Source organism: Mycobacterium szulgai (assembly GCF_002116635.1).
In the GTDB taxonomy this organism is placed as follows: Bacteria; Actinomycetota; Actinomycetes; order Mycobacteriales; family Mycobacteriaceae; genus Mycobacterium; species Mycobacterium szulgai.
The window spans coordinates 57,672-115,342 of the sequence record NZ_LQPW01000019.1 but is presented as its reverse complement, the minus strand read 5'-3'; the positions used below and the strand labels follow the sequence as shown (position 1 = coordinate 115,342).

49 protein-coding genes (2 of these 49 cut by a window edge) are annotated in these 57,671 nt (G+C 65.6%); 34 read left to right on the top strand and 15 right to left on the bottom strand.

The window, feature by feature from the left end:
* A protein-coding gene (locus AWC27_RS05135) for a hypothetical protein (protein ID WP_085669488.1) crosses the window boundary here: on the bottom strand, positions 1–34 show its start. The gene continues 305 nt to the left of window position 1, outside the view; 34 of the gene's 339 nt are visible here — the first part of the coding sequence; it begins with the start codon at positions 32–34; the stop codon falls past the left edge of the window.
* A 15-nt stretch (positions 35–49) separates the two neighbouring features.
* Between AWC27_RS05135 and hisN the strand changes: the two genes are divergently transcribed.
* The 3 genes from hisN to AWC27_RS05120 all read left to right on the top strand — a co-directional run bounded on the left by hisN (position 50) and on the right by AWC27_RS05120 (position 3,596).
* Positions 50–859 (top strand): histidinol-phosphatase, encoded by an 810-nt coding sequence (gene hisN / locus AWC27_RS05130; protein ID WP_085669487.1) that lies wholly within the window; start codon positions 50–52, stop codon positions 857–859.
* 77 nt (positions 860–936) lie between these two features.
* Positions 937–2,337 carry an acyl-CoA dehydrogenase family protein gene (locus tag AWC27_RS05125; protein WP_085669486.1) on the top strand — a complete coding sequence of 467 codons (1,401 nt, stop codon included), beginning with the start codon at positions 937–939 and terminating at the stop codon, positions 2,335–2,337.
* Between the two features lie 56 nt (positions 2,338–2,393).
* On the top strand, positions 2,394–3,596 hold the full coding sequence (locus AWC27_RS05120; protein WP_085669485.1) for an acyl-CoA dehydrogenase family protein: 1,203 nt from the start codon (positions 2,394–2,396) through the stop codon (positions 3,594–3,596).
* Here AWC27_RS05120 and AWC27_RS05115 read toward each other — a convergent pair.
* The 10 genes from AWC27_RS05115 to AWC27_RS05070 all read right to left on the bottom strand — a co-directional run bounded on the left by AWC27_RS05115 (position 3,588) and on the right by AWC27_RS05070 (position 21,522).
* Positions 3,588–4,442 carry a class I SAM-dependent methyltransferase gene (locus tag AWC27_RS05115; RefSeq protein ID WP_169726722.1) on the bottom strand — a complete coding sequence of 285 codons (855 nt, stop codon included), beginning with the start codon at positions 4,440–4,442 and terminating at the stop codon, positions 3,588–3,590. The genes AWC27_RS05120 and AWC27_RS05115 overlap by 9 nt on opposite strands.
* 50 nt (positions 4,443–4,492) lie before the next feature.
* Entirely contained in the window at positions 4,493–7,387 is a 2,895-nt protein-coding gene (locus AWC27_RS05110) for an MMPL/RND family transporter (RefSeq protein WP_085669636.1), read from the bottom strand.
* 21 nt (positions 7,388–7,408) lie between these two features.
* The gene (locus AWC27_RS05105) at positions 7,409–8,794 is read right to left on the bottom strand and encodes an aminotransferase class I/II-fold pyridoxal phosphate-dependent enzyme (RefSeq protein ID WP_085669483.1); all 1,386 of its coding nucleotides are present in this window, start codon (positions 8,792–8,794) and stop codon (positions 7,409–7,411) included.
* Positions 8,791–15,162: a type I polyketide synthase gene (locus AWC27_RS05100; protein WP_085669482.1), complete on the bottom strand. Its 6,372-nt coding sequence runs from the start codon at positions 15,160–15,162 to the stop codon at positions 8,791–8,793. The genes AWC27_RS05105 and AWC27_RS05100 overlap by 4 nt, the downstream gene beginning before the upstream one ends.
* A gap of 483 nt (positions 15,163–15,645) precedes the next feature.
* Complete coding sequence (locus tag AWC27_RS05095) at positions 15,646–16,149, bottom strand: nitroreductase/quinone reductase family protein (RefSeq protein WP_085669481.1); 504 nt, start codon at positions 16,147–16,149, stop codon at positions 15,646–15,648.
* Positions 16,150–16,342: 193 nt separating this feature from the next.
* Positions 16,343–18,004 (bottom strand): acetolactate synthase AlsS, encoded by a 1,662-nt coding sequence (alsS, locus tag AWC27_RS05090; RefSeq protein WP_085669480.1) that lies wholly within the window; start codon positions 18,002–18,004, stop codon positions 16,343–16,345.
* A gap of 3 nt (positions 18,005–18,007) precedes the next feature.
* Positions 18,008–18,787, bottom strand: coding sequence for an acetolactate decarboxylase (gene budA / locus AWC27_RS05085; RefSeq protein ID WP_085669635.1), 780 nt, complete (start codon positions 18,785–18,787; stop codon positions 18,008–18,010).
* Positions 18,788–18,890: 103 nt separating this feature from the next.
* The gene (dmpG, locus tag AWC27_RS05080) at positions 18,891–19,913 is read right to left on the bottom strand and encodes a 4-hydroxy-2-oxovalerate aldolase (RefSeq protein ID WP_085669479.1); all 1,023 of its coding nucleotides are present in this window, start codon (positions 19,911–19,913) and stop codon (positions 18,891–18,893) included.
* Positions 19,910–20,893 carry an acetaldehyde dehydrogenase (acetylating) gene (locus tag AWC27_RS05075; protein WP_281255883.1) on the bottom strand — a complete coding sequence of 328 codons (984 nt, stop codon included), beginning with the start codon at positions 20,891–20,893 and terminating at the stop codon, positions 19,910–19,912. The genes dmpG and AWC27_RS05075 overlap by 4 nt, the downstream gene beginning before the upstream one ends.
* Entirely contained in the window at positions 20,890–21,522 is a 633-nt protein-coding gene (locus AWC27_RS05070; RefSeq protein ID WP_085669478.1) for a TetR/AcrR family transcriptional regulator, read from the bottom strand. Before AWC27_RS05070 ends, AWC27_RS05075 begins: the two co-directional genes overlap by 4 nt.
* A gap of 101 nt (positions 21,523–21,623) precedes the next feature.
* Between AWC27_RS05070 and AWC27_RS05065 the strand changes: the two genes are divergently transcribed.
* Genes AWC27_RS05065 through AWC27_RS05050 form a run of 4 tightly spaced genes read left to right on the top strand, consistent with a single transcriptional unit; the run spans position 21,624 to position 26,018 of the window.
* Complete coding sequence (locus AWC27_RS05065) at positions 21,624–23,225, top strand: bifunctional 3-(3-hydroxy-phenyl)propionate/3-hydroxycinnamic acid hydroxylase (protein ID WP_085669477.1); 1,602 nt, start codon at positions 21,624–21,626, stop codon at positions 23,223–23,225.
* The gene (locus AWC27_RS05060) at positions 23,222–24,094 is read left to right on the top strand and encodes an alpha/beta fold hydrolase (protein ID WP_085669476.1); all 873 of its coding nucleotides are present in this window, start codon (positions 23,222–23,224) and stop codon (positions 24,092–24,094) included. Before AWC27_RS05065 ends, AWC27_RS05060 begins: the two co-directional genes overlap by 4 nt.
* A complete protein-coding gene (locus AWC27_RS05055; RefSeq protein WP_085669475.1) occupies positions 24,091–25,086 on the top strand; it encodes a VOC family protein in 996 nt (331 codons plus the stop codon). Before AWC27_RS05060 ends, AWC27_RS05055 begins: the two co-directional genes overlap by 4 nt.
* Complete coding sequence (locus tag AWC27_RS05050) at positions 25,086–26,018, top strand: amidohydrolase family protein (RefSeq protein WP_085669474.1); 933 nt, start codon at positions 25,086–25,088, stop codon at positions 26,016–26,018. Before AWC27_RS05055 ends, AWC27_RS05050 begins: the two co-directional genes overlap by 1 nt.
* Before the next feature lie 577 nt (positions 26,019–26,595).
* On the opposite strand, the gene AWC27_RS05045 is transcribed toward AWC27_RS05050, so the two are convergent.
* Positions 26,596–27,453 carry an oxidoreductase gene (locus tag AWC27_RS05045; protein ID WP_085669473.1) on the bottom strand — a complete coding sequence of 286 codons (858 nt, stop codon included), beginning with the start codon at positions 27,451–27,453 and terminating at the stop codon, positions 26,596–26,598.
* Between the two features lie 23 nt (positions 27,454–27,476).
* On the opposite strand from AWC27_RS05045, the gene AWC27_RS05040 reads away from it, so the two are divergent.
* The 13 genes from AWC27_RS05040 to AWC27_RS04980 all read left to right on the top strand — a co-directional run bounded on the left by AWC27_RS05040 (position 27,477) and on the right by AWC27_RS04980 (position 38,521).
* Positions 27,477–28,484 (top strand): acrylyl-CoA reductase family protein, encoded by a 1,008-nt coding sequence (locus AWC27_RS05040; RefSeq protein ID WP_085669472.1) that lies wholly within the window; start codon positions 27,477–27,479, stop codon positions 28,482–28,484.
* A 21-nt stretch (positions 28,485–28,505) separates the two neighbouring features.
* Entirely contained in the window at positions 28,506–29,477 is a 972-nt protein-coding gene (locus tag AWC27_RS05035) for an NADPH:quinone oxidoreductase family protein (protein ID WP_085669471.1), read from the top strand.
* Positions 29,478–29,567: 90 nt separating this feature from the next.
* A complete protein-coding gene (locus AWC27_RS05030; protein ID WP_085669470.1) occupies positions 29,568–30,659 on the top strand; it encodes a homogentisate 1,2-dioxygenase in 1,092 nt (363 codons plus the stop codon).
* 12 nt (positions 30,660–30,671) lie between these two features.
* The gene (locus AWC27_RS05025; protein WP_085669469.1) at positions 30,672–31,859 is read left to right on the top strand and encodes an alpha/beta hydrolase; all 1,188 of its coding nucleotides are present in this window, start codon (positions 30,672–30,674) and stop codon (positions 31,857–31,859) included.
* On the top strand, positions 31,856–33,061 hold the full coding sequence (locus AWC27_RS05020; RefSeq protein ID WP_085669468.1) for a CaiB/BaiF CoA transferase family protein: 1,206 nt from the start codon (positions 31,856–31,858) through the stop codon (positions 33,059–33,061). The genes AWC27_RS05025 and AWC27_RS05020 overlap by 4 nt, the downstream gene beginning before the upstream one ends.
* Positions 33,058–33,966, top strand: coding sequence for a hydroxymethylglutaryl-CoA lyase (locus tag AWC27_RS05015; RefSeq protein ID WP_211281558.1), 909 nt, complete (start codon positions 33,058–33,060; stop codon positions 33,964–33,966). The genes AWC27_RS05020 and AWC27_RS05015 overlap by 4 nt, the downstream gene beginning before the upstream one ends.
* On the top strand, positions 33,966–34,586 hold the full coding sequence (locus AWC27_RS05010) for a TetR/AcrR family transcriptional regulator (RefSeq protein WP_085669466.1): 621 nt from the start codon (positions 33,966–33,968) through the stop codon (positions 34,584–34,586). The genes AWC27_RS05015 and AWC27_RS05010 overlap by 1 nt, the downstream gene beginning before the upstream one ends.
* A 10-nt stretch (positions 34,587–34,596) precedes the next feature.
* The gene (locus AWC27_RS05005) at positions 34,597–35,835 is read left to right on the top strand and encodes an acyl-CoA dehydrogenase family protein (protein ID WP_085669465.1); all 1,239 of its coding nucleotides are present in this window, start codon (positions 34,597–34,599) and stop codon (positions 35,833–35,835) included.
* Positions 35,836–35,837: 2 nt separating this feature from the next.
* On the top strand, positions 35,838–36,800 hold the full coding sequence (locus AWC27_RS05000; protein WP_085669633.1) for a phosphotransferase family protein: 963 nt from the start codon (positions 35,838–35,840) through the stop codon (positions 36,798–36,800).
* Positions 36,797–37,120, top strand: coding sequence for a DUF6285 domain-containing protein (locus AWC27_RS04995; protein WP_085669464.1), 324 nt, complete (start codon positions 36,797–36,799; stop codon positions 37,118–37,120). The genes AWC27_RS05000 and AWC27_RS04995 overlap by 4 nt, the downstream gene beginning before the upstream one ends.
* 11 nt (positions 37,121–37,131) lie before the next feature.
* Positions 37,132–37,542 carry a nuclear transport factor 2 family protein gene (locus AWC27_RS04990; RefSeq protein ID WP_085669463.1) on the top strand — a complete coding sequence of 137 codons (411 nt, stop codon included), beginning with the start codon at positions 37,132–37,134 and terminating at the stop codon, positions 37,540–37,542.
* Positions 37,543–37,565: 23 nt separating this feature from the next.
* Complete coding sequence (locus tag AWC27_RS04985; RefSeq protein WP_085669632.1) at positions 37,566–38,108, top strand: YceI family protein; 543 nt, start codon at positions 37,566–37,568, stop codon at positions 38,106–38,108.
* Between the two features lie 11 nt (positions 38,109–38,119).
* The gene (locus tag AWC27_RS04980) at positions 38,120–38,521 is read left to right on the top strand and encodes an Rv3143 family two-component system response regulator (protein WP_085669462.1); all 402 of its coding nucleotides are present in this window, start codon (positions 38,120–38,122) and stop codon (positions 38,519–38,521) included.
* A gap of 23 nt (positions 38,522–38,544) precedes the next feature.
* On the opposite strand, the gene AWC27_RS04975 is transcribed toward AWC27_RS04980, so the two are convergent.
* Positions 38,545–39,804 (bottom strand): PPE family protein, encoded by a 1,260-nt coding sequence (locus AWC27_RS04975; protein WP_085669461.1) that lies wholly within the window; start codon positions 39,802–39,804, stop codon positions 38,545–38,547.
* Between the two features lie 323 nt (positions 39,805–40,127).
* Here AWC27_RS04975 and AWC27_RS04970 point away from each other — a divergent pair, with 323 nt between their 5' ends.
* Genes AWC27_RS04970 through nuoN form a run of 14 tightly spaced genes read left to right on the top strand, consistent with a single transcriptional unit; the run spans position 40,128 to position 55,535 of the window.
* Complete coding sequence (locus tag AWC27_RS04970) at positions 40,128–40,505, top strand: NADH-quinone oxidoreductase subunit A (RefSeq protein ID WP_083111030.1); 378 nt, start codon at positions 40,128–40,130, stop codon at positions 40,503–40,505.
* A gap of 8 nt (positions 40,506–40,513) precedes the next feature.
* A complete protein-coding gene (locus AWC27_RS04965; RefSeq protein WP_085669460.1) occupies positions 40,514–41,068 on the top strand; it encodes a NuoB/complex I 20 kDa subunit family protein in 555 nt (184 codons plus the stop codon).
* Complete coding sequence (locus tag AWC27_RS04960) at positions 41,065–41,793, top strand: NADH-quinone oxidoreductase subunit C (protein ID WP_085669459.1); 729 nt, start codon at positions 41,065–41,067, stop codon at positions 41,791–41,793. Before AWC27_RS04965 ends, AWC27_RS04960 begins: the two co-directional genes overlap by 4 nt.
* Positions 41,793–43,091: an NADH dehydrogenase (quinone) subunit D gene (nuoD, locus tag AWC27_RS04955; RefSeq protein WP_085669458.1), complete on the top strand. Its 1,299-nt coding sequence runs from the start codon at positions 41,793–41,795 to the stop codon at positions 43,089–43,091. Before AWC27_RS04960 ends, nuoD begins: the two co-directional genes overlap by 1 nt.
* Positions 43,088–43,861, top strand: a complete 774-nt coding sequence (gene nuoE, locus AWC27_RS04950) for an NADH-quinone oxidoreductase subunit NuoE (protein ID WP_085669457.1) — start codon at positions 43,088–43,090, stop codon at positions 43,859–43,861. Before nuoD ends, nuoE begins: the two co-directional genes overlap by 4 nt.
* On the top strand, positions 43,858–45,186 hold the full coding sequence (gene nuoF / locus AWC27_RS04945; protein ID WP_085669456.1) for an NADH-quinone oxidoreductase subunit NuoF: 1,329 nt from the start codon (positions 43,858–43,860) through the stop codon (positions 45,184–45,186). Before nuoE ends, nuoF begins: the two co-directional genes overlap by 4 nt.
* 8 nt (positions 45,187–45,194) lie before the next feature.
* Positions 45,195–47,624 carry an NADH-quinone oxidoreductase subunit G gene (locus AWC27_RS04940; RefSeq protein WP_085669455.1) on the top strand — a complete coding sequence of 810 codons (2,430 nt, stop codon included), beginning with the start codon at positions 45,195–45,197 and terminating at the stop codon, positions 47,622–47,624.
* Positions 47,621–48,862 (top strand): NADH-quinone oxidoreductase subunit NuoH, encoded by a 1,242-nt coding sequence (nuoH, locus tag AWC27_RS04935; RefSeq protein WP_083111037.1) that lies wholly within the window; start codon positions 47,621–47,623, stop codon positions 48,860–48,862. Before AWC27_RS04940 ends, nuoH begins: the two co-directional genes overlap by 4 nt.
* Positions 48,855–49,412 (top strand): NADH-quinone oxidoreductase subunit NuoI, encoded by a 558-nt coding sequence (gene nuoI, locus AWC27_RS04930; protein WP_083111038.1) that lies wholly within the window; start codon positions 48,855–48,857, stop codon positions 49,410–49,412. Before nuoH ends, nuoI begins: the two co-directional genes overlap by 8 nt.
* Before the next feature lie 8 nt (positions 49,413–49,420).
* A complete protein-coding gene (locus AWC27_RS04925) occupies positions 49,421–50,197 on the top strand; it encodes an NADH-quinone oxidoreductase subunit J (RefSeq protein WP_139801438.1) in 777 nt (258 codons plus the stop codon).
* Positions 50,194–50,493: an NADH-quinone oxidoreductase subunit NuoK gene (gene nuoK / locus AWC27_RS04920; protein ID WP_083111040.1), complete on the top strand. Its 300-nt coding sequence runs from the start codon at positions 50,194–50,196 to the stop codon at positions 50,491–50,493. Before AWC27_RS04925 ends, nuoK begins: the two co-directional genes overlap by 4 nt.
* Before the next feature lie 10 nt (positions 50,494–50,503).
* Positions 50,504–52,393 (top strand): NADH-quinone oxidoreductase subunit L, encoded by a 1,890-nt coding sequence (gene nuoL, locus AWC27_RS04915; RefSeq protein ID WP_083111041.1) that lies wholly within the window; start codon positions 50,504–50,506, stop codon positions 52,391–52,393.
* Positions 52,387–53,964 carry an NADH-quinone oxidoreductase subunit M gene (locus AWC27_RS04910; protein ID WP_169726721.1) on the top strand — a complete coding sequence of 526 codons (1,578 nt, stop codon included), beginning with the start codon at positions 52,387–52,389 and terminating at the stop codon, positions 53,962–53,964. Before nuoL ends, AWC27_RS04910 begins: the two co-directional genes overlap by 7 nt.
* Positions 53,961–55,535: an NADH-quinone oxidoreductase subunit NuoN gene (gene nuoN, locus AWC27_RS04905; protein WP_083111042.1), complete on the top strand. Its 1,575-nt coding sequence runs from the start codon at positions 53,961–53,963 to the stop codon at positions 55,533–55,535. The genes AWC27_RS04910 and nuoN overlap by 4 nt, the downstream gene beginning before the upstream one ends.
* On the opposite strand, the gene AWC27_RS04900 is transcribed toward nuoN, so the two are convergent.
* Both AWC27_RS04900 and AWC27_RS04895 read right to left on the bottom strand, forming a co-directional pair.
* Positions 55,532–57,400, bottom strand: a complete 1,869-nt coding sequence (locus AWC27_RS04900) for a PPE family protein (protein WP_085669454.1) — start codon at positions 57,398–57,400, stop codon at positions 55,532–55,534. The two genes, nuoN and AWC27_RS04900, sit on opposite strands and share 4 nt — an antisense overlap.
* Positions 57,401–57,475: 75 nt before the next feature.
* Positions 57,476–57,671: the end of a beta strand repeat-containing protein gene (locus tag AWC27_RS04895; protein WP_425437469.1), read on the bottom strand. The gene runs 1,106 nt beyond the window's last position; the window shows 196 of its 1,302 coding nt (coding positions 1,107–1,302); its start codon lies off the right edge, out of view; its stop codon occupies positions 57,476–57,478.

Genomic DNA, 57,671 nt, shown 5'->3' with positions numbered 1-57,671 from the left:
GGATCAGTACCGCGAATTCCCACACCTGGCCCATGGTAGGACTGCTGGCATGAGTTCCCGCACCGGCGACGATGCAGCCCCCGATCTGTCGTTCGCGCTGACGCTCGCCGACCGCGCCGACGCGGCGACTTGCGCTCGGTTCGGTGCGCTGGACCTGCACATCGAGACCAAACCGGATCTGACGCCGGTGACCGACGCCGACCGGGCGGTCGAAGCCGACCTGCGCGAGGTGATCGGCCGTGAGCGGCCCGGCGACAGCGTGCTCGGCGAGGAGTTCGGGGGTACGGCCACCTTCAGTGGCCGACAGTGGATCCTGGACCCGATCGACGGCACCAAGAACTTCGTGCGCGGAGTGCCGGTGTGGGCCAGTCTGATCGCCTTGCTCGAAGACGGCGTGCCAGTGGTCGGGGTGGTGAGCGCACCGGCATTGCATCGCCGATGGTGGGCGGCGCGCGGCCAGGGCGCGTTCGCGTCGGTCGACGGCGCGCCATCGCGCAGGGTGTCGGTTTCTGCTGTCGCGCAACTGGATTCGGCGAGCTTGTCCTTCTCCAGCCTGTCGGGATGGGCGCAGCGCGGTTTGCGCGAACGCTTCATCGAGCTCACCGACGCCGTGTGGCGAGTGCGCGCCTACGGCGACTTCCTGTCCTACTGCCTGGTGGCCGAGGGTGCGGTCGACATAGCCGCCGAACCCGAGGTGTCGGTGTGGGATCTTGCCGCGCTGGACATTCTGGTGCGCGAGGCCGGCGGACAGTTCACCGGACTGGACGGCGCCGCCGGACCCCATGGTGGCGACGCACTGGCCACCAACGGCCGGCTACACGAAGAAGTGCTGAACCTGCTTCGGCCCGATGTGAATTAACTAACACGGGCCTACCTATCTTACTCCGGAGTAAGATACGGTTATTCGCATCGCCCCAACGATGGAGGCCCGCCGACATGACCGACACTTCTGCAAAGCCCTCCGGGGCGCGCACCAAACGCCCCGCAAAGCCGAGTAGCCAAACCGCGATCGGAATGCAGCCGCATAAGCGGACCGGCGTCGACGTGGCCATCGCGCTCATCACTCCATTCGTCGGCCAGGAGTTCCTGGACAAATACCACCTGCGCGATCCGCTCAATCGCGGCCTGCGGTACGGCACCAAGCGGCTGTTCTCCACCACCACCGCAGCACGCCGTCAATTCAAACGGGTGCAGAGCCTGCGCGGTGGACCGACCCGGCTGAAGTCCAGCGGCAAGGACTACTTCGACCTGACGCCCGACGACGACCAGAAGCTGATCGTCGAGACCGTCAACGAATTCGCCGCGGAGGTGCTGCGGCCGGCCGCCCATGACGCCGACGAAGCCGCGACCTACCCGGCCGACCTGATCACCAGGGCCGCCGAGCTGGGCATCACCGCGATCAACATTCCCGAGGATTTCGACGGCATCGCCGAACACCGCTCCAGCGTGACCAATGTGTTGGTGGCCGAGGCGCTGGCCTACGGCGACATGGGGCTGGCGCTGCCGATTCTGGCTCCCGGCGGCGTGGCGTCGGCGCTGACCCATTGGGGCAGCGCCGATCAGCAGGCCACCTACCTCAAAGAGTTTGCCGGCGATAATGTTCCGCAGGCCTGTGTGGCCATCGCCGAACCGCAGCCGTTGTTCGACCCGACGCGGCTCAAGACCATCGCGGTGCGAACACCGTCCGGCTACCGCCTCGATGGCGTGAAGTCCTTGGTACCAGCGGCCCTCGATGCCGAGCTGTTCATCGTCGGCGCACAGCTGAACGGGAAGCCGGCGCTGTTCATCGTCGAGTCGTCCACCCCGGGTCTGACCGTGCGGTCCGACCCGAGCATGGGCATTCGTGCCGCAGCACTGGGTCAGGTTGAGCTGTCAGGGGTTTCGGTTCCGCTAAGCGCCCGGCTCGGTGAGGACCAAGCCACTGATGACGACTACTCCGAGGCGATTGCCTTGTCCCGGCTGGGCTGGGCGGCATTAGCGGTAGGCACCTCGCATGCCGTGCTCGACTACGTCGTCCCGTATGTCAAGGAACGCGAAGCGTTCGGCGAGCCGATCGCCCGGCGTCAGGCCGTCGCTTTCATGTGCGCCAATATCGCTATCGAGTTGGACGGGCTGCGCCTGATCACCTGGCGCGGCGCCTCGCGCGCCGAGCAGGGCCTGCCGTTCGCCCGGGAAGCCGCGCTGGCCAAGCGGTTGGGCTCCGACAAGGCCATGCAGATCGGCCTCGACGGCGTGCAGTTGCTCGGCGGCCACGGCTACACCAAGGAGCACCCGGTCGAACGCTGGTACCGGGATCTACGGGCCATCGGCGTCGCCGAGGGCGTAGTAGTCGTCTAAGTAGTCATTTAAATAGTCACCTGGGTGACTATCTGATACGAGCTGAAAGATCAATCATGGCAATCAATCTGGAGCTCCCACGCAAGTTGCAGGCCGTCATCGTCAAGACCCATCAGGGCGTCGCGGAGCTGGTCCGGCCGATCGCGCGTAAGTACGACCTGAAGGAACACGCCTACCCTGTCGAGCTGGACACGCTGATCAACATGTTCGAGGGCGCCGCCGAATCGTTCAGCTTCGCCGGAGCCGACACCCTCGGCGACAGCGAGCGCAAAGAGGACAACCACAACGGCGGCAACATGGCCGCCCTCGTGCAGACCCTGGAGGCCTGCTGGGGCGATGTCGCGATGCTGCTGTCCATCCCGTACCAGGGCCTGGGCAACGCGGCGATCTCCGCTGTGGCCACCGACGAACAGCTCGAACGCCTGGGCAAGGTGTGGGCGGCCATGGCCATCACCGAGCCGGGCTTCGGATCGGACTCGGCGGCCGTGTCGACCACGGCCACCCTGGACGGCGACGAGTACGTCATCAACGGCGAGAAGATCTTCGTCACCGCCGGTTCGCGCGCCACCCACATCGTGGTGTGGGCCACGCTGGACAAGTCGCAGGGCCGCGCGGCGATCAAGTCGTTCATCGTGCCGCGCGAGCACCCCGGCGTCACCGTCGAACGGCTCGAACACAAGCTCGGCATCAAGGGTTCCGACACCGCGGTGATCCGGTTCGACAATGCCCGCATTCCCAAGGACAACCTGCTGGGTAACCCGGAAATCGAAGTCGGCAAAGGCTTTGCCGGTGTGATGGAGACTTTCGACAACACCCGGCCGATCGTTGCCGCCATGGCCGTCGGAGTCGGCCGCGCCGCGCTGGAAGAGATCCGAAAGATCCTCACCAACGCCGGTGTGGAGATCGACTACGACAAGCCGTCGCATGCCCAAAGTGCGCCTGCCGCAGAGTTTTTGCGGATGGAAGCGGACTGGGAGGCCAGCTATCTGCTGTCGCTGCGTGCGGCGTGGCAGGCCGACAACAACATCCCCAACTCCAAGGAAGCGTCGATGAGCAAGGCCAAGGCGGGCCGGATGGCCAGCGACGTCACGCTCAAGACCGTCGAATTGGCCGGCACCACCGGCTATTCCGAGCAGACGTTGCTGGAGAAGTGGGCCCGCGACTCCAAGATTCTGGATATCTTCGAGGGAACTCAGCAGATTCAGCAGCTGGTCGTCGCCCGGCGGCTGCTGGGCCTGTCCTCGGCAGAGCTAAAATAGCCGCACCAGCGATCCGGCCGAGGTGGATCCAAAAGTGTGCACGCGATAGCCATCTCGCACACTCTTCAACACCGTCCTGAACAACAGTTCGGGCACCCAGATCCGCCCGAAGTCGCGTGCCCGTCCCACCACCGAGACGGGATCACCGTCGCGGTAATAACCGTTGTCCAGGAACAGCCGTTCGGGTTCGGACTCGATCAGCTTGAACTCGCTGCCCAGCGCCACGATGGTGTCGTAGGCCTTCCCCATGTGCTTTTCAAAGAACGTCTTGTTCATCAAGTCGCAGACCAGCGTGTGTTCGGGCAGCGCCACTCGCAGTGTCCGCAGTAGGTCGACGGTCTGCTCCCGGGTCAGGTACATGAACACGCCTTCGATCACTATCAGGGTCTTAGCCGCAGGATCGCAGGCGCTCAACGCCTTTCGCAGGTCACCCTTGTCGAACTCGACCGAGATGCGCCGCAGCGGGTTCGGGCAGGTATCCGCCGGTAGCCGAGCGTTCTTGTGTTCGATGACGGCCGGTTCGTCGAACTCGAACCAGCGGCCCCCGGCGATCCGGAAGGCGCGGCTGTCGAAACCGGCGCCGATGTTGACGACCTGCAGATCCGGATGGGCTCTGAGATGCTGCGCGATTTCATCCTGAATGATCCGCGACCGCAGCACCGTGCTGACGTTCTGCCGGGCCGACTCGTGGAACCTATCGAAGATCGCCTGGCCTTCCTCGGTCAGGAAATCCTGAGCGTAGATGTCTGCACACAAAGACCGCGGCGACCGCGCATCCTCGGCCCGCATACCGCAGCAATAGAACGCGGTTTTCGAGATGGGTGTCAGGTCCGCTGCAACCGTCATGTAGTAGGCCTCTCTCCTCGAATCCTGCTGCGTCGCTGCTCTATTCATCATCAGCGGCCGGCCCCCACCAAATCACGCGCCGCGTCGCAAGGCGCGGGATCAATCGCGCCCGCGGCGGACTCCCCGGCGGCATCGTCGACACCCGGTTGGGCTTTGGCCTTCGGTATGGCGCGCAGGTGTGGCCACCAGAACCAGCGACCAAGCAGGCCCACCAACGCCGGCAGGATGAAACTCCGCACGACCAAAGTGTCGAGCACCAGCCCCACGCCGATGGTCGTCCCGATTTGCGCGACGTTCAGCACGCTGCTGGTAGCCAACGCGAACATCGTTATGCCGAAGACAAGTCCGGCGGTGGTGACCACCCCACCGGTGGCCGCGAAGGCACGGATGATGCTGCGGCGCGGCCCGGCCCAACGCTCCTCCCGGATGCGCAACGCCAACAGCAGGTTGTAGTCGGAGCCGACGGCGACCAGCGCGCCGAAAGTGATCGGCGGTACCGCCCAATGCAATTCATGTCCGAGCAGGTACTGCCAGATCAAAACGCTGGCGCCCAGCGCCGCCGCGTAGGAGATGACGACGGTACCGACCACCACCAGCCCGGCCACCGGGCTTCTGAGCAGTAGTGCCACGATCGCGAACACCACCACCAGAACCGCGGCCACCAGCAGCAGCATGTCCTGGCGATCGAGCGCCTGCAGGTCGCGGGTCGTCGGTCCGACGCCGGCCAACTGGACGGCGGTCGCCTTGAACGTGCCCTCCTTGGTGGCCTCCCGGATGGCCGCCTTGATCGCCTGAGCTCGCTGGACACCATCGCTGCCCCACTCGTGCCCGTCCCCGTAGACCACCAGCACGGTGGCCTGACCGTTGGGCGACACGAAATTCTGCAATACCTCGCGCATCCGCGGATCGCTCATGGCTTTGCGGGACACGTAATAGCCGGTGCCGGGGCTGCCGTCGAACGCGCCGGCCAAGTCGTGCAGGTAACCGGATAGTTCCTGTATCGGTGAACTGATGCCGTCGATCAGTCTTTGAAAGCCCGCCATTGCCGCGCGTGCCCGCTGCAGGGAACTGCCGACACCGTTCAGCACCTGCGGCAGCTGGGCCAGTCCGGCCTCGGTAGTGGCGGAGCCGTGTGCGAGTTGCCCTGCGCTATCAGTCAATTGCGCCGAGCTTGCCACCACGTCGTCGGCCCACTGCACCAGCCCCGCAATGTCGCTGCACACCGGAGTCCCGACGCAATTCGGTATCTGCGCGGTGAAACTCCGCAGGGGGTCCAGATTTTGGGAGACGTCGTCAATGGTGCCCTTGAATTTGCCCATCGCGTCATGCATCTGTCCGGCGGCCGAATTCACCTCCCCCAGCCCGGCGGCGCCGAGTTGCAGACCATTGCGCAGGCCGTCGAGCGCAGTGGCCATTTCGTCGAGTGAGGCGTTGAGTTCGGTGAACGTTGTCTGGCGTGACGTGATCTGGCTGAGCGCATCGTCGAGCTGATCACCGATCTTGCCGGCTTGCGCGGTCAGCGTGGCTTCCTGCGGCACCGCCCCGTCCGGACGGCTGGCCGATTGCACCATCCGCACGCCGGGTATCGCCATGATCGCCTTAGTGATTCGCTCGATGGCGATCAGGCCGGCGGGATTGCGGACGTCGTGATCGGTTTCGATGGTGACGACGTCGGGCAGCAGCTGGTTGGGGCCGAAGTGACGGTCGGTCGCCTGGTAGCCGCGGTTGGATTCCGCGCCGGCCGGAGTAGCGGCGGCTTCGTCCCAACCGATGCTCATCCCGCACAGCGGAATCGCCATCGCGAGAATCACCGCACCGCTGGTCACCAGGATCGGTCCCGGCCAGCGGGCCACGATGACACCGATCCGCCGCCAGCGCCGCGCTATCGACGAACGTTGGGGCTTGAGCAGGTTCCTGCGTTCGGCGAGTGCGATCAGGGCGGGCGTCAGCGTCAGCGCTGCCAGCATGGCAGCGAGAACGCCGACGGCACACGCGGTTCCGTTGGCGCGGAAGATACTGATGCGCGCGAAAGCCAGACATCCGAAGGCTGTGGCCACCGTCAGCGCCGACCCCACGATCACCGGCGTCACACCGCGGTAGGCCTCGGGTAACGCTGCGGCGGAGGTGACGTCGTCTTTGTGCCGTTCGTGGTAGCGCCCGATCAAGAAGATGGCGAAGTCGGTGCCCGCACCCAGAATCACACCCGCGCTCAATGCGATGGACAGCGGCGAAACCTCGATCAGGTTGGCACCACCGAGCACGGCGAGGATCGGCCGGGCCACCGCCAGCGCGAGGCCCACCGACACCAACGGAACCATTGCGGTGATGAGCGACCGGTAGACGATGACCAGCAACAGCAGTAGCGCTACGGTCGTTGCCAGCGTGATGAGTAGCGTCTGGGCATCGATCGCACCGAACTCGTCCATGATGGTGGCCCCGGGGCCGGTGATGTATACCTGCAGCCCCTCGGGCGGGTGCAATCGTGAAACGATTCCGCGCATAGCGGTTATCGACGCCCTGGCCGCCGACGTGCCCACCATGCCCGACGGGCGCACGACGGCCAGCGCCACGTTGCGGTCCTTGCTCAGCGCCGCATCCGCGGTCGCCGGCGTTCCCCACCAGTCGATGACGTCGTTGACGTGGCGGGAATCGCCACGCAGCGCCGTGATCACCTGCCGGTAGAACGCCCGGTCCGCCTCGGTCAGCGGCCCATGGCGTTCCAGCACGACATATTCGATGTTGTCGGTCGCCGGCTCGGAGAACGCCGCCGCCGAGCGTTGCACCGCAACCGAACTGGCGGCGTCGGCCGGCAACAGTGGGCCCTCATGGGTGGCGACCACCCGTTCTAGCTGGGGGACAAAGACATTCGCGACGCCGGCGACCACCAGCCATGCGCCGACGACCCATAGCGCATAGCGGTGGATGAAGCGTGCAAAGGTGGTCACCACGTCGGCATTCGTCCCGTCTCACATCGCGATCGCGGCGCCGACTTCGGTAGCCAGACCAACGACTTCGGCTACCAGATCGGCGGTGGTGATCAATTGCTCTTCGGTGTGTTCGGCGGTCACGAAGAACCGCAGGCGCTCCTGGCCCGGACCGACCCCAGGCGATGCCACCGGGCCGACGTACACGCCGCGTTGCAACAGCAGCGACGACGCGTAGAGAACCTGGATCTCGCCGGGAACCAGTACCGGACAGATCGGGGTGCCCTGCGAGAACCCGAGGTCGAGGTTGCGCTCGCGCAGCGCCGAACTGAACAGCTTGGCGTTACTCCACAGCCGGGCGACCCGGTCGGGCTCGCTTTCGAGCACCTCGAGTGCGGCCAGCGCGGCCGCGGCCGCACTCGGTGGCGGACCAACGGTCAGCGTCGTCACCGGAGAGGTATGCAGCGCCTGAATCAGCTCGGCACTGCCGGCGATGAACCCGCCACAGCTGCCCAGCGCCTTGGACAGGCAGCCCATCCAAATGTCCACCGCGTCACCGGGCAGGCCGAAGTGTTCACGCACGCCGTGCCCTTGGGCGCCGAACACCCCGATCGAGTGCGCCTCGTCGACCATGACGGCGCAGTCGAATTCGCGAGCCACAGCGGCGAGTTCGGGAAGCTGCCCGACATCGCCGTCCATGCTGTAGTGGCCTTCGATGACGACGAGCACCCGGTCGAAGCGCTCCCGCGACATGCGCAGCACACCACGCAACGATTCGGGATCGTTGTGGCGGAATGTCATGCTGCGCGCACCCGCCCACCGCGCTCCGGTGATCACGCTGTTGTGGATGAGCGCGTCACAGACGACGGCATCGCGTTCGCTCATGAGGAACCCGATGACCCCGGAGTTCGTCAGATATCCACTGGTGGCGATGATGGCCGCTTCGACGTCATAGATATCGGCCAGCTTGCGCTCCAGGTTGGGATAGATCTCGATCTCACCGGACGTGATCCGGCTCGCCGACGCCGAGGCACCGTACTTGCCCACCGCCTCTTGCACTGCCCCAATCACTTTCGGGTGATGAGCCAGTCCGAGGTAGTTGTAGTTGGAGAAGTTGGTCGTCGCCCCGTAGGGCCCGTCGATGACCGAGGTGTTGAACCCTTGCCGCGGGATGAACAGCGGATTGGGCATCTTGGTCAGCTTCTCCATGGCCAGTGCGCTTTGGGCGCGTTCCCGCGCCGCCACCACATCCGGTTGATCGGCGAATCCCCGGCTTTGTCTACCGGTGCCGCCCGGCCGCGGCGGTGCAGCAACCGGCGGCGCGACGGCCGACGCGGGATCGGCTGCCGGCGAGGTCTTTTCGCCGCCATCGGTGTTGGTGAGTAGACTGCGCGCGATGTCACGCGCCGATGCCACGCTTGCGGTCATGCTGCGGCTCCTGTTCCGGTAGTGATCACTTCTGCGATATGGGAGCCCGCCTGCCGAAGGTCGAAAGTACGTCCCATCTGTAGCGTGGCCAGATGCACGCCGAGCGCTTGGCTGGCCCTGGCCCCGAATTCGACGGCCATGAGCGAGTCGAGTCCGAGTTCGGTTACCGGCACATCGATTTCGATCGACTCGGCTGAAACACCCATCACGCCTGCCAGTTGCTCGGCGAGCATGTAGGCGACTACCTCGCCACGCTTGCCTTCGTCCAGTGCGATCAGGGCGCTACGCAGGCGCTCTCCGGACGAATTCGCCTCAGCGGCAGCCGAAACCAGCGCCGTGGTGCGCAGCAGCTGGCGCAGGTGGCCAACCGTGGCGTTCACCTTGGACCAGTTGATCGGGATGATCGCCGCCTGCGTGATGCCCAATCGCATCGCCGCTTCCAGATAGATGGGGCCGTCGTCCATATCGATCGGGTCGAAGCCCGCGGCGTTGAGATACCGTGCGGCGGTCTCGTCGGAAGCCATCCCGCCGGCCAGACCGGACATGTGACCCCACCCGATGCAGATCGCGGTCTGCCCACGGCGAACGATCTCCTCGGTAACTGACTGCAACGCGAGGTTGGCCGAGGTGTAGCTGTACTGCCCCATGGTGCCCAGCATCGATCCGCCCGACGAGTAGAAGGCGAACTGGTCGAGCGTGACTCCAACCTCGCTGACGGCGGCCCAAAGTGCCCGCGCGCCTTCGACCTTGGCGTCATAGACACGCCTGAGGCTGTCAAGCTCGAGATCGGCCACCCGCTGATCGGCGACCGCGCCCGCGGTGTGGAAGATACCGCGCAGCGGACGCTCGGCGGTATGACTGCGTCGCACCAGAGCGGTAACCGCGGACTGGTCGGTCACGTCGAGCAGTTCCTCGGTGATCTCGATCCCGGCGGTGCGCCACTGTTCGAGCTGCTTGCGTGCGATCTCGGTGGTGGCACCGCTGCGCCCGACCAGGATGAGGTGGCGGGCCCCGCGCCGGACCAACCATCGTCCGGTCGCCAACCCGAAGCCGCCGTAGCCGCCGGTGATCAGGTAGGAGGCGTCGGAATGCGTGACGACCTGCTGCCAGCTGGGCTTCACCGGTGGCGCGTCGTCGGTGAGGCGGACCGCCACGCGGCCGGTCCGCTCGGAGCGGAATACCTCCTCGCACGCTTGGGCCAGCTCTGCGGTCCCGAATACCTGCACCGGCAGCGGCTGGTAGGTCCCGTTGCCGAACTTTTCGCAGATGCTGGTGATCAGGTCCACGAAGCCCAGCGAGTTGTGGGCCAGCATGCGGTCCATGTCGATGGAGAAGTAGCCGACGTTCTTGTCGAACGCCGCCAAATCCAACGTGCCGCCCTGATAGATATCGGCTTTGCCGACTTCGATGATGCGCCCGAATTCGGCGACGGCCTCGAAGTTGTGGCGCAGGATCTCGCCCGGGGCACTGCTGATGATCACGTCGGCACCGCGGCCGTTGGTGATTTCACGAACGTCATCGACGAAGTTGAGCGAGCGCGAATCGATCACGTGGTCCGCGCCGGCGGACAGCGCGTACGCGCGTCGCTCGTCGGTGCGGGCGGTGCCGATAACCTCTGCGCCACGGGCCTTTGCGACCTGAATCGCGGCCGTGCCGACGCCGCCGGCGGCGCCGTGGATCAGGACTGTCTCACCCGGCTCCAATCGGGCCAGCGTCAGCAAGGATCGCTCGGCCGTCAGGAACGCGGTGATGCTGGTGCAGTGTTCGGGACCGAAATCGACGGAGCCGGTAGGCCCCGAAGGTAAGAGCTTGCCGCACAGGCCCGCTTCGGCGAGGTGGTAGCGGGTCAGCATGCCCTTGGCCGCGGTGATGACGACATCGCCGACTTCCAGCTCGGTGACGTCCGAGCCGACCCGAGTCACCACCCCGACGCCTTCCATGCCCAGTTCGGTGCCGAAATGCGTTGGTGCAAGCTCTCTTTCACCGAGCAGGCCGAGCACCTTGATGGCATCCTTGTAGTTCAGTCCGACGACCTGCATCTGCAGCTCCACCTGGCTGGGTTCCGGCGTCGGGCGTGCGCAGCGCCGCCAGCCGAGTTCGGAGATGATCCGCGACTTGGGCACCTCGACAGTGAAGTTGGCCTCCGGGTCGGCGAGCGGCTCGGTCTTGGCCATCGCCTCCAGCCGTTGCGGCAGGGTGCGGGTGATGACCGGCGTGAACCGCAAGCCGCTGCGCAGCAGCACTTCGTCGGCATTGTCGTTGGAAAACGCTCCCGGCACTGACAATTCGGTCATCAGGTCGATCAGTTGCGTATCCGGCTCGACGTCCACCAGACGCCAGCGCAGGCGCGGCTGCTCGCCGACTAGGACGCGGCGCGCCCCGGCCAGCCCCGCGTGGCTGGGGTTGGGTAGCGACACGTCGCTGTGGTGAGCGAATGCTCGTTCGGTCACCAGGCTGACGTAGAACGTGTCGTCACCGGTCGAGCCGTCGCCGAACACCGACTTCTTCTCGGTTCCCGCACCGTCCTGCTCGTCGAGGAACCTTTCGGTCGCGGTGGCGACCTGTTGCAGCGACCACAAGGCGCCAACATCATCCCTGTCATCGCCGATCTCGCCGGCGACAACGCAGACATGCAACCGCGGCAGATTTGACGAGATCTCCGAAAGCCGTTGCGGGAGTGCATCGAACGGGTCGGCTTCGGAATCCACCATCTTGGTGCAGTCATAGTAGACCCCGTGCGGCAGAGCGTCGGCCAGCTCACGGGCCAGCCGGTGCGGCCGGTCACCAATCGCCACCACCAGGGTGGCGGTCTGATCGGCGGGCGTGAGCATGTCCGGACTCAGCTGCTCGCGAAGATCCCACACCTCCTCGTAGAACAGCGGGTCCATGTGGTCGAGCGGACCCCGCCCCGGGGTGATGGAACCGAACCGAACACCGACGAGCTGCAGGCATGCGCTTTGGTCGGAATCCAGCACGACGATATCGGCGCACATTGGGTCACTCTCGTGGCGCCGAGCGATCACCGTGACGTCATCGGAGAGCGGGCCGAAGGCCCGGATCGCCTGCACCGCGATGGGGACGACGGTGCCGTGCGTACGACCGACCGCCTGGTCGATGAGCGGGGCCACGACCTGCAGCGCCGCGTCGATGACACAGGGATGAGCGAAGTGCCGCGTCACATCCGAGTCCGGCCGGGCGTCCACCGTGGCGACCGCCTCGGTCGCGCTCGCGTGTAGCGAGGTGATGCGCTGGAAGTTCGGGCCGGTGGTCAGGCCACGGGTGCCCAGCACCGCATACAGCGCCGCCGGCACGATCTCGGTCATCTCCCGGGTATTGGGAACCGGATGCTTTGTGACGAGATACGTTCCGTCCACCAGCCGCCCGGTGGCATGCACGGTCCACGCCGTGTTGGCCGCGGCGCGCGAGCGGATCGTGAAGCGGCGACTCGCCTCGTCGAACTCGGTACGCATCACCGTGCCGTCGGCGGGATCGACGATGAGCGGAGCAACGAACCGGACGTCTTCGGCGGTCACCGACGTGCTGCCGGTACGCATCGCCGCGGCACTGAGCGCGGCATCCAGATATGCCGCACCCGGGATGAGACACGCGCCGTTGACTACGTGATCGGCCAGCCACGGCAGCGTCTGCCCGCTGACCTTCAGCTGCCAGGCCAACCGGTCGTAGAGGTCGGGGTCTCCCAGCATCGAATAGCCCTCGCGGGAGCCGTACTTCGCCTGGGTGTGTTCGGGCAGCTCTTGATGCAAGCGTTGCCGCTGCCACGGGTAGCGCGGAAGTGCCAGGTGCCCGGCGGGTTTGGTGAACGTGCCGGACAGGTCGAGCGCTCCGGCGGCATACAGCCCGGAGATCGTCTGCCGCACGCTTTCGGCGTCGGGCCGCTTGCGGTCCAGCGTCGAGACGGTGGTGCCGGACTCCCCGTCGGCAAGCAGGGTCTCGCGGATGTTCGCCGAAAGGACCGGGTGCGGGCCGACCTCGATGAAGATGCGATGGCCCGCCCGAACGAGGGTCTTGATCGCGTCGGCGAATCGCACGGGCTGGCGCACGTTGTCGCACCAATAGTCGGCGTCCCAATTGGTCGCGGCGGCGCCGGTGACCGTCGAGTACAGCGGAAGGCGTGGTTCCCTGGGTGTGATATCGGCCAGCACGGACCTCAGCTCGTCCAGGATGGGGTCCATCCGGCGGCTGTGATAGGGCACCTCGACGCGCAGTATGCGGGCGAATACGCCACGCTCGCTGAGGGTTTCGCAAAGAGCTTCCAGCTCACCGGGGTCACCGGCCACGGTCACCGATGACGGGCTGTTGATGGCCGCGACATCGATCTCGGGGTAGTCGGCCAGCAGCGGCCGGACGTCGTCGACCGGCAAGCCGATCGCGAGCATGCCGCCGGTTCCGGCAGTCGTAGCCTGCAATCTGCCGCGGTGGTGCGACACCACCAGAGCGTCGCGCAACGACAGCATGCCGGACACATAGGCCGCGGAGACCTCGCCCACGCTGTGTCCGACCACGATGTCCGGAGTGATTCCGAACGTGGCGAGTTCGTTCGTCAGCGCCACCTGGATGAGGAAGTTCGCCGGTTGGGCAAACTCGGTGGAGGCGATCTTCGACTCTTCCTCGGAGCGCAACAGCTCCTCGATGATCGACCATCCGGCGATGTCTTTAAAGACGGTGTCGATGCGGGCGGCTTCGGATGCGAACGCGCCGCCTGCGTTCAGCAGATCGCGGCCCATCGCCCACCACTGCGGGCCCATGCCGGAGAACACGAACACCGAGCCGGCGCAGCGGCCCACCACCGTGCCGACCGGGGCCCCGCCCGCCGCCAGCTTGCGCAGCTGCTCGGTGAGGTCCACCGGATTGGCGAACGATATGCCAGCGCGATAGCGGTGGTGCGCCCGGCGCGTCCACGCCGCGGCGAGCAGGTGGTCGGGATCCGTGCTGGATTCCAGTAGGTCGGCATACGCGCCGGCCAGCTCGCGTACCGCCGCTTCGCTGCGCGCCGAAACGGGAAATACGTTGACGTCGAGTTGCTTTGGCGCCAGCGGAAGCGCTGTCTGGGTGGCCGCCTGCGGCTCGGCCAGGATCGCGTGTGCGTTGGTACCGCCGTATCCGAAGCCATTGATAGCAACCGCCATCCGGTCGACCTCGACACCCACTTCCCGGGCTTCGAGCTGTATTGCAACGCGCAACTCATCGAACGGAATATCGGGGTTGGGGTCCTCGAACCAACCTTGGGGCGGCAGCGTCCGGTGGTACACCGCCAGTGCCCCCTTGATGACGCTGGCGACGCCGGCGGCTGCTTCGGTGTGACCGATCGTCGATTTCACCGATCCAACGGGCAGAAGTTCGGTGCGTCCCTCCACGGCGCCGTACACGCGGCCGAGCGCACGCAGCTCCACCGGGTCGCCGACCGGTGTTCCGGTGCCGTGCGCCTCCACATAGGTGACCTGATGCGCAGGAATGCCGGAGCGCTCGCACACCGACCGCGCCAATGCCTCTTGGGAATCCAGGCTGGGCACGGTGATCGCGGTGGTGCGTCCGTCCTGATTGGAACCGGTCGCCTCGACCACAGCGTAGATGCGGTCCCCGTCACGCACGGCGTCTTCCAGCCTGCGCAGCAGAACCATCCCGGCTCCCTCGCCACGGCCGTAGCCGTCGGCCGAGGCCGAGAACGACTTGCAGCGCCCGTCGGTGGCCAGGAAGCCGCCCTTGCACATCGTGACGAAGGTCTCCGGCTGCAGCATCATGTTGACGCCACCGACCAGAGCCATGTCACAGTCGCCGTTGATAATCCCTTGTGTCCCAAGGTGGAACGCGACCAGGGACGAGGAGCATGCGGTGTCGACGGTCAGCGCCGGCCCCTTCAGGTTGAGGGCGTAAGCGAGGCGGTTCGACAGCATGGTGAACGAGGCACTCGCCGCGGAGTGCATGTTGACGTGGGCCAGCGCCGCGCCGGACACCGCGTTGATGACGTGGTCGGTGGTGAACGCGCCGACGTAGACGCCGACGGACTGACCGGATACTCGACCGGCGACGCCGGCATCGTCGAGGGCCTCCCAGGCCACTTCCATGATCATCCGCTGCTGGGGGTCCAGGGTGGTTCCTTCGCGCGGTGATATGCCGAAGAAGTCGGGATCGAACTGCCAGGGGTCGCATTCGAGGAACGCGGCGCGCTTGGTGTACATCCGCTCGGCCGCACGCTTGTCGGGGTCATAGTAACGGCGGTAATCCCACCGCTCGGCCGGTATGTCCACCACACCGTCGCCCTTGTTAACTACGAAGTCCCAAAACGATTGTGCAGAATCGATTCCGCCGGCGTACCGGCACCCGATCCCCACGATTGCAACACGACTCACTGCACCTGCTCCTAGATAAATTGGTACGCAACAAGGCTTTTGGCATGACATTGGCGCAGCACGCCATCGCCGACATTTCGCTGCTGAGGAAGCGCGATCGCGGCGCCGGACAAACCGGCGCGCAGATGGCACGTTGCTGATCACAAACTGTATTACCGCGTGCAATCATTGCACGTAATAACAGTTGCCTATGTAATCGTTCGGTTGATTATGATATGCGGCGCGCAGCCAGAGCGCAAGAGCCTTTTTAAGACCTGGGCGAAAAAATGTGCATTTTCACCTGAATGGGCAGCCTCGCAATTGCCCGGCCGAACCCGCCAATCGTTGCCACAGCCGCATGAAATAACTTGCCGGTCAACGGAATACGCGAGGCGACCGGCGCCGGGTGCGGCGCGCAACACGCGCGCGCCGTCCGACCAGTGCAGAAAAAAGACGCAACAAAACAACCAATACGGCCGCACCCGGGCGCAGTGGTAAGGGTCGCTATCCAGCCACCGCAGTGTCGGCGATCACTGCATCGACCGGCTCGAAGACGAAGACGTAGCGGGCCCCGCCACGCTTCAGGTAGGTGTCGTGCGCGGGCCACATCTCCACTAGTTTCGGCATGTTGCGGTCGATCTCGTCGCCCGTGGCAAGCCGGGCCAGGTAGCGCTTGGCGCTACCCGCGATATCGATATCCGCCGCCGGGTTTGCGAACAGGTTCTTGGGCCAACTGCTCGCCGTTTCCAGACCGAGGTTCTCGCAGGCCGCGACCAAGTTCTCGCCATCGGGTACGTAGAACACCGGAACCGTGCGCCGCTTGCCGGTCTTCCTCCCGGTTGTGGTCAGCAGCATCGTCGTCAGCGCGGGACCCATCAACGACAGCCGCCCGCGGCTGAGGCGAATCAATGCGCGGTCCAACTTCGAGGCGATGTGCTTGACGTATTTGGCGAACCAAAGCTTATGGCCGAGTCGGCGCATCGACCGGACGTACAGGACATACAGCATATGAACTCATCTCATTTCAGTTTCGGCTACCGCCGGGCTCGCCCAACTCAATAGGGGCGGTGCCACTTCGCAACCCGGCGGAACCCTCGCATTCCGCGAGCGCTACGATCATGTTCGCTGGCAACTATTGCCATGCGAATGAATCAACTGTTCATATCCTAGGTGGCGATGCGCTCAAGCGCAAGCAGCCGGTTCAGTCCACCACTCCGGCATGCAGCTGCGCGAAAAGTTCGGTGTTGCGGGTGTAGTCGACCGGCACGTCGATCACGGTGACACCGGGTTCAGTCAGCGAACATTGCAGCGCCTCCTCAAATTCCTCCATGCTGCCGACGCGAATTCCCTTGGCGCCGAACGCCATCGCGTAGTGCACAATGTCGTAGTCACCGAGCGCAACGCCCGAGGTGCGTCCGTACTTGAGCAGCTGCTGAAATGCCACCATGTCGTAGGCATTGTCGCGCAGGATGACGTGGGTGAAGTTGAGTCCCAGGCGGGTGGCAGTCTCCAATTCCTGTGCGCTGAAGAGAAACCCGCCGTCACCGGAGATCGAGACCACTTGAGTTCCGGGGCGCACCATCGCGGCGGCCATCGCCCAGGGCAACGCCACACCAAGAGTCTGTTGTCCGTCCGAGAACAGCAGCCGCCGCGGTTCATAGACGCGGAAGTGGCGCGCCATATAGATGTAGTGCGACCCCACATCGCAGGCGATGGTGGCGTCGTCGCGCACCGCATCACGGATCTTGAGCACGAGTGCCGCCGGCGCTAACGCGCGCTCGGAGTGCGGGTGAGCTCGTGCGTCGTCATCGATGCGGCGCAGCGCCTCGCGCTGCTCGGCGACCGCAGCGCCGGCCTCGCCCGACAACCGCAGCCCCGACACGAGGCGGGTCAGCTCGCCGATGGTGGCCGCGATGTCGCCGCGCAGCTCGCACGTCGGCTGGTAGTGGTTGTCGACATCGGCGGGCACCTCATCGATATGTATCAGTGTCCGGGCCGGATCGGTGTTCCATAGCCGGGGGACGTATTCAACGGGGTCGAAGCCCACGGTTACCAGGACATCGGCGTGCTGGATCAAGACGTCACCGGGCTGGTTGCGAAACAGGCCGACGCGGCCCACGAAATGGTCCTCGAGCTCGCGTGACACCAGTCCCGCGGCCTGGAACGTTTCCACCACCGGCAGGTCGGTCACCGCGAGCAGCTCGCGCAACTGCGCGCACGGCGCCGGCTCACCGGCGCGCACCCCGACGAACAGCACCGGACGTTCGGCAGCCCGAATCAGGTTGGCCGCCTGGGCGATCGACTCCAACGGCGCGGCACCCAGTGGTGGCACCGGCGCTGGCCGCACGATTGCCGTCGCCGTCGTCGCGGCACCAACGTCAGCGGGCAGCACCACCGCCGCGGCACCGCGCGGCACCGTCGTTGCGGCGCGGATCGCGTTGGCGACGGCTTCGGGGACGTTGTCGGGATCGTTGACCTCACCGGTGTACTTGGTGAATGGCCGCAGCGCGGCACAGGCGTCCATCGACTGGTGGGTGCGCTTAAGGCGGTCGGCGCGGGCCACGGCGCCGCAGATCGCGACCATCGGGTCCTGCTCGGTGGTTGCCGTCACCAGGCCGGTGGCCAAGTTCGTGGTGCCCGGTCCCGACGTCACCAGCGCGGCTCCCGGGATACCGGTCAGCCGGCCGACCGCGGCCGCCATGAACGCCGCGTTCTGTTCATGACGGCACACCACCAGCTCGATGTCGCTATCGAGCAGCGCGTCGAACACGGCATCGATCTTGGCGCCCGGAACGCCGAACACGTACCGAATCCCGTAGGCGCGCAGCGTCTCCACCACTCGCTGAGCCGACCGCACACTCATCGTCTAACCACCCTCGGTCTGGCGGATCTGCCCGTCCAGATCCTCATGGTCAAGCTCGGCGCCGAGAAATTGCGCCGTGCGCTGCAGGCTCAGATGCAACTCGGAGCGAATGCCGATCTCGACGGTGCCACTGACCAGCCGGTAGTCGAGCGTGTGTCCGCCTCGACGCCGGTCGGTGTCGATGAAGTGCGAGTGGTAGCCCGCCACCGCGATGCCTTGTTCGTAATCGGGCATCCGGAACCCGGCCAATGTTCCGCTCACATCGGTGAACGTCACCTCCTGCTGATCCTGCGTAGCCTCGGTGAACGGCCGGTACGGCGGGTGCTGTGCGGCGACGGTGCGGGTGTGGATACTGCTGAACTGACCCGTAACCCGCACGGCCACCATGAGATTGATGCTCTCCAGCGTCTGGTCGATGAGGGTCTTGAGCTTGGCGCGATCACACGGAACCGAGATGTCGATCCGGCGTTCGGGCCGAAACCAGGTGACCGCGGCGAACGGTGTGCGCTCCTCGGCGTCGGCGATCGTCGCGCTCCCGTCGCTGCGGAGCTGGTAGCAGACTCCGTCGAGAACCAGCATCTCGCCATCGAGACAGTTGAAGGTGCCCAGGCCAAAGTCGCCGTGGCGCAACAGCTCCCGGATCGTGACGTCGCCTTCGTATACGCCACTGAGCAGTGCCCCCATGGTCGACGTCTGGTAGATCTCACGTCCGCGGCGATGCGTCAGGATCGCGTGCGCCCACCGGCGAAAACCGGCGAGTTCGAGGGGCTCAAACGCTGGCAATTCGGTTCTCCTTCGCTGGCAGGACCACCGCCGGGCGGCCATGTTCGCGACAATACCGAGGTGCCACGCTGCTGGCATGCGCAGCGTTAGCCGCCGCGCCAGGCTACCGACTACTCGAACTGCTCTCGGCGGCGGTCAAGTCCAGCGCGATGTCGACGAGCATGTCTTCTTGCCCGCCCACCATGGCGCGCCGCCCGGCCTCTTCAAGCAGCGTGCGCGCGTCGATCCCAAAACGTTCGGCCGCGGCTTCCGCGTGGCGCAGAAAGCTCGAGTACACCCCGGCATAGCCCAGCGTCAGCGTCTCCCGGTCCACGCGAACCGGCCGGTGCTGCAATGGGCGAACGACGTCCTCGGCGGCATCCTCGAGCGCGTGCAGATCGCAGCCATGGTTCCACCCCAGCTTCTCGGCGGCGGCAATGAAAACCTCCAAGGGTGCGTTACCGGCGCCGGCACCCATGCCGGTGAGCGAGGCGTCCACGCGATGGGCGCCGTGCTCGACCGCGACGATCGAGTTGGCCACCCCCAGCGACAGATTGTGATGGGCGTGGATGCCGATTTCGGTTGTGGGCAAAAGTGTTTGACGCAACGCGTCGACACGGTCGGCGACATCGGCCATGGTCATAGACCCGCCGGAGTCGACCACATACACACAGCTCGCGCCGTAGCCTTCCATGAGCTTGGCCTGTTCGGCCAGTCTGCGCGCGGTGGTCAGGTGGCTCATCATCAGGAAGCCGACCGGGTCCAGACCGAGCTCGCGGGCGGCAGCCAGGTACGGGGCCGAGATGTCGGCTTCGGTGCAATGGGTGGCGACGCGTACCACCGCGACGCCCGCGCGCCGCGCATCTTTGAGGTTGTGCACGCTGCCGATCCCGGGCAGTAGCAGCGTGGCGACTTGGGCGCGGGTGACGACACCGGCGACGGCTTCGATCCATTCCAGGTCGGTGTGGGCGCCAAAGCCGTAGACACAGCTGGACCCGCCCAAGCCGTCGCCATGAGCGACCTCGACGGAATCCACCCCCGCGGCGTCGAGTGCCTTGGCGATTGTAGTGACGTGCTCGATGCTGTACTGATGCCGCACCGCGTGCATCCCGTCCCGCAGCGTCACGTCGCTGATGTAAAGATTCATGTTGCCGCTCCGGCGGTTTCGGTCTCGTGGACGGCGATGCGTTCGGCGGTGGCTTGGGCCGCCGAGGTCATGATGTCGAGGTTGCCCGCGTATGCGGGCAGGTAGTGCGCGGCGCCGGCGACTTCGAGCAGAACGGTCACCCGGGTGCCGGTGAACTTGCCCGTCTCGGGAATATACAGCGGGTTGTCGTCGGAGAAGCGTTCGAATTGAATCCGTTGCTTGAGCCGGTAGCCGGGCACATAGGTTCCGACCTTGTCCACCATGGCCAGCACATCGGTCTCGATCCGCCGATGGTCGGCCGGCCCGTTTTCCAAGCCGTCGACCAGACAGTAGACGGTATTGCGCATCATGACGGGTGGGTCAGCGGGGTTGAAGATCATCACCGCCTTGCCGCGCTGGGCCCCGCCGACGACTTGCAATGCGGCAGCGGTGGTTTCGATGAATTCGTCGATGTTGGCGCGCGTACCCGGACCGGCGGACTTCGACGATATGGACGATACGATCTCGGCGTAGGACACGGCCCCGCTCTGGGCCACCGCGGCGACGATAGGCACAGTGGCCTGCCCGCCGCAGGTGACCATGTTGAGGTTCGGCGCCTCGATGTGCTCGCCGAGATTGACCGCCGGCACACAGAACGGCCCGATCGAAGCGGGTGTGAGATCCAGTATCCGCACCCCGGAACCGGCCAGCTTGGCGCAGTTGACGCGGTGCGCGCTTGCGGAGGTGGCATCGAAAACCAGTTTGATATCAGCGAAGTGGGGCATAGCCAACAGACCCTCGACGCCGCCGGCGGTCGTCGGCACCCCCAACCGCGCGGCGCGGACGAGCCCGTCGGAGTGTGGATCGATGCCGACCATGGCGGCCGCCGTCAGCGGACCATCGCTGAGCAGGATCTTCATCATCAAATCTGTACCGATGTTGCCTGATCCGATAATCGCAACCGGCCACTGATGTTGGCCTGGAACAGTTTTCAGCCTCACCGACTCTCCCCCTCCGCGACGAAGCGGCGGGCCATGTCATAGAGTGCCCGGCCGTGCAACTCGAACAGCGCGATCAGATCGACCGCGTCGCCACCAATCTCCTTGGCGATGAACAGGCCGTCGCCGCCAGCCATCGCGTAACTGGCCAACTGGTGGACCTGTGAGTCGGTCAAGCCGGGCACGAACTCGCTGAAGTTGCGCTTGAGTTGCTCGAACGCCTGGGTGCGAACCTGCAGAAACATCCTGCGGGCGCGGGGTTCGGTCGGCCGGCGTTCCAGGGCCAGCATCAACCCCAGCCGGATGAAATCCGGCGCATCCAGCAATGCCTTGGCGATCTGCGCTGCCAGCCCCAGGAACAGCTCCTCGGTGGTGCCATTCTCAGGCACGTCCCACGCCGTCTCCCAGGCGCCGAAACTGCGCTCGATGACCGCCGCGATCAGGTCGTCCTTGTCCTTGAAGTGCCAGTAGATCGAGCTGGCGGGCAGTCCGCACTTGGCACTTACCAACGCGATACTGGTGCCCTCGTAACCACGCTCGGCCGCGATTTCGGTGGCCGCATCCAAGATCCGACCCCGCGACAACTCCCCGTCAGCCCGACTGCCGCGACGCTTGGCCGCCTCTTTCGCCATCGAACCACCTCCACGTTTGGGCATTGACTCTGTAGTGATCACTACACTACCGTAGTGATCACTACAGAACAATCCCGGATCGGACTGGGAGATGAGCGGCAATGAATGACACTGAAATCTGTGCTGCGACGCGTTACGACGTGGCCGTGATCGGCTACGGCCCAACCGGTGCCACCGCGGCCAACCTGTTGGGCCGCCTGGGCTTGAAAGTGGTTGTGATCGAGCGTGATCCGGACATCTATGGGCGGGCCCGGGCAATATCTACCGATGAAGAGGTGATGCGCATTTGGCAGTCCGTCGGCCTGGCGGACAGACTCCAGCAGGACATGTTGCCGGACCGGCCGATTGCGTTCGTCGATGCCGAGGGGTTGCCCTTCATCAACCTGAGCATCAAATCGCACGGGATGGGCCACCCGCCGCAGCAATTCCTGTATCAGCCCGCGGTGGACGAAGTCTTGCGCGACGGAGTCGCCCGCTTCCCCAATGTGGAGGTGCTGGCCGAGCACGAATGCCTCCGGGTGGCGGCAAAGGAAGATGCCGTCGAGCTGATGCTGGCTGACCTGCGAACCGACACCTTCAAACGCCTGCACGCGTCGTACGTCATCGCCGCGGATGGCGGATCGTCGCCCACCCGAGGGCAATTGGGGGTCGGATATGCCGGACGTACCTATGCCGAGCGCTGGGTCGTCATCGACACCAAGGTGATACGGGAGTGGGACGCACACGACCGCTTGCGGTTTCACTGCGATCCGGCCCGCCCCACCGTCGATTGTCCCACCCCCCTTGGTCATCATCGCTGGGAATACCCCGCGCGCGCCGGCGAGGATGCATCGCGATTGGTTTCCGACGCTGAGGTTTGGAAGGTGCTCAACGCCCAAGGCATCACCGCAGAAAACGTCGAAATACTGCGCGCCGTGGTCTATTGCCATCACGTCCGTGTCGCCGACCGCTGGCGCGTCGGACGCATTTTCCTGGCCGGCGATGCCGCACACGCCATGCCACCGTGGATCGGTCAAGGCATGTCGGCGGGCGTGCGCGATGCGGCCAACCTGTGCTGGAAACTCGCCGCCGTTCTCAATGGACAGGCGCCGGACTCCCTGTTGGACTCTTACCAGGCCGAGCGCAAGCCCCATGTCACCGAGGTGACGCGACGTGCGGTATTCGTCGGCCGGCTCATCACCGAGCGCAAGAAGGTCGTTGCCACACTGCGTAATCGCATCGGACGTGCCATGGGGCATCTCCCTGCGCTGATGGATCAGCTGCAGAAAATGATGTGGGTTCCCCAGGCGCGCTATCAGAACGGCTTCCTAGCAGCCGGACACCGCGCGGCGGGCTGGCAGATCCCGCAGCCGCGGATCATCGACCCCCGCGGCGCCACGGTTTCCCTCGACGCAGCCCTCGGCGGGCGGTGGACACTGCTATACACCGGAGACGCCCCCTCGGGTTGGCGCGCCTGGACCGCCATCGGTGTGCCGGCGATTCGGGTGACCGGGCCGCAGGATGGTGTGGTCCCGCAGACGATCTGCGACCGGGACGGCACCCTGCTGTCCTGGCTGCAGGGGAAGAAGGCAACAGCCGTGGTGCTGCGTCCCGACGGATTCATCTACGCCGCAGCAGAATCCGGGCAGACCCTGCCACTGCCGCCGGCCGGTCTTACTCCCACCGCCCTAGCTTCGGCGCCCAAGACAGGAGCCATCGCATGAGCACCGCAACCCTGAGCGAACGCACCATTGTGGTCGCGGGCAAGCCGATCTTCATCGCCGAAACCGGCAGCGGGCCTGCGGTGGTCATGCTGCACGGCGGCGGCCCAGGCGCCTCCGGAGTGTCCAACTTCTCGCGCAACATCGACGCGCTGGCCCAGCAGTTCCGCGTAATCGTTCCCGACATGCCGGGTTACGGACGCTCGGCGAAAGGCGTCGACCGACAAGACCCATTCGGCTACCTCGCCGACAAGATCCGCGGCCTACTCGACGAACTCGGCATCGAAACCGCGCATTTGGTCGGCAACTCCTACGGCGGCGCGGCCGCGCTGCGGCTGGCCTTGGATACTCCAGACCGGGTGGACAAGCTCGTACTGATGGGCCCCGGTGGCATCGGCACCACCCGCGGCGCACCGACCGCCGGACTGAAGAGTCTGCTGTCCTACTACGGCGGCGCGGGCCCCAGCCGGCAGAAGCTGGAAAGCTTCATCCGCAATTATCTGGTTTACGAAGGCGCCTCGGTACCCGACGAGTTGATCGACCTGCGATACACGGCGTCAATTGACCCCGAGGTGATCGCGAACCCGCCACTGCAGCGCCCGTCGGGCGTCAGCGCGTTGCGCACCCTGTGGCGCATGGATTTCACCCGCGACAAACGACTCAAGGATTTGCAGACGCCCACCCTGGTCTTGTGGGGCCGCGACGACAAGGTCAACCGCCCGGCCGGCGGTCCGGTGTTGCTCAACTCGATGCCCAACGCGCAGTTGGTGATGACCGCCGACACCGGGCACTGGATGCAGTGGGAGCGGGCGGAGTTGTTCAACTGGCTGGTCGCCGAATTTCTTTCGGCTAGCTCGAGGTTCGCATCATGAGTGTGTTCGGCGCGGTGCACCTTGGCTACGTCGTGATCGAGACCAACCGGTTCAGCGACTGGCGCCGCTTTGGCTGCGACGCCGTTGGGATGCATGTCGACGCCACCGTGTCCGATGTCATGCGATTTCGGCTGGACGACAACGAAGCCCGCTTTCTGCTGCAACGCGGGCCCGCGGAGGATGTCACCGCGCTGGGCTGGCAACTCGACGACGATGACACATTCGAGGAGATCCTGCGCCGGGTCAGACAGCACGGCGTACCCGTCACCGAGGGCTCCGCAGAGGAAGCCGCGTTGCGCGGGGTGGAACGGATGGCCCGCTTCCCCGGACCCAATCGCCTCACGCAAGAGATCTTCACCCGCGCTCGCAGCAGCGCCACAGCGCTGGACATGGCGGTGCGCGGCGGTTTCGTCACCGGTGACGGCGGCATCGGGCATGTGGCCGTCACGTCCAAACAGCCGGAACAGGTCCGCGACTACTACGGCACCGTGTTCGATGCGCGGCTGTCCGACTACATCGACGAGACCATCAGCGGCCTCAAATTCAAGATCCGTTTCCTGCGCGTCAATCGGCGCCACCACTCGGTGGCCATAGCTGCGGTTAACCGGTTGCCCATCAACCCCATTCGCACGCGAGTCCAACACCTCAATGTCCAGGTCGCCGACCTCGACGATATGACCGCGTCCTACCAGCGGGTCAAAGAACTCGGGTTTCACCTGGCGCTGGGAGTCGGGCAGCACACCAACGACCGCGAGCTGTCCTACTACGCCGTCACGCCGTCGGGCTTCGAATGGGAGGTGGGCTGGAATCCGATTGTCGTCGACGAAACGACCTGGGAACCAACGACTTACCGGGGAATCAGCATCTGGGGTCATACCCCGGAAGGCCAGCGGATCGTCGATAAGCTGGCCCAGTTCAAGACCGCCGGCCAGTCATTGCTGCGCCGGGAAGATAACGTACTTGCCCTGTCGGGCCCGACAAGGAGGTCATGATGTCCCGAATCGATACTCACCACCACATGATTCCGCCCGACTACCGAAAGTTGCTGGGAAAATTCGGCATCGACGATGCCGGCGGACGCGCGTTGCCGGAGTGGAGTCCCGAGGGCTCGCTGGAAGCCATGGCAGAACTTGGATCCGCAGCTGCTGTACTGTCCGTGTCGGCCCCCGGCACCACCTTTCTGCCGTACGCGACCGACGCGGCCGCACTCTCGCGTGACCTCAACGACTACGCCGCACAGGTCGTCGGTGCACAACCGGACAAGTTTGGATTTTTCGCGACTGTGCCGATGCCGCACGTCGACGCGGCCGTTGCGGAAACCGTTCGCGCTCTGGACGACTTGAACGCCGACGGCGTGATACTGCTGGCCAACCACGCGGGCGTCTATATCGGCGAAGCGGGTCAGGAGGACCTCTTTGCCGCCCTCGATGCGCGTGCCGCGGTCGTGTTCATTCATCCCACCGAACTGCCCGGCCCCACCGTGCCAGGCATTGCTCCGTTTGTCACCGACTTCCCGCTCGACACAACCCGTGCGGCATACCTGTTGGTGCACAACGGGATACGGCAGCGTTACCCGAACATCAAGTTCATCCTCAGCCATGCCGGTGGCTTCGTGCCCTATGTCAGCCACCGGTTGGCAATGGGCGTCATCGCAGACACCGGCCGCCAACCCCAGGAAGTGCTTGACGAATTCTCGAGTTTCTACTTCGACACCGCGCTGTCTTCGACCCCAGCCGCATTACCGTCCCTGCTCGCCTTCGCCAAGCCGGGTCACATCACGTTCGGATCGGACTGGCCCTTCGGCCCGGTGGAAGTCGGAAAATACTTCGCCGCCGGACTGGACAGCTATCCCCAGCTCGATGACGATGCCCGCTCAGCGATCGACCGCGGCAACGCGGTGACGCTGTTCCCGCGATTGCGCTGACGATGTTCGGCGTACATAGCCAGGCAGTCATTGTCACGAACCCTTCACTCGGTTCGAGCCGGTCCCTGGCGGTGAAGCTAACAACTTCAACAGAGCCCATTGCCGTCGGGCGCCCACTTCGCCCGCGTCTGGTGGTGCCCGATCGTGGTTTCAGCAGCACCCACACCGCCGCCGCCATTGGCAACAGACCCGAACCTGTACCCGCCGCGACGGCAAGCCCGTCGGTGAAGGCGTTCTTGGCGGCGGTCAGCATGCCCGCCGGAATCGCCATTCCGTGGTAGACGCCGGTGAGGATCGAACCCAGCGTCGCGATGCCAAGACCCGTCCGAGGGCTAGGACACCCAGCGACAGCCCACTGCGCGTCACGCGCGGACAACCGAATGCCGCGCCGGTCAACTCATCACACACCGACGTGTCGTGCCGTCACAATCCCGAGGACTCCCGGCATGACAGAACCGGACTCGGTGACCGAGGGCGCAGCGGCGCTCGCACGCCTGTTGGCGATTGGCTCACCGGAAGTCATGGTCGCCGCACCTATCCCGATGCCGAGATGCTAGCGCCCCCACCGAGTGCACACTCAGGAAGCGACCGCGTTCAGCTGTTCGCGGGTTTCGTCGTCGAGTTCGATATCGGCGACCGCGAGGTTCTCCTCCAGGTGCGCCACTGACGAGGTACCCGGGATCAACAACACGTTGGGTGCCACGCTCAGCGTCCATGCCAGGGCGATCTGCGCGGGAGTTCGGCCGTATCGCTTCGCCGCCTGCGCAATCAGCTCGTTCCCCAGCACCGGATTCGATTGCGCGAACGCCGATCCCAAGGGAAAGAAGGGCACAAAGGCAATGCCGTGCGCCTGGCATTCCTCGAGCACCGGATTCGACGCCCGGTGTACTAGATTGAAAGCGTTTTGCACACAGTCGATTTCGGTACGTTGCAAGGCGTGCAGCAGATGCTCGCGAGTGATCTCGCTCAGCCCGATCCCACCGATCAGCCCTTCGTCACGAGCAGCGATGAGAACCGAAAGCTGGTCGTCGAAGAGCTGATCGGGCGCTTCGCTGTCCATCAGCCGCAGATTGACCGCCGCCAGCTGGTCGACGCCGAGGGTGCGCAGGTTGGCTTCGAGGTCACGGCGCAGGTCGGCCGGCTCGGTCAGCGGCAGCCAGGCACCGGCTTCATCGCGCCGACCGCCGATCTTGCTCACCAGCGCCAGGTTCTGCGGGTAGGGATACAGCGCCTCCCGGATCAGCTCGTTGGCGACACCGGGACCGTAGAACTGCGCCGTGTCGATGTGGTTCACCCCCAGCTCGACGGCCCGGCGTAGCACCGCCAGCGCCGCGTCGCGATCCTTCGGCGGCCCGAACACGCCGGGGCCGGGCAGTTGCATCGCGCCGAAGCCGATGCGGGCGACCGAAAAGCTACCAAGGGGAAAGCAATCCATCTATTGAGGCTAGCGTCGAGTTCATGGACACGTTTCACGCGCTGGTCGCGCGCCAGGATGGGGACCGGATAACGGCATCGGTCGAGACACTCACGGAAGCCGACCTGCCGCCCGGTGACGTGACGATCCGGGTGCTGTATTCCAGCGTCAACTTCAAAGACGCGTTGGCGCTTACGCCCGGCGGCGGCGTCGTGCGCAACTACCCGGTGGTACCCGGCATCGACCTGACCGGCGAGGTCGTCGAGTCACACTCAGCCGAATTCTCGGTCGGTGACGCCGTCGTCGCGCACGGCTACCAGATCGGCACCGGCCACCACGGCGGCTACGCCCAATACGCCCGGCTGCCCGCCGACCAAGTGGTGGCATTGGGCGCGCTGAGTCCGCGCGACGGCGCGGCGATCGGCACCGCCGGTTTCACGGCCGCCATGAGCGTGCAAGCCCTCACTGGCTGGGGCATCAAACCCGACGCCGGGCCGGTGGTTGTCACCGGCGCGAGCGGAGGCGTCGGGACGGTCAGCGTCGACTTGCTGGCCGCCGCCGGCTATCAGGTGGTCGCCTCCACCGGCAAGGCCGGCGACCCCGGAGTGGCCGATCGGCTGAAAGCCCTTGGCGCCGCGGAAGTCATCGGTCGTCTGCCGGCCGATCCCGACGCGAAGCCGCGCCCACTGGCCAAGGTGCGCTGGGCTGCGGGAGTGGATTGCGTGGGCGGCGCGACGCTGGCCGACGTGCTCAGTGCCGTCGACTACCGCGGCGCTGTGGCCGCCAGCGGGCTTACCGGCGGCGCCGGTCTGCATACCACGGTGATGCCATTCATCCTGCGCGGTGTCGCGCTGCTGGGTATCGACTCGGTGCAGCTGCCCATCGGTGAGCGCCGAGAACTATGGGCACGTCTGGGGGATTCGTTGCGGCCACGTCATCTGGACGCGATCACCACTGAAGTCGACGTCAAAGACGTTGTCGGCGTGATCGACCGGTTGCGCGAGGGCGCGTTCTCCGGGCGGGCTGTGGTGCGGGTCGCCGAAGGTTTCTGAACCGGAAGTACGCTGTTCGGCATGCGCGCGGCACGGGTGACCCGGCTCGATGGTCCAGATTCAGTTGAGGTGGCAGAAGTCGACGAACCCGCCGGTGACGGCGTCGTTGTAGAGGTGCACGCCGCCGGGGTGGCCTTCCCGGACGCGCTGCTCACCCGGGGCCTCTACCAATACCGGCCGGAACCGCCGTTCGTGCTCGGAGCGGAGATCGCCGGGGTGGTGCGATCGGCGCCGGACGACTGTCACGTGCGTGCCGGCGATCGGGTGGTCGGGCTGACGATGCTCACCGGGGGCATGGCCGAAGTCGCGGTGCTCTCCCCCGATCGGGTGTTCAAACTGCCGGACAACGTCAGCTTCGAAGCCGGCGCAGGCGTGCTCTTCAACGATCTCACGGTGTACTTCGCGCTGACGGTCCGTGGCCGGCTGAAGGCCGGCGAGACGGTGTTGGTGCATGGCGCGGCCGGCGGCATCGGCACCTCGGCACTGCGGCTGGCCTCGGTACTCGGGGCGTCCCGGGTGATCGCGGTGGTCAGCACCGAGGAGAAGGCCGACATCGCGACGGCCGCCGGCGCAACCGATGTGGTGCTGGCCGAGGGGTTCAAGGACGCGGCGAAAGAGCTGACCAGCGGGCGCGGCGTCGACCTGGTGGTAGACCCGGTCGGTGGCGATCGGTTCACCGATTCACTGCGTTCGCTGGCTCCGGGCGGACGCTTGCTGGTGATCGGCTTCACCGGCGGCGAGATTCCTACCGTGAAGGTAAACAGGTTGCTGCTCAACAACATTGACGTAGTCGGCGTTGGCTGGGGCGCGTGGGCCGGTACCCACCCCGGCGCATTGAACGAGCAGTGGGCCGCACTTGAAAAACTGCTCAGCGAGGGCAAGCTGTCCCCTCCCGAGCCGGTGGTCTACCCGTTGGATCAGGCCGCGGCGGCAATCGCATCGCTGGAGAATCGCAGCGCCAAGGGCAAGGTCGTGCTGCGCGTCCGCGACTGAGGCGTTTGCGGCGCGGCGGATCTTGCGCCGGCTCGAAAGAAAAAGTAATGTCACTTTTAGTTTTGTAGCGAAGACATTCGGAGCCGAGCCATGGAATCGTTCATCCACCTGCGAAAAGGCCGGACACCTCGGCGGGTGCACGCCGATCTCGACGGATTGAAGGACGACGAGTTGGGACGTGGCGGCTTCACCGGCCGCACCGCTAACATCTACCGTCGCCACGACCCCACCGCCTACCGGGCCGTCGGGCCGCTACGGCCGATCGACGTGCTGGCCGACGAACTCAAACCCAGCGACGCGGTTGACGCCGATGGCGGGCCACTGCTGATGTTCTCCAACCCCGACTGCCGCGTCCTGCTGAGCCGGCGCAGTGAGCCGATGCCGTTCTACACCCGTTACATCGATGGCGATCTACTGTGCTTCGTACACAACGGCACGGGTCTGCTGGAAACCGAGTTCGGTCCGCTGCGCTATCGGCAGGGCGACTGGGTATACCTGCCGAAGGCCTGCACCTGGCGACAGGCTCCCGACAGCGAGACCACGCTGCTGATGATCGAGGCCACCGACGAATTCCGGGTGCCGCCGCCGGGCTCACTGGGCCGGCACTTCCCGTTCGACCCGTCGCAGGCGACCATTCCCGACCCGGTACCGCTGGAAGATGACGGCCGTGACGAGTACGAAGTCCGCCTGATGCACGAGGGCGGCCCGACAACGCTGTACTACCAACACAATCCGATCGATGTGGAAGGCTGGCGCGGCGACAACTTCGCCTTCACCTTCAATATCGCCGACTACAACGTCATCACCTCCGACAGCGTGCACCTGCCACCGACGGTGCACCTGTTCATGCAGGCCACCGGGGTTTACGTGATGAACTTCCTGCCCAAGCCCGCCGAAGGCGTCCCGGGCACCGAACGCACCCCCTGGTATCACCGCAATGTCGACTACGACGAGATCGCGTTCTTCCACGGTGGCTCGCTGTACGGCATTCCGATGCCACCGGGCCTGATCACCCATGCGCCGCAAGGGATTCACCACGGTGCACCGGAGAAGGCGCGGGCGCGGGCCCGTCGCAAATTCGACGACTACCCGCGCGTCGACTGGCAGGTGATCGCCATCGACACCCGACGGCGCTTGACGCCGTCGGCCGAGGTGCTGGCACACGACCTAGGACAACACTGATGAGGACGGGCCGTGAATCCGACAAAGTTTGACTACGACCGCATCCCGTATCTCGTTGCGTTCCAGAATAATTCGGCCGTCCGCGATGTGTACGGCGGACTGGCCGAGATCACCGTGCTGGAAAGCTATCTGCTCAAGCCCAAGGACAAGCCGTCGGACACCGTGCTGGTGTTCATGCACCCGATCGGCGGCGGCGCCTACCTGCCGATGATCAATGCACTGGCCCGCGCCGGTCACCATGTCATCTACTGCAACAGCCGGTTCCGCGGTACGGATTCGGCGCTGCTGATGGAGAAGGTGGTCGAAGATCTCGGCGAGTGCATCAAGGACGCCAAGAACCGGCTGGGCTACCGCAAGGTGGTCCTGGCCGGGTGGAGCGGTGGCGGCTCGTTGTCGGTGTTCTACCAACAGCAGGCGCAAAAGCCGACCATCACGTCCAGCCCGTCCGGCGACGGCCCCGACCTGACCCAGCTGGACCTGCCCGCCGCCGACGGAATCATGTTGCTGGCAGCCCACATCAGCCGGCACGGGACGCTGACCGAATGGCTGGACGCGTCGATCCTCGACGAATGCGACCCGACCAAGCGCGATCCCGAACTCGACCTGTACAACCCGGGCAACCCCAATCAGCCGCCGTACAGCGAGGAATTCGTGGCCCGTTACCGGCAGCCACAAATCGACCGCAATCGCCGAATCACCGCGTGGGTCAAAGACAAACTCGCCGAGCTGAAGGCGGCCGGCCGCCCGAACGACGAGTTCTGCTTCGTCGTACACGGCACCATGGCCGACCCACGCTGGCTGGACCCGACAGTCGATCCCAACGAACGCACCCCCGGCACCTGTTACCTGGGTGACCCTCAGGTAGTGAACATGAGCCCGGTCGGGCTGGCCCGCTTCTCGACCTTGCGGGGCTGGCTCTCACAGTGGAGTTACGACGACGCCCGCGGCGACGGGGTGGCCTGCGGTACCGATATCGCGGTTCCCGCCCTGGTGATCGGCAACCTGGCCGATGACGCCTGCACGCCCAGCCACACCCGACGACTGTTCGAGGCAATCGGACATCCCGATAAGGAAATGCACGAAATACCGGGTGCCACACACTATTACGCGGGTGCGGATCAGCGGGATAAGCTGCGCCAGGCCGTCGGCACCGTGACCGATTGGCTGGTGCGGCACGACTTTGCGAGTGCGGCGCCATGACCGTGACTGGGCCGCTGGACGGTATCCGGGTGCTCGAGCTGGGCACCCTGATCGCCGGGCCGTTCGCGGGCCGGCTGCTGGGCGATATGGGCGCCGACGTCATCAAGGTGGAACCGCCCGGCGCTCCTGACCCGCTGCGGACCTGGGGCCAGGCTGAAGTCGACGGGCATCATGTGTTCTGGACGGTGCATGCGCGCAACAAACGCGCAATCACCCTCGACCTGCGCCGGCCACGCGGCCGCGAGCTGTTCTTGGACCTCGTCGAGAAATCCGACATCGTGGTGGAGAACTTCCGGCCCGGCACCCTGGAGAAGTGGAACCTGGGCTACGACGTGCTCAGCGAACGCAATTCGGGCATCATCCTGGTGCGGGTGTCAGGCTATGGGCAGACCGGCCCCGACGCACACAAGGCGGGCTACGCCTCGGTCGCCGAAGCGGCCAGCGGACTGCGGCACCTCAACGGCTTTCCCGGCGGACCACCGCCGCGGCTGGCGTTGTCGCTGGGCGACAGCCTGGCCGGAATGTTCGGGGCTCAGGGTGCGCTGGCAGCGCTGTATCGCCGCGGTGTCACCGGCCGCGGACAGATCGTCGACGTGGCGCTGACCGAATCCTGTTTAGCCGTGCAGGAGTCCACCATCCCCGACTACGACGTCGGCGGCGTGGTGCGCGGTCCGTCTGGCACCCGGCTGGAGGGGATCGCGCCGTCGAACATCTACCGCAGCGCCGACGGCTCCTGGGTGGTGATCGCAGCCAACCAGGACACCGTGTTCGCCCGGCTCTGCCTCGCGATGGGCCGCCCGGAACTGGCCACCGACGACCGGTTCGCCACCCATGGTGCCCGCGGCCGCAATCAGGACGAGCTCGACAAAATCATCGGCGCGTGGGCAGGCGAACGGCAACCGCACGAGATTATCGAAACCCTTTCCGCCGCAGGCGTGATCGCCGGGCCGATCAACACCGTGGCCGAAGTGGTCAACGACCCGCAGCTGCGCGCCCGAGGCATGCTGGTCGAGCACTACGACGAACGGGTGCAGCGGCCGGTGCTCGGCCCGGGGGTCGTGCCGGTGCTCTCGGAGTCCCCTGGCGCGGTGCGCAACGCGGGCCCGGCGCACCCGGGACAACACAACCAAGACGTCTATGCAGGGCTGCTGGGCAAGAGCCCCGAGGAACTCGCCGAGTTACGGGCGCAGGAGGTGATTTGATGCCACACGTCGACATTCGCGAGGTGTCGCTGCGCGACGGCCTGCAGATCGAGAAGCCGATTCCCCTGGCGGCCAAGCTGGAACTGCTCGCCGCAGTGGCGGCCACGGGGGTACGGGAGGTAGAGGCCACCGCGTTCGTCTCCCCGTCGAAGGTGCCGTCGATGGCCGACGCCGCCGAACTCGCGGCGCAGTTGCACAACTACCCCGACATCGAATTCTCTGCGCTGGTTGCCAGCGCAGGAGGCGCCAAGCGCGCGATAGCCGCGGGGTTTCGCGCGATCGAGTACGTGGTGGCCGCCGACGATGCGTTCAGCAAGGCCAACGTCGGGCGCACCAGTGCGCAGGCCGTCGAGCAAATCGAGGACATCGTCGCCATCGCGCACGACAGCACCACCGGCTCCGAAGTGCTCGTTGAGGTCATCGTCGCCACCGCGTGGGACTCGCCCTTCGAAGGGCCCACCCCACCGCAGCGGGTGCTCGACATCGCCGCCGCCGCCCGCGACCAGGGCGTCGACCGGTTCTCGATCGCCGACACCGTCGGCACCACCACTCCGGGCCGAGTGACTTCGCTTATCGCGCAACTACGTCCGGTGATCGGCGACATGCCCCTGGGGGGACACTTCCACAACACCCGCGGTTGCGGGCTGGCCAGCGCGTATGCGGCGGTCACTGCCGGGGTCACCCGGCTGGACTCGTCGGTCGGCGGCCTGGGCGGTTGCCCGTTCGCGCCGGGAGCCACCGGCAACATCGCCACCGAGGACCTGGTGTACCTGTTGACCGACAGCGGCTTCGAGGTCGACGTCGACCTGCAGGCGGCCATCGCAGCCGCCGATGTGGCGAAATCGGTTGTCGGACATGATCTGCCGAGCGCGCTGCTGCGTGCCGGCGACCGGATCCGCGGCTGATGCCCGCCGAGGTCGTCAGCACCAAGGGCCGCCAGACCCGGCAGGCCATTGAACTGGCGGCCCGGAAACTGTTCGCCGAAAGGGGTTTTCACGGCACCACGCTGGCCGACATCACCTCGGCCGCCGGAAAGTCTCCGGCGGTGTTCTACCGGTATTTCACCGATAAGGAAGACCTACTGGCGGCGCTGGCGGAGTCCTTCCTGCACGATGTCGTGGTGCCGTCGCGGCCGAACGTCCGGCTGCCGGAATCCCCCGACGACGACGTCTTCTTCGCCGCGGTGGTCACCGGCTACTGGAACATGTTCAAGCAGAACATCGGCATCATGATCGCCGTAGCCCAGCTCGCCGCCACCCAGCAGCGCTTCGCGGCGCTGCAGAACGAATTCCGCCGCTTCGGCATGGACATCGTGGCAGCGTCGGTGCGGCGCGCTCAGGAGCAGGGATATGGTTGCGACCTTCATCCCGACCACACCGCGGCGGCGATCGCCCTGCTGTTCGAGAACTTCACTACGGTGTTCGTAGGGCGCTCGGGACCCGAACACCTCGGCCTGGAAATCAGCGATGCGGACGCCATCACGACTTTGTCGACGGTCTGGAAGAAAACTCTGTACGGCTCGTAAGGAGAACACCATGGATTTCAGCCTCCCCCAACATCTTCCGGGCCTGCTTGCCGAGATGGACGAGTTCATCGAGGCTGAGATCAAGCCGCTGGAACGCGAACACATTCAGTACTTCGACCATCGCCGCGAACACGCCCGCACCGACTGGGAAAACGACGGCATCCCGCGGCGTGAATGGGAGGACCTGCTCGGCGAGATGCGCAGGCGCGCCGACAAGGCCGGCTGGCTGCGTTACGGCCTGCCGTCGCAGTTCGGCGGCCGGGACGGCACCAACATCGACATGGCGGTCATCCGGGAACACCTGGCGCACAAAGGCCTCGGCTTGCACAACGATCTGCAAAACGAGTCGTCGATCGTCGGCAACTTCCCCCAAGTCATCATGATGGACCGGTTCGGCACCGAAGCGCAGAAGTCGGAGTGGACCGAAGCGCTCATCACCGGCAAGCGGTCGATGGCCTTCGGACTGACCGAACCCAAGCACGGCTCGGATGCCACCTGGCTGGAGACCCATGCCGAACGCGACGGCGATGGCTGGATCATCAACGGCGCCAAGCGGTTCAACACCGGCGTACACCGCGCTACCCACGACCTGGTGTTCGCCCGCACCTCCGGCGAGCCCGGCCAGGCCCGCGGCATCACCGCGTTCCTGGTGCCCACCGACGCCCCCGGCTTCAATGTGCCGTACTACTGGTGGACGTTCAACATGCCCACCGACCACGGCGAGGTCGAGCTCACCGACGTTCGGGTGCCCGCCGGCGCGGTCCTCGGCGAGGTCGATCGCGGCCTCGAAGTCGGGCAGACCTTTCTGCACGAGAACAGGATTCGCCAGGCCGCCAGCAGCCTGGGCGCCGCGCAGTACTGCATCGACCGGGCCGTGGCGTACACGAGCGAGCGCGTGGTTTTCGGCAAGCCGTTGGCGGTGAACCAGGCTGTCCAGTGGCCGCTGGTGGAACTGCAGACCGAGGCGCAGATGGTACGGCTGTTGGTCTATTACGCCGCCGAACAGCTCGACCGCAACCACCACATGGAGGTTTCCGACAAGGTGTCGATGGCCAACTACCGCGCCAACCGGCTGGTGTGCGACGCGGCCGACCGGGCCATGCAAGTGTGTGGCGGCGTCGGGTACAGCCGGCATGAGCCGTTCGAACACATCTACCGCCACCACCGCCGCTACCGCATCACCGAGGGAGCAGAGGAGATTCAGATTCGCCGGGTTGCCCAGCGGCTGTTCAAGTTTGGCAAGAAGTGACGCTGCAGGACAACTTGGCGGCCGTACTGCGGCAAACGCTCGGTACGGCGGTGGCCGTCGAGAACCTGCGCGCGCTCACCGGCGGGGCCAGCCGCAGCACCTGGGCATTCGACGCCGTCACCGACAAAGCCGACAGTGGACTCAAGTCTTTGATCCTGCGCATCGGCCCACCCGACGACATCCACGCCGGCATGGAGCTGGAAGCCCGGGTGCAGGCCGCCGCGGCAGCGGCCGGCGCCCCCGTCCCACACGTGCTCATCGCAAGCAATTCCACTGCAGCTCTTGGTAATCCATTCCTCATCTGCGAAGAGATCAAGGGTGAAACCATAGTTCGGCGCATCTACCGCCAACTCGGCGATCCCGAGCGGCTGTTGCGCCAGTGCGCTCAGGCGCTGGCTGCCGTGCACCGCGCCGACACGAATCATCCCGAGCTGGCGCGCGAAGACCAGCTGGAGCAATACCGCGATCGCCTGGATGCCATGGGCGACACCACGGCCCCCTTCGAATGGGCGTTCCGCTGGTTGGCGGCCCACCGGCCGTCACCGTCACCGGCAGTCCTGGTGCACGGCGATTACCGGATGGGAAACCTGATCGTCGACGGGTCCGACCTTGCCGCCGTCCTGGACTGGGAACTCGTGCACATCGGCGAGGCGTATGAGGATCTGGCCTGGTTCTGCGTGCGCGCCTGGCGGTTCGGCGCACCGGCCGACCGGGGTGCGGGCGGTCTGGGCAGCATCGACAATTTCCTGAACGCCTATCAAGAGGCCAGCGGGACTACCGTTGACCGAGTGGCGTTTCACTGGTGGCTGGTGCTGGCCACGCTGCGCTGGGGGATCATCTGCAGATACCAGGCTGAGCGTCATCTCAGCGGACAGACCCGCTCGGTGGAGTTGGCGACGATAGGGCGACGGGTCTGCGAGAACGAGTGGGACTTGCTGAGCTTGCTCGACGAGGCCGCCACATGACCTACCTTTACGGACGCCCGACGGCCGCCGAATTGGTAGCCGCCGTCGCCGAATTCCTCGAAAAGGATGTTCGGGAAGCCACCGAAGGCCAAGTCAACTTTCATGCGCGAGTGGCCGCCAACGCCCTGCGCATGGTCGAACGCGAGCTCGCCGCTCCCGACGACTCCCCCGCTCTCCTGGGTTTCGCCGATGAGGCCGCCCTCGCCGCCGCCATCCGGACCGGGGACCTCGACGCCCGCACCGACGAGGTTGTTGCCTGTCTGCGCGCCCTGGTGAAGCATCGGTTGGCGGCCGCACACCCTGGATACGACATCGAATAGGAGGCAGCCGCATGCCGACTACTACGGCGCAGGCCATCGTCGAGGTGGCCGATCAGCTGTTCAGCGCCATCGAAAACGGCGACGTGGCGGCCGTGGAACGACTCTGGAGCCCTGACATCGCGGTGTGGCGTCCCGGGGCCCGCCGCGACAACGACAAACCCCGTGCGCTCAAGGTGATCGACTGGTTCGTCTCGGCCACCGCCCAGCGCCGCTACGAGATTTTGGACCGGCACGTCTTCGAGGACGGGTCGGCCAATGGGTTCGTCCAACAGCACGTGTTGCATGCGACTGGACATGATGGGGAGTCGATCGCCCTGCGCGTGTGCATTGTGATCAAACTGGGCACCAATAACCTGATCAACCATATCGACGAGTACTTCGACCCAGCCGGACTCGCCCCGTTGCTTGAACCCAGATCTTGAACTTGAAACCAGATGAGGTGACGATGACGACCCTGGAAACACTGCTCACCGATCCCGAAGTCGTCGGCGGGTGGACGTTGAACCCCGAGCGCTCCGCCATCACGTTCCGGATCAGGAACATGTGGGGCGTGTGGCCCGTCAAAGGCAAGTTCACCGAATTCCACGGCGACGGCCGGCTCACCGAGAGAAGCGCGGTTTCGGGCTCGATCGATATCGAGGTGGCGTCGCTGAACACCGGGATCGGCCGCCGCGACAAGCACCTGCTCTCCGCCGACTTCTTCGATGCCGAACGCTTCCCCCAGATCGGCGTCGTCGTCACCGCCTTGCACCCGACCACCGGGCGAGCCGCTGAGCTACAGACCGACTTCACCATCAAGGGCAAGACGGAACCGATAACCGTGCCGGTGACGATCACCGAACTCGACGACGGCTCGGTGCGGGTCGTCGGCGAAGCCAAGCTCGACCGCTCCCAATTCGGTGTGGACTGGAACAAATTCGGGATGATCGCCAAGACCGTGACGGTGGCCGCCGAAGCCGTCTTCGTCCGGCGCCGTGGGCACCAGTAGCATCTGCAAGCGTGCCCGACTCCAGTGATGACCTGCAGATCCTCGTCTACAGCGACAACATCAGCACCCGCGAACAGGTGATGCGGGCCTTGGGCAAACGCCTGCACCCCGACCTGCCCCCGCTGAACTATGTCGAAATCGCGACCGGCCCGATGGTGATTCGGCGGATGGATGAGGGCGGCATCGACCTGGCCGTGCTGGACGGCGAGGCGACGCCGACCGGCGGCATGGGAATCGCCAAGCAGCTCAAGGACGAATTAGACAACTGCCCGCCGATCGTGGTGCTCACCGGTCGACCCGACGATGCCTGGCTGGCCAGTTGGTCACGAGCCGAGGCCGCGGTGCCGCATCCCATCGACCCCATCGTGCTGGGCCGCACCGTACTCGGACTGCTCAGCGCTCCGGCGATCTGACGCAATCTGACGGCGCGCTGGGTTCAGCCGCCGCGGATCTGAACGCCGGGCGGCTCCTTGCGGCTACGCCGGAAGTCGCCCGATTCCGGCCGTAGCGGCGCGGGCTTGGCGGCTTCTTCGGTCTCCGGCGACTCCTGGTCCTGAGGTTTTGCGACTCCGGGAGTCCGAAGCGCAGAGCCCGGAATCGATGAGCCACCGCTTTGCTGCACGCGCGTCACCGCCATCGGAGCCGCCTTGGCCGCGATATCTGGCGCAGCCGTCGGCAGTACCCCAATTTCCGGGGTGGTTTCTTCGACAGCAGGTACTTCGGCTTCCGGCGCCGACGGGACGGCGGGTTCGGTCTCCGGCTTGTCACCGCCCACCTTGACCGGACCGTCGCCAAGGAGTCCGGCACGCGTGGCGGTGCCGGAGGTCGGTATCGGGACTGGGACGAAGCCCATGCCGGTGGAGCCGACGGCTCCGTTGCTCGCAACCGGAGGACTGGCCTGCATCGCACTGCCTGAACTCGGATCACCGGGTACAAACCCATTGGCGGCACTGTCACCACCGACACCGTTGGCGTACATGGCGCCGCCGTTGTTCACGGCCCCGCTACCACCGGCGCCAGCGCCGCTACCCGCGGCGTTCTCGGTCCCGCTAGTAGCGCCGTCGGAACCGGCGGCACCGGCACCCACGGCACCGGCTCCCACGCTCGGGTTGGCGGTGGTGCCGCCCGACATGCCCGCCATGCCGCTACCGATGCCGGCCCCCAACGCCGGAAGGCCCTGCAGCACGCTCGCCCACGGCACCACCTGTGCGGCCACCGCAGCGGCTCCCGAGTAATAGCTGGCCATCGCGGATACGTCGGCGGCCCACATCTCCTCGTAAATGCCTTCGGCCAGCGCGATCAAGGGCGCGTTCTGGCCGAACAAGTTGCTCATCACCAACTGCACGAAGGAATTGCGGTTCGCGTCGATCGCTTGCGGGAGGACCGTCGCCGCCCGGGCCGCCTCGAACAAACTCGCCACGATCCGGGCTTGCCCGGCCGCCCCGGCCGATTGCGACGCCGCCGCGCTGAGCCACCCGGCATAAGGAGCCGCCGCGTTCATCATCGCCATCGACGCCGCACCCTGCCAGGCCTGGCCGGCCAATCCCGAAGTCACCGAGGCAAACGAATTGGCCGCGGCGGACAACTCTTCGGCCAGTCCGTCCCACGCGGCCGCAGCCTGCAGCATCGGCGCAGTACCCGCACCGATGAACATGCGCAAAGAGTTGATTTCGGGGGGCAGCGCAAAGAAACTCACGGCTCCAGTCCTTCCAGATCAGCTGCCTGCGTCAACGCTGACCTCGCGATAGCCCCGTGACTACCCGGTGAGGCCATAGAGTAACAACAAGCGCTCCGCTTATTCGACCTTTGGGCGACATTCATATAATCCCGCCCTCCCATCCAGTCTGCATCCTTTTTCGCTGTGAGCCAGACCCCGGGCACGTGCTCCGGGGATCGCGCGACTATGTTGAAGGTCACTGTGACGGCCCACAAGCCCGGTCCGTCACAACAGCCGTGTCACCGCCTGACCGTCCGCTCAGTTTGAGAAGGCGGCCACGTTACGTCGGATCATGGAGCGAGTTGAACGTCTACATACCCATCTTGGTGCTAGGGGCACTCGCGGCCGCCTTTGCCGTGGGCTCGGTGGTGCTGGCAAGCCTCGTCGGCCCGTCCCGTTTCAACCGGTCGAAGCTGGCCGCATACGAATGCGGCATAGAGCCCACCGAAACGTCGGTCAGCGGCCCCAATGCAACCAGCGGACAGCGATTTCCGATCAAGTACTACCTGACGGCGATGTTGTTCATCGTGTTCGACATCGAAATCGTGTTCCTGTACCCGTGGGCGGTCAGCTTCGACTCGCTGGGTACGTTCGCGCTCGTCGAAATGGTGATATTCATGCTCACGGTGTTCGTGGCCTACGCGTATGTGTGGCGCCGCGGGGGCCTGACGTGGGATTGAGGTAAGAGGTGGGACTGGAAGAACAGCTGCCGGGCGGGATACTGCTGTCAACAGTCGAGAAGGTGGCGGGCTACGTCCGCAAGAACTCGCTGTGGCCGGCAACGTTCGGATTGGCCTGCTGTGCGATCGAGATGATGGCAACCGCGGGGCCGAGGTTCGACATCGCCCGGTTCGGCATGGAGCGCTTCTCGGCCACACCGCGCCAGGCCGATCTGATGATCGTCGCGGGGCGGGTCAGCCAGAAGATGGCCCCGGTGCTGCGTCAGATCTACGACCAGATGGCCGAACCGAAATGGGTTCTAGCCATGGGCGTGTGCGCGTCGTCGGGCGGGATGTTCAACAACTACGCGATCGTTCAGGGCGTCGACCACGTCGTTCCGGTCGACATCTACCTGCCCGGTTGCCCGCCGCGCCCCGAGATGCTGCTTTACGCAATCCTCAAGCTGCACGAGAAGATTCAGGAGATGCCGCTGGGCGTCAACCGGGAGCGTGCCATCGCCGAAGCCGAGGAAGCCGCACTGGGGGCCCGGCCCACGATCGAGATGCGTGGTCTGCTGCGATGAGCTCGCCGGACCACGACCCGCAGGGCGCCACCCTTACCCCGGGCGCCGAAGTACCGCCCACGGGCGAAGAAGTCATCGACGTTCGACGCGGCATGTTCGGCGTCAAGGGCACCGGCGACACGTCCGGATACGGACGGCTGGTGCGCGAGGTCGCGCTGCCCGGCAGCAGCCCCCGGCCCTACGGCGGCTACTTCGACGACATCGCCGACCGGCTGGCCGAGGCGCTGCAGCGCAACGATGTCGAATTCGACAACGCCATCGAGAAAGTCGTGGTCGACCGCAACGAACTGACCCTGCATGTGCATCGCGACCATTTGCCGCAGGTCGCCCAGCGGCTGCGCGACGAACCCGAATTGCGCTTCGAGCTGTGCCTGGGTGTCAACGGCGTGCACTATCCGCACGAAACGGGCCGGGAACTGCATGCCGTGTACCCGCTGCAGTCGATCACGCACAACCGCCGGCTGCGGCTGGAAGTGTCTGCGCCCGATAGTGATCCGCACATCCCGTCGCTGTTCGGCATCTATCCGACCAACGACTGGCACGAGCGCGAGACCTACGACTTCTTCGGGATCATCTTCGACGGCCATCCGTCGCTGACCCGCATCGAAATGCCCGACGACTGGCACGGGCATCCGCAACGCAAGGACTATCCACTCGGCGGCATCCCAGTCGAATACAAGGGCGCGCAGATACCCCCGCCCGACGAGCGGAGGGGTTATAACTAATGACCGGAACCGAAACCGTCGTGGTCGCCGGCGGCCAGGACTGGGACAAGATCGTCGACGCCGCCCGCAACGCGGATCCCGGTGAGCGCATTGTGGTCAACATGGGTCCGCAGCACCCGTCCACGCACGGGGTGCTGCGGCTGATCCTGGAAATCGAGGGCGAGACCGTCACCGAGGCCCGCTGCGGAATCGGCTACCTGCACACCGGGATCGAGAAAAACCTCGAGTACCGCTACTGGACCCAGGGCGTCACCTTCGTGACCCGGATGGATTACCTCTCACCGTTTTTCAACGAGACCGCCTACTGCCTGGGTGTAGAGAAGCTGCTCGGCATCACCGACGAGATCCCGGAGCGGGTCAACGTCATCCGGGTGATGATGATGGAGCTCAATCGCATCTCCTCGCATCTGGTCGCGCTGGCCACCGGCGGCATGGAACTTGGCGCCATGACCCCGATGTTCGTCGGCTTCCGGGGGCGCGAGATCATCCTGACCCTGTTCGAATCGATCACGGGGTTGCGGATGAACAGCGCCTACATCCGGCCCGGCGGGGTGGCGCAGGATCTACCGCCCAATGCGATCGACGAGATCGCCGCAGCCCTGAAGGAATTGCGCCAGCCGCTGCGCGAAATGGGTGACCTGCTCAATGAGAACGCCATCTGGAAGGCGCGTACCGAGGACGTCGGCTACCTGGATCTGGCCGGGTGCATGGCGCTGGGCATCACCGGGCCGATCCTGCGGGCCACCGGACTGCCGCACGACTTGCGCAAGAGCGAACCCTACTGCGGATACGAGAACTACGAATTCGATGTGATCACCGACGACACCTGTGATGCCTACGGGCGCTACATCATTCGCGTCAAGGAGATGTGGGAGTCAGTAAAGATCGTGGAGCAGTGTCTGGACAAGTTGCGGCCGGGCCCGACCATGGTGGAGAACCGCAAGATCGCCTGGCCGGCCGACCTGTCCGTCGGCCCCGACGGCATGGGCAACTCACCCGAGCACATCGCCAAGATCATGGGCGGCTCGATGGAAGCGCTGATTCACCACTTCAAGCTGGTGACCGAGGGCATTCGTGTTCCGGCCGGCCAGGTCTACGTGGCGGTGGAATCGCCGCGCGGGGAACTCGGCGTGCACATGGTCAGTGACGGCGGGACCCGCCCGTACCGGGTGCATTACCGGGATCCGTCGTTCACCAACCTGCAGTCGGTTGCCGCGATGTGCGAGGGCGGGATGGTCGCCGATCTGATCGCCGCGGTCGCCAGCATCGACCCGGTGATGGGCGGAGTGGACCGATGACGGTGCCGAACGTTGGAAATAGTGGCGGCGAGCGGGTTTTCATTCGCCTCGGACCGCCACCCGAAGAGCCCAACCAGTTCGTGGTCGAGGGCGCTCCGCAGTCGTATCCGCCGGAAGTGCAGGCGCGGCTTGAGGTGGAGGCCAAGGACATCATGGGCCGCTACCCCAACAAGCGCTCGGCGCTGTTGCCGTTGCTGCACCTGGTGCAGGGCGAGGACTCCTACCTGACCCCGGCAGGTTTGGAATTCTGTTCGCAGCAGCTGGGATTGACCGGTGCCGAAGTGTCGGCGGTGGCCAGCTTCTACACCATGTACCGTCGCGGCCCCACCGGCGACTACCTCGTGGGCGTCTGCACCAACACGCTGTGTGCCGTCATGGGCGGCGACGCCATATTCGACGACCTCAAAGACCACCTCGGCATCGGCAACGACGAGACCACCTCCGATGGCAAGGTCACCCTGCAACACATCGAATGCAACGCGGCCTGCGACTACGCCCCGGTGGTGATGGTCAACTGGGAGTTCTTCGACAACCAGACCGTGGAATCGGCACGTGAACTGGTCGACTCGCTGCGCTCCGGAACACCGAAGCACCCCACCCGCGGCGCCCCGCTGTGTGCCTTCCGCGAGACGTCACGCATCTTGGCCGGCCTCCCCGATCAACGTCCGGACCAAGGCCAGGGCGGTGCGGGTGCGGCCACCCTGGCCGGATTGCGGGTGGCGCAGGAAAACGGCATGCAGGCGCCCCCAGGACCGGAAGGTCAGGCATGACAACCTCCCCGGCTACCCCGTTGACCCCGGTCATCAGCCGCTACTGGGACGACCCGCAGTCGTGGACGCTGGAAACCTACGAGCGCAACGACGGCTATAAGGCGCTGCGTAAAGCGCTGGCCATGGCTCCCGACGATGTGATCGGCATGGTCAAAGACTCCGGGCTGCGCGGACGCGGCGGCGCGGGCTTCTCCACCGGCACTAAATGGTCGTTCATCCCGCAGGGCGATTCCGGGCCGGCGGCCAAGCCGCATTATCTGGTGGTCAACGCCGACGAGTCGGAACCCGGTACGTGCAAAGACATTCCGCTGATGCTGGCCACCCCGCATGTGCTCGTCGAAGGCGTGATCATCGCCTCCTATGCGATCCGGGCCAGCCACGCGTTCATCTACGTCCGCGGCGAAGTGCTGCCGGTGTTGCGCCGGCTGCAGAACGCGGTGGCCGAGGCCTACGCGGCCGGCTACCTCGGCCGCGACATCAAGGGTTCGGGCTTCGACCTGGAACTGGTGGTGCATGCCGGGGCGGGCGCCTACATCTGCGGTGAGGAGACCGCGCTGCTGGACTCGCTGGAGGGCCGCCGTGGCCAGCCGCGCCTACGGCCGCCGTTTCCGGCCGTCGCCGGCCTGTACGGGAGTCCCACGGTGATCAACAACGTCGAGACGATCGCCAGCGTGCCGTCGATCATTTTCAACGGTGTCGACTGGTTCCGGTCCATGGGCAGCGAGAAATCACCCGGCTTCACGCTCTATTCGTTGTCCGGGCACGTCACCCGTCCGGGCCAGTACGAGGCGCCGCTGGGGATCACGCTGCGCGAACTGCTCGACTACGCCGGCGGTGTGCGCGCCGGGCACCGGCTCAAGTTCTGGACGCCCGGCGGGTCCTCGACACCACTGCTCACCGACGAACACCTCGACGTCCCGTTGGACTACGAAGGCGTGGGCGCGGTGGGCTCGATGCTGGGCACCAAAGCTTTGGAGATCTTCGACGAGACCACCTGCGTAGTGCGCGCCGTGCGCCGCTGGACCGAGTTCTACAAGCACGAATCGTGCGGGAAATGCACGCCGTGCCGCGAGGGAACCTTCTGGCTGGACAAGATCTACGAACGGCTGGAAACCGGCCGCGGCACCCGCGAAGACATTGACAAACTGCTGGATATCTCCGACTCGATCTTGGGAAAGGCGTTCTGCGCCTTGGGCGATGGCGCGGCCAGCCCGGTGATGTCGTCGATCAAGCTCTTCCGCGACGAGTACCTTGCTCACGTCGAACGGGGCGGATGTCCGTTCGATCCCCGAGACTCGATGCTCACGTTGGACGGAAAGGCCTGACACCGGCAATGACAACTACAGCCGACGCGAAAGCTGGCGACGGGTCCGGAAAAGAGGCGAGCCGGCCGGAGATGGTGTCGCTGACCATCGACGGCAACGAAATCAGCGTTCCCAAGGGAACTTTGGTGATTCGCGCGGCCGAGTTGATGGGCATCCAGATCCCCCGGTTCTGCGATCACCCGCTGCTGGACCCGGTTGGCGCATGCCGGCAGTGTCTGGTCGAGGTCGAAGGCCAGCGCAAGCCGTTGGCGTCATGCACCACCGTGGCCACCGATGACATGGTGGTGCGCACCCAGCTCACCTCGGAGGCGGCCGACAAGGCCCAGCACGGCGTGATGGAGCTGCTGCTGATCAACCATCCGCTGGACTGCCCGATGTGCGACAAGGGCGGGGAATGCCCACTGCAGAACCAGGCAATGTCCAACGGCCGGGCCGAGTCTCGCTTCACCGACGTCAAGCGCACGTTCGCCAAGCCGATCAACATCTCCGCACAAGTGCTGCTGGACCGCGAGCGCTGCATCCTGTGCGCCCGCTGCACCCGCTTCTCCGAGCAGATCGCCGGCGACCCGTTCATCGACATGCAGGAGCGCGGCGCGCTGCAGCAGGTCGGCATCTACGCCAACGAACCGTTCGAGTCCTACTTCTCCGGCAACACGGTGCAGATCTGCCCGGTCGGCGCGCTGACCGGGACCGCCTACCGGTTCCGGGCGCGCCCGTTCGACCTGGTCTCCAGCCCCAGCGTGTGCGAGCACTGCGCGTCGGGATGCGCGCAGCGCACCGATCACCGGCGCGGCAAGGTCCTGCGCCGGCTCGCCGGCGACGACCCGGAAGTCAACGAGGAGTGGAACTGCGACAAAGGCCGCTGGGCCTTCACCTACGCCACGCAACCAGACGTGCTCACCACTCCCCTGATCCGCGACGCCAACGGCGAGCTGGTGCCGGCGTCGTGGTCCCATGCGATCGCGGCGGCGACGCAGGGACTCGCTGCCGCCCGCGGCCGCACCGGCGTGCTGGTCGGTGGCCGGGCCACCTGGGAGGACGCCTACGGCTACGCGAAGTTCGCGCGAACCACGTTGGGCACCAACGACATCGACTTCCGCGCCCGCCCGCACTCGGCGGAAGAGGCGGATTTCCTGGCGGCCCGGATCGCGGGCCGCCCGGTAACCGTCAGCTATGCGGACCTGGAATCGGCTCCGGTGGTGGTGCTGGTCGGGTTCGAGCCGGAAGAAGAGTCGCCGATCGTGTTCTTGCGGTTACGCAAGGCGGCTCGCAAACACCACGTCCCGGTTTATGCCGTCGCCCCGTTCGCGACGCGCGCGCTGCAGAAGATGTCGGGCCGGCTGCTCAAAACCGTTCCCGGCGAAGAGCCTGCGGCCCTCGACGGACTGGCTACCGGCGAAGTGGGTGATCTGCTGAGCACACCCGGCGCGGTGATCATGGTCGGCGAACGTCTGGCCACGGTGCCCGGCGGACTGTCCGCGGCGGCCCGGCTGGCCGACGCAACCGGTGCCCGGCTGGCCTGGGCGCCGCGGCGGGCCGGCGAACGCGGCGCACTGGAGGCCGGTGCGCTTCCCGCACTGTTGCCGGGCGGCCGCCCGGTGTCCGACGACGCCGCACGTTCACAGGTCGCCGCTGCCTGGCACGTCTCCGAATTGCCTGCGGCGCCTGGGCGTGACGTCGAGGGCATCCTGGCCGGCGCGGCCGACGGCAGCCTGGGCGCGCTGCTGGTCGGCGGGATCGAGCCCGGCGACTTCGCCGATCCGGACGCGGTGCTGGCCGCGCTGGACGCCGCCGGATTCGTGGTCAGCCTGGAACTGCGGCACAGCGAGGTCACCGAGCGCGCTGACGTGGTGTTCCCGGTCGCGCCGGCGGCCCAGAAGGCCGGCGTCTTCGTCAACTGGGAGGGCCGCTACCGCGGCTTCGGACCCGCGCTGCACGGCACCACCCTGCGCGCCGGCCAGTCCGATCACCAGGTGCTCGACGCACTGGCCGACGAGCTGGGTGTCTACCTGGGACTGCGCACCGCCGACGGGGCCCGCGAGGAGCTGGCCGCGCTGGGCAACTGGGACGGCAAGCACGCGCCCACCCCCCGCGTCGAGGCGCCACAGCCGGCGCGACCCGCAGCGGGTGAGGCCGTGCTCACCGGCTGGCGGATGCTGCTTGACGCCGGCCGCCTGCAAGACGGCGAACCACACCTGGCCGGAACCGCACGCAAACCCGTGGTGCGGCTGTCGGCCGATACGGCCGCCGAGATCGGCGCCGCCGAGGGCCAGTCCGTGACCGTCAGTACCGAACGCGGCTCAATCACGTTGCCGCTCAACGTGACCGACATGCCCGACCGGGTGGTGTGGCTGCCGCTGAACTCCGCAGGCTCGGCGGTGTACCGGGAGTTGGGGGCGAGTCTGGGCAGCGTGGTCAAGATCGGGGTGAAGTCATGACGGGTTTTGGGCACGACGTCTGGTGGCTGGTGATAGCCAAGGCACTGGCCATCTTTGTGTTCCTGATGCTGAACGTATTGGTCGCAATCCTGCTCGAGCGCAAGATCCTGGGCTGGATGCAGTTGCGGCCCGGACCCAACCGAGCGGGCCCGTGGGGTGCCCTGCAGAGTCTGGCCGACGGCATCAAGCTGGCGCTCAAGGAGAGCATCACGCCCAAGGGCGTCGACTGGTTCGTATACTTTGCGGCCCCGGTCTTTTCGGTGATCCCGGCGTTCACCGCGTTCGCGTTCATCCCGTTCGGCCCGGAAGTGTCGGTGTTCGGCCATCGCACGGCGCTGCAGCTGACTGATCTGCCGGTCGCGGTGCTGTTCATTCTGGGGCTGTCGGCGATCGGCGTGTACGGAATCGTGCTGGGCGGCTGGGCATCTGGGTCCACCTACCCGCTACTGGGCGGGGTGCGCTCGACCGCGCAGGTCATCTCCTACGAGGTCGCGATGGGGTTGTCGTTCGCGGCGGTGTTCCTCTACGCGGGGAGCATGTCGACATCGCAGATCGTAAGCGCACAGGACCGCGTCTGGTACGTGTTCTGGCTGCTGCCGTCGTTCATCATCTATCTCATCTCGATGGTGGGTGAAACCAACCGCGCCCCGTTCGACCTGCCGGAGGCCGAGGGTGAGCTGGTCGCCGGCTTCCACACCGAGTATTCGTCGCTGAAGTTCGCCATGTTCATGTTGGCCGAATACGTCAACATGATGACCGTGTCGTCGCTTGCCACGGTCATGTTCTTCGGCGGCTGGCATGCTCCCTGGCCACTGAACATGTGGGAGGGCGCCAACCACGGCTGGTGGCCGGTGCTCTGGTTCACCGCGAAGATGTGGACCTTCCTGTTCATCTATATGTGGCTGCGAGCCAGCTTGCCGCGGTTCCGCTACGACCAGTTCATGGCGCTGGGCTGGAAGCTGCTGATCCCGGTCTCGCTGGTGTGGATCATGATCGCCGCGGTCATTCGCGCGCTGCGCAACCAGGGCTACCCGCATTGGACCCTGGTGCTGGTGATCAGCAGCATCGTCGTCGCGACCGCGCTCGTGCTGGCGCTGCGAAAACCGTTCAGCGTCAGCAGTGCTCGCGCCCAAAAACGCCGCAAGCAAGCCGAGGAAAGCTCCGAACGCATCGAACCGGCATTCCCGACACCGCCGCTGCCGACACACAGCGCGAGCAAGGAGAAAGCGCGTGCCTAAGTTTCTAGACGGCATAGCTGGATTCGGCGTGACTTTCGCGTCGATGTTCAAAAAGCGGGTGACCGAGGAGTACCCGGAGAAGCCCGGTCCGGTGAAGCCGCGCTACCACGGCCGTCACCAACTCAACCGCTACCCCGACGGGCTGGAGAAGTGCATCGGCTGCGAGCTGTGCGCCTGGGCCTGCCCGGCCGACGCCATCTACGTCGAGGGCGCCGACAACACCGAAGAGCAACGGTTTTCTCCCGGCGAGCGCTACGGCCGGGTGTATCAGATCAACTATCTGCGCTGTATCGGTTGCGGCCTGTGCATCGAGGCCTGCCCCACCCGCGCCTTGACCATGACCAACAACTACGAGATGGCCGACGACAACCGCGCCGACCTGATCTACGAGAAGGACCGCCTGCTGGCGCCGCTGCTGCCCGAGATGACCGCGCCGCCGCACCCGCGTACGCCGGGCGCCACCGACAAGGACTACTACCAGGGCAACGTGACCGCCGACGGCTTGCGCGAACCCCAAAGTGCGGGATCCAAAGCCGGAGACACCCGATGACCGCGCCGCTGGCAGCACATCTCGCCTCGGATGTCATCGTCCACACCTCCACCGGTGAAGCGGTGACGTTCTGGATCCTGGGGGCCGTGGCGCTGATCGGCGCGCTGGGCGTGGTGCTGGCCGTCAATGCCGTCTATTCGGCGATGTTTCTGGCTATGACGATGATCATCCTGGCGGTGTTCTACATGATCCAGGACGCGCTGTTCCTGGGCGTCGTTCAAGTCGTGGTCTACACCGGCGCGGTCATGATGCTGTTCTTGTTCGTGCTGATGCTCATCGGGGTGGATTCGGCGGAATCGCTGCAGGAAACCCTGCGCGGCCAGCGGATCGCGGCGGTGGTGACCGGTATCGGCTTCGGTGTGCTGCTGATAGCTGCCATCGGCAACGCGGCCACCGGAAGCTTCTCCGGACTGACCGCCGCCAACGCCAACGGCAACGTCGAGGGCCTGGCGGCGCTGATCTTCTCCCGCTACCTGTGGGCGTTCGAGTTGACCAGTGCGCTGCTGATCACGGCCGCGGTAGGCGCGATGGTGCTGGCGCACCGGGAACGCTTCGAGCGGCGCAAGACTCAGCGGGAACTCTCCGAGGAACGCTTCCGGCTCGGCCTGCGGGCCACCCCGCTGCCCAGCCCGGGCGTCTACGCCCGGCACAACGCGGTCGACGTCGCCGCGCTGCTTCCCGACGGCTCGTACTCGGAGCTGTCGGTGTCCCGGATATTGCGGACGCGAGGGGCCGACGGGCGCGAAACGCCCTCGCCCGAAGCCGTTAAGGGAAGCCCATCATGAATCCTGCCAATTACCTATACCTTTCGGCCCTGCTGTTCACCATCGGGGCGGCGGGTGTGCTGTTGCGACGCAACGCGATCGTCATGTTCATGTGCGTAGAGCTGATGCTCAATGCCGTCAACCTGGCGTTCGTCACCTTCGCGCGCATGCACGGCAAGCTCGACGGCCAAATGATCGCGTTCTTCACGATGGTGGTGGCTGCCTGCGAAGTGGTCGTCGGCCTGGCCATCATCATGACGATTTTCCGTGCCCGCAAATCGGCGTCGGTCGACGACGCGAATCTACTCAAAGGCTAAGAACGCCAAGATGACTCACTACACCTGGCTGCTTGTCGCGCTGCCATTGGCGGGAGCGGCGATCTTGCTGTTCGGCGGCAGACGCACCGATCCCTGGGGCCATTGGCTGGGCTGCCTGGCGGCGCTGTCGGCGTTCGGGGTGGGCGCCACCTTGCTGGCCGATTTGCTCAGCCGGGGCTCAGAAGACCGGGTTATTCGCCAGACCGTGTTCAGCTGGATTCCGGTCGGCCAGCTCCAGGTCGACTTCGGGCTGCAGATCGACCAGCTGTCCATCTGTTTCGTGCTGCTGATCTCCGGCGTCGGGTCGCTGATCCACATCTACTCGGTCGCCTACATGGCCGAAGACATCGATCGCCGCAGGTTTTTCGGCTACCTCAACCTGTTCCTGGCCTCGATGCTGCTGCTCGTGATCGCCGACAACTACGTGCTGCTGTACGTCGGCTGGGAAGGCGTCGGTCTGGCTTCCTATCTGCTGATCGGTTTCTGGTACCACAAGCCGACGGCGGCCACCGCGGCCAAGAAGGCGTTCGTGATGAACCGGGTCGGCGACGCCGGCCTGGCCCTGGGCATGTTCGTGATGTTCAGCAACTTCGGGACGCTGTCGTACTCGGGCGTATTCGCCGGGGCGCCCGCAGCCAGCCGGGGCGTGCTGACCGCGATCGGTTTGCTGCTGCTGCTCGGTGCTTGCGCCAAGTCTGCGCAGGTTCCGCTACAGGCCTGGTTGGGTGACGCGATGGAGGGCCCCACCCCGGTGTCGGCGCTCATCCACGCCGCCACCATGGTGACCGCCGGCGTCTATCTGATCGTGCGGTCCAACCCGCTGTACAACCTGGCGCCCGACGCCCAGTTGGGCGTGGTCATCGTCGGCGCCGTCACCTTACTGCTCGGCGCCTACATCGGTTGCGCCAAGGACGACATCAAACGCGCGCTGGCGGCCTCGACGATGAGCCAGATCGGCTACATGGTGCTGGCTGCCGGACTGGGCCCCGCTGGCTACGCGTTCGCGATCATGCACCTGCTCACCCACGGCTTCTTCAAGGCGGGGCTGTTCCTGGGATCCGGTGCGGTGATTCACGCCATGCACGAGGAGCAGGACATGCGCCGCTACGGCGGTCTGCGCGCCGCCCTGCCAGTCACCTTCATCACGTTCGGGCTGGGATATCTGGCGATCATCGGGGTACCGCCGTTTGCGGGCTTCTTCTCCAAGGACGCCATCATCGAGGCGGCACTGGCCGCCGGCGGCACCCGCGGCTATGTGCTGGGCGGGGCCGCGCTGCTGGGTGCCGGCGTCACCGCGTTCTACATGACCCGGGTGATGCTGATGACGTTCTTCGGCGCCAAGCGCTGGGCGCCGGACTCCCATCCGCACGAAGCGCCGGCTTTGATGACGTGGCCGATGATCCTGCTGGCCGTAGGGTCGGTGTTCTCCGGCGGCCTGTTCGCCATCGGCGGCACCCTGCAGCACTGGCTCGAGCCGGTGGTGGGGGCGCACGAAGAAGTCACGCACGCCGTTCCGGTCTGGCTCAACACCACCCTGGCACTGGCGGTAGTCGCGATCGGCATTGCGGTCGCCTACCGGATGTACGGCGGGAAGGCCGAGATCCCCAGGGTGGCGCCCGTTCAGGTTTCGGTGCTCACAACGGCCGCCCGCGCCGACGCCTACGGCGATGCCTTCAACGAGGAGGTGTTCATGCGCCCTGGCGCACAACTGACCAAAGCTGTGGTCGCGGTCGACGACGCCGGTGTGGACGGCTCGGTCAACGCGCTCGCGGCACTGGTGAGCCAGACCTCGAATCGATTGCGGCGAATGCAAACCGGATTCGCCCGCAACTACGCGCTGTCGATGCTGGTCGGGGCGGCCCTGGTGGCCGCGGTGCTGCTGGCGGTGAACCTGTGGTGAACCTGCCCTGGCTGTCCGCGCTGTGGCTGGTGCCGCTGGCGGGTTCGGTGCTGATCATCCTGCTGCCCCCGGGGCTGCGCCAGCTCGCCAAGTGGACCGGCCTGATCGTCAGCCTGCTGACCCTGGCCGTGGCCATCAAGATCACGGTCGGGTTCAAGCCCGGCGGCGATACGTACCAGTTCCTCGAAAAGCGTTCCTGGATTCCGGCTTTCGGGGCCGGCTACACCCTCGGCGTGGACGGCATCGCGGTGGTGCTGGTGATCCTGACCGCTGTGCTGATCCCGCTGCTGCTGGTGGCCGGCTGGAATGAGGCCGGCGAACGCAACCCGCGTAGCGTGCACGCCTACGTGGCTCTGACGTTGGCCATCGAGTCGATGGTGCTGATCTCGGTGGTTGCGCTCGACGTGCTGCTGTTCTACGTGTTCTTCGAGGCCATGCTGATCCCGATGTACTTCCTGATCGGTGGCTTCGGCCAGGGTCCGGGTAGTTCGCGCGCCGCGGTTAAGTTCTTGTTGTACAACCTGTTCGGCGGACTGATCATGCTGGCGGCGGTGATCGGGCTGTATGTGGTGACCACCAAGCACGGTTCGGGCACCTTCGATTTCCAGCAGATCGTGGACGACGTGCGCCACGGCCGCTACGGCGTGGACCCGGCCGTGTTCAAGGCTTTGTTCTTGGGCTTCATGTTCGCATTCGCCATCAAGGCGCCGCTGTGGCCGTTCCACCGGTGGCTGCCCGATGCCGCAGTGGAGGCGCCACCGGCGAGTGCGGTGCTGATGATGGCGATCATGGACAAGGTCGGCACCTTCGGCATGCTGCGCTACTGCCTGCAGTTGTTCCCGGACGCCTCAACGTATTTCCGTCCGCTGATCGTCACCTTGGCCATCATCGGTGTCATCTACGGCGCCGTCGTGGCGATCGGCCAGACCGACATCATGCGGCTGATCGCCTACACCTCGATTTCTCACTTCGGCTTCATCATCGCGGGCATCTTCGTGATGACCAGCCAGGGTCAAAGTGGCTCCACGTTGTACATGCTCAACCACGGCCTTTCCACGGCGGCAGTGTTCCTGATCGCCGGCTTCCTGGTTGCCCGGCACGGCAGCCGCTCGATCGCCGACTACGGCGGAGTGCAGAAGGTAGCGCCAATTCTGGCCGGCACCTTCCTGGTTTCTGCCATGGCCACGCTGTCGCTGCCCGGACTTGCCCCGTTCATCAGCGAATTCCTGGTGTTGTTAGGCACTTTCAACCGCTACTGGCTGGCTGCTGCGTTCGGTGTCACGGCGCTGGTGCTGTCCGCCATCTACATGCTGTGGCTCTACCAACGCGTGATGACCGGTCCGGTGGCCAAGGGCAACGAGAAGATCGGTGACCTGGTGCCGCGCGAATTGGTCGTCGTCGCACCGCTGATCGCGCTGCTGCTGGTGCTCGGGGTCTATCCCAAGCCGGTGCTCGACGTCATCAACCCGGCAGTTGAGAACACCATGACCACCATCGGCCAGCACGATCCCGCGCCCAAAGTGCCAGTCGGTACGGGTGTTTCCCGCACAGCCGAAGGACCACATCAATGACCCTGCCCAGTCCCAGCATCGAATACTTCCTGCTGTGTCCGATGCTCATCGTCTTCTCGGTCGCGGTGGCCGGTGTGCTGGTGGAAGCGTTCGCGCCGCGGCGGCTGCGATACGGCATGCAGGTCGTCCTCGCCCTCGGCGGGTTAGTGGCCGCATTCATCGCAATCATCGTGGTGGCCAAGTCGCTTCCGGTGTCCGGCCGCCGAGCCGTGCTCGGTGCGGTGGCGGTGGATCGGCCGGCACTGTTCCTGCAGGGCACCATCGTGTTGGTCGCCGTACTGGCGGTGATCTTCATGGCCGAACGCCGCCAGGTCAGTGCGGCGAAGAAAGTCGCCGTGGCGGCCGGTGGGCTGGATTCCTTTACGCCACAAGCTTCCGCGGTCCCCGGCAGCGATATCGAACGCGAGGCGGAACAGGCGGGCGCGGCCCAGACCGAGCTCTTCCCGCTGGCACTGCTGTCGGTCGGCGGCATGATGGTGTTCCCCGCCTCCAACGACTTGTTGACGATGTTCGTCGCGCTGGAAGTCCTGTCGCTGCCGCTGTATCTGATGTGCGGGCTGGCCCGCCACCGCCGCCTGCTCTCGCAGGAAGCCGCGATGAAGTACTTTCTGCTGGGGGCGTTTTCGTCGGCGTTCTTCCTCTACGGCGTCGCGTTGCTCTACGGCGCAACCGGCACGCTCACCCTGACCGGCATCCGGGACTCACTGGCCGCACATAGCGATACCACGCTGGCGCTGGTCGGTGTCGCGCTGTTATCGGTGGGTCTGCTGTTCAAGGTCGGCGCAGTCCCGTTCCACTCCTGGATTCCCGACGTGTACCAGGGTGCGCCCACCCCGATCACCGGCTTTATGGCGGCCGCCACCAAGGTCGCGGCATTCGGCGCACTGCTTCGCGTCGTCTACGTCACGCTGCCGCCCCTGCACCACGACTGGCGCCCGGTGCTGTGGGCGATCGCGATCCTGACCATGGCGGTGGGCACCATCACCGCGGTGAATCAGACCGACGTCAAGCGGATGCTCGCCTATTCCTCGGTCGCGCACGTCGGCTTCATCCTCACCGGGGTGATCGCCGACAACTCCGCGGGACTGTCGGCGACGTTGTTCTATTTGGTCGCATACAGTTTCAGCACCGTGGGCGCATTCGCGATCGTGAGCCTTATCCGTAATGCCGACGGTGTGGAGGATGCGGATCTGTCGCATTGGGCCGGCCTGGGTCAGCGCTCACCCATTGTGGGCGTGATGCTTTCGATGTTCTTGCTGGCCTTCGCCGGTATCCCGCTGACGAGTGGATTCGTCAGCAAGTTCGCGGTGTTCAAGGCCGCCGCCGAGGGCGGGGCGGTGCCACTGGTGATCATCGGCGTGATCTCCAGCGGGGTGGCCGCCTACTTCTACGTCCGCGTGATCGTGCTGATGTTCTTCACCCAGGGAACCGACGACACCCCGCAAGTGGTGGCGCCCGGGGTGTTGAGCAAGGCCGCCATTGCGGTGTGTGCGGTGGTCACCGTGGTTTTGGGGATTGCCCCCCAGCCGGTGCTCGACCTGGCCAACCAGGCCGCCCAGCTGCTGCATTAGAAGTTGAACAACCCCGAGTGGTTGTTGAGGCTGTTGAACAGCCCTGAGGTGTTGTGACCCGAGTTGGCCACTCCCGAGGTGGCGGTGCTCAGCGCGTTGTTGGCCGAGTTCGCGATGCCGATGTTGAACGTGCCGATGTTGCCGATCCCCACGTTGAGGATGCCGCCGACGTTGTAGATACCGGCGGCGCCGCCGGTGCTGCCCGTCACTACGTTGTACAGACCCGACACCGGTAATGCGCCCGTGCTGGAGTTCTGAAAACCGGAGACGTGATTGCCCGAATTGAAGAACCCGGAGGAACTGTTGCCGGAGTTACCGACGCCCGAACTCGCAGCGGACTGGTCCGAGAAGCTGCCCAGGCCGGTGTTCACGTCGCCCGAATCGAACAGTCCGGTGTTGAGGTCGCCCGAGTTGAAGTAACCGGTGTTCCCCGAACCCGAGTTGAAGCTCCCGGTGTCGGTGCCGTTCAGCAGCGAGCCACCTGAGTTGAAGTTGCCGGTGTTGAGGGAGCCGGAGTTTCCGAAACCCATGTTGGCCGAGCCCGAGTTGCCGCCGCCCACGTTGTCGGCGCCGACGTTCCAGAACCCGAAATTGTGGTGACCGCCGTTTCCGAAGCCGGTGTTGAACGATCCGCCGTTCCAGAAGCCGGTGTTGGTGTTGCCGCCGTTGGAGAAACCGAAGTTGCCGTTACCGGCGTTGAAGAAACCGACGTTGTTGTTGCCGGAGTTGAAGAAACCGATGTTGGAGTTGCCGGAGTTGCCGAGGCCGACATTGCCGATACCCGTATTCAGGGCGCCGAACCCGAACTGGTGGTTGCCGGTGAGCCCGAATCCGATGTTGCCGTCACCCTTGTTGCCGAAGCCGATGTTGCCGCTGCCGTGATTGCCGTAGCCGATATTGGTGTCGCCGAAGTTTCCGCTGCCGCCGTTGCCGGCGCCGAAGTTTCCGGATCCCCAGTTGCTGAAGCCGCCGGCGAACCCCGGTCCCGCATTTCCGCTGCCGAAGTTGTGTCCGCCGGTGTTGCCACTGCCGATGTTCATGCTGTCGTGGTTGCCGCCACCGATATTGCTGTCGCCGAAGTTGCCGCTGCCGATGTTGCTGTTCTGCCGGTTACCGGAACCCCAGTTGTTGATTCCGAGGTTTCCGCTGCCGAAGTTCGCATTGCCACGATTGCCGCTGCCGATGTTCGACGTACCGGTATTTCCGCTGCCCATGTTGTTGTCGCCGGTGTTTCCACCGCCCAGGTTCCAGAAGCCCTTGTTGCCGATACTGGTGTTGATGTCCGGAATTCCGAACGGGTTGGCCGCTGCCGCGTGCGGCCCTTGCCCCGATCCCCCCAGGCCGGACAGCGCTTGCGTCCACGAGGACAATTGCGCGACGGCGGCCGACACTCCCCCGTGATAGCCGACCATCGCGGCCACGTCGGCGGCCCACATTTCCTCGTACCCTGCCTCAGCTGCCGCGATGGCCGGCGCGTTCTGGCCGAATAGGTTGGACCACACCAGTTGGACGAACGCATTGCGGTTGGCCGCCACCGCCAACGGGTGGATCGTCGCTGCCCGCACCGCCTCGAACGCACCGGCCACCGCTTTAGCCTGCGCCGCCGCGTCGGCGGCGCGCGCCGCGGCCGTGCTCAACCACCCCGCGTACGGAGCCGCCGTCGCGGCCATCGCCGTTGCGGCCGCACCCTGCCAGGCCTGACCGGTCAGTCCCGCGGTCACCGACCCGAACGAGTCTGCCGCCGAACCCAACTCGGCGGCCAACCCGTCCCACCCGACCGCCGCCGCAAGCATCGGACCCGAACCTGCGCCGGTGAATATCTGCGCCGAAAGCACCTCAGGCGGGGTCACAAAGAAACTCGTCATAGCGGCATCATTGCGAATCCAGCTGCTACCGATCGCAACTTTGCGATTGCGGCGCTGGCGCAGGCGCGCTGAGGGCTAGGCCGGACCGAAGATGCCCGCCTGGTGATCGCCTTGGTTGAAGAATCCTGCGCTGTGGTCGCCCGTATTTCCGGCGCCGGTGCTGCCAACGCCGGAGTTGTAAATGCCGATGTTGGCTATGCCGGAGTTGAAGAAGCCGTTGGCGCCGAGCCCGGTGTTACCGAAGCCTCTGCTGCCCAGACCGGAGTTAGAG

What these genes read in the sequence shown, in the direction of transcription:
- nuoD (WP_085669458.1), top strand. Translation starts at nt 41,793, where the DNA reads ATGACCGGAACCGAAACCGTCGTGGTCGCCGGCGGCCAGGACTGGGAC.
- AWC27_RS05020 (WP_085669468.1), top strand. Translation starts at nt 31,856, where the DNA reads ATGACCGTGACTGGGCCGCTGGACGGTATCCGGGTGCTCGAGCTGGGC.
- AWC27_RS04990 (WP_085669463.1), top strand. Translation starts at nt 37,132, where the DNA reads ATGCCGACTACTACGGCGCAGGCCATCGTCGAGGTGGCCGATCAGCTG.
- AWC27_RS05040 (WP_085669472.1), top strand. Translation starts at nt 27,477, where the DNA reads ATGGACACGTTTCACGCGCTGGTCGCGCGCCAGGATGGGGACCGGATA.
- nuoF (WP_085669456.1), top strand. Translation starts at nt 43,858, where the DNA reads ATGACAACCTCCCCGGCTACCCCGTTGACCCCGGTCATCAGCCGCTAC.
- AWC27_RS04985 (WP_085669632.1), top strand. Translation starts at nt 37,566, where the DNA reads ATGACGACCCTGGAAACACTGCTCACCGATCCCGAAGTCGTCGGCGGG.
- AWC27_RS05050 (WP_085669474.1), top strand. Translation starts at nt 25,086, where the DNA reads ATGTCCCGAATCGATACTCACCACCACATGATTCCGCCCGACTACCGA.
- AWC27_RS04900 (WP_085669454.1), bottom strand. Translation starts at nt 57,400, where the DNA reads ATGACGAGTTTCTTTGTGACCCCGCCTGAGGTGCTTTCGGCGCAGATA.
- AWC27_RS05070 (WP_085669478.1), bottom strand. Translation starts at nt 21,522, where the DNA reads ATGGCGAAAGAGGCGGCCAAGCGTCGCGGCAGTCGGGCTGACGGGGAG.
- AWC27_RS05035 (WP_085669471.1), top strand. Translation starts at nt 28,506, where the DNA reads ATGCGCGCGGCACGGGTGACCCGGCTCGATGGTCCAGATTCAGTTGAG.
- nuoN (WP_083111042.1), top strand. Translation starts at nt 53,961, where the DNA reads ATGACCCTGCCCAGTCCCAGCATCGAATACTTCCTGCTGTGTCCGATG.
- AWC27_RS05005 (WP_085669465.1), top strand. Translation starts at nt 34,597, where the DNA reads ATGGATTTCAGCCTCCCCCAACATCTTCCGGGCCTGCTTGCCGAGATG.
- alsS (WP_085669480.1), bottom strand. Translation starts at nt 18,004, where the DNA reads ATGAGTGTGCGGTCGGCTCAGCGAGTGGTGGAGACGCTGCGCGCCTAC.
- nuoH (WP_083111037.1), top strand. Translation starts at nt 47,621, where the DNA reads ATGACGGGTTTTGGGCACGACGTCTGGTGGCTGGTGATAGCCAAGGCA.
- AWC27_RS05105 (WP_085669483.1), bottom strand. Translation starts at nt 8,794, where the DNA reads ATGACCGCAAGCGTGGCATCGGCGCGTGACATCGCGCGCAGTCTACTC.
- hisN (WP_085669487.1), top strand. Translation starts at nt 50, where the DNA reads ATGAGTTCCCGCACCGGCGACGATGCAGCCCCCGATCTGTCGTTCGCG.
- AWC27_RS05045 (WP_085669473.1), bottom strand. Translation starts at nt 27,453, where the DNA reads ATGGATTGCTTTCCCCTTGGTAGCTTTTCGGTCGCCCGCATCGGCTTC.
- AWC27_RS05115 (WP_169726722.1), bottom strand. Translation starts at nt 4,442, where the DNA reads ATGACGGTTGCAGCGGACCTGACACCCATCTCGAAAACCGCGTTCTAT.
- AWC27_RS05055 (WP_085669475.1), top strand. Translation starts at nt 24,091, where the DNA reads ATGAGTGTGTTCGGCGCGGTGCACCTTGGCTACGTCGTGATCGAGACC.
- AWC27_RS05120 (WP_085669485.1), top strand. Translation starts at nt 2,394, where the DNA reads ATGGCAATCAATCTGGAGCTCCCACGCAAGTTGCAGGCCGTCATCGTC.
- nuoE (WP_085669457.1), top strand. Translation starts at nt 43,088, where the DNA reads ATGACGGTGCCGAACGTTGGAAATAGTGGCGGCGAGCGGGTTTTCATT.
- AWC27_RS05010 (WP_085669466.1), top strand. Translation starts at nt 33,966, where the DNA reads ATGCCCGCCGAGGTCGTCAGCACCAAGGGCCGCCAGACCCGGCAGGCC.
- AWC27_RS05060 (WP_085669476.1), top strand. Translation starts at nt 23,222, where the DNA reads ATGAGCACCGCAACCCTGAGCGAACGCACCATTGTGGTCGCGGGCAAG.
- AWC27_RS04940 (WP_085669455.1), top strand. Translation starts at nt 45,195, where the DNA reads ATGACAACTACAGCCGACGCGAAAGCTGGCGACGGGTCCGGAAAAGAG.
- AWC27_RS05095 (WP_085669481.1), bottom strand. Translation starts at nt 16,149, where the DNA reads ATGCTGTATGTCCTGTACGTCCGGTCGATGCGCCGACTCGGCCATAAG.
- AWC27_RS05125 (WP_085669486.1), top strand. Translation starts at nt 937, where the DNA reads ATGACCGACACTTCTGCAAAGCCCTCCGGGGCGCGCACCAAACGCCCC.
- AWC27_RS04995 (WP_085669464.1), top strand. Translation starts at nt 36,797, where the DNA reads ATGACCTACCTTTACGGACGCCCGACGGCCGCCGAATTGGTAGCCGCC.
- nuoK (WP_083111040.1), top strand. Translation starts at nt 50,194, where the DNA reads ATGAATCCTGCCAATTACCTATACCTTTCGGCCCTGCTGTTCACCATC.
- AWC27_RS05065 (WP_085669477.1), top strand. Translation starts at nt 21,624, where the DNA reads ATGAATGACACTGAAATCTGTGCTGCGACGCGTTACGACGTGGCCGTG.
- AWC27_RS04960 (WP_085669459.1), top strand. Translation starts at nt 41,065, where the DNA reads ATGAGCTCGCCGGACCACGACCCGCAGGGCGCCACCCTTACCCCGGGC.
- nuoL (WP_083111041.1), top strand. Translation starts at nt 50,504, where the DNA reads ATGACTCACTACACCTGGCTGCTTGTCGCGCTGCCATTGGCGGGAGCG.
- dmpG (WP_085669479.1), bottom strand. Translation starts at nt 19,913, where the DNA reads ATGAATCTTTACATCAGCGACGTGACGCTGCGGGACGGGATGCACGCG.
- AWC27_RS05030 (WP_085669470.1), top strand. Translation starts at nt 29,568, where the DNA reads ATGGAATCGTTCATCCACCTGCGAAAAGGCCGGACACCTCGGCGGGTG.